The organism is Mesorhizobium sp. M0800, from assembly GCF_040320095.1.
Taxonomy (GTDB): Bacteria; Pseudomonadota; Alphaproteobacteria; order Rhizobiales; family Rhizobiaceae; genus Mesorhizobium.
On record NZ_JAMYOZ010000025.1, the window covers coordinates 1 to 54,260 of the forward strand.

The following is a 54,260-nucleotide window of genomic DNA, read 5'->3' on the forward strand; positions in this document are numbered from 1 at the left end:
CGCGTCATCCGATGCTGGCCTCCACTCCAGCCAGCATCTTGAATCACAAAACCGACTGATCCGGAATCCCCTTCGATTCCGTCAAATCAGGAACCGCTCTAGCACAAGTATCGGGGCAGGGTTTTCCCAACTTATTTGATTGCTGGTGAGAGATCAGGCCCATCGATAATGTTCGCTGGCTTCAGCCTACGCTTCGCCGAGGGCGGTCCAAAAAATAAAAAACCCGGCGCGAGGCCGGGTTTTTTGTGAATTCGAAGACGAGAAAAGCTCAGGCGGCTTCTTCCTGCTCGGCTTCCTCGTTGTCGGCCTTGGCGCCGCGCTTGGGGCCCTTATTGAGGTTCACCTCGATGAGGCGCACTGCTTCGGTCTCCGACATGCGGTTGACGGCCGCGATCTCGCGGGCCATGCGGTCAAGCGCCGCCTCGTAGAGCTGGCGCTCGGAATAGGACTGCTCCGGCTGGTTATCGGCGCGGTAAAGGTCGCGCACCACTTCCGAGATCGAGATCAGATCGCCGGAGTTGATCTTGGCATCATATTCCTGGGCGCGGCGTGACCACATGGTGCGCTTGACGCGGGCGCGGCCCTGCACGACCTTCAGCGCGCGCTCGACATAATCCTCTTCCGACAGCTTGCGCATGCCGATCGAGGTCGCCTTGGCGACCGGCACCTTGAGGCGCATCTTGTCCTTCTGGAAGTCGATGACGAACAGCTCCAGCTTGTGGCCCGCGACTTCCTGCTCATCGATCGAGACGATCTGGCCGACACCATGCGCCGGATAGACGATGTACTCGCCGGTCTTGAAACCGTGGCGCGCTGCGGTGGACTTCTTCTGCGGGGTGATCGTTGCCATTACGCCCTGAACTCCTTGTTGTGGTACCGGCATCGTGCCGGCCCGAACTCGTGCGACCGGGGTGACCGGTCCTTAGCCACACAACGATGAACTCACCGGAAAGGCCAGGACCGGCACATCGCAACATTGCGACCGCCTGCCCCAGATCGCTCTGGTCCGGATTGAGAAATTCACCTTTCAGTGATTTGGGGCGTTTGCGCCATAAATCGACGTTGTGTCACCGGCATGTTTGGTTGATGTAACACAAAAAGTCGGAAGAATCAAGGTTTTGCTGCACGCGCGAAGGCCACGCGCCGTCGCCGCCTGTCAAGGCAGTTAATGTATCACGTCTGTTACGCGGCGTCAGGCCGCCGCAGCCGGCAGGCTCGTCAGTCGCCTTCGCCGGGCTCGGCGGAGAAATATTTCTCGAACTTGCCAGTTTCGCCATCGAAATTTTTAGCGTCGGCCGGCGGCTCCTTCTTGGCGGTGATGTTGGGCCATTTCTCGGCATATTCGGTGTTGATCTGCAGCCATTTGTCGAGGCCCGACTCGGTGTCGGGCTTGATCGCGTCGGCCGGGCATTCCGGTTCACAGACGCCGCAATCGATGCACTCGTCCGGGTGGATGACGAGCATGTTCTCACCTTCGTAGAAGCAGTCGACCGGACAGACCTCGATGCAGTCCATGTATTTGCATTTTATGCAATTGTCGGTCACGACATAGGTCATTGGTCGGCTCCGGGACGTCCCATTTTATTGGGCTTTTTTGGTGAGGTAACGCCTTTGTCCGCTGGTGGCAAGGGCGGCCCCTGCCAGCGGGGCCGCGGTTTCCGGAATGGAATTCCGGAAGGCCGGCAAAGCGGGCGTTCGACCTTTGCTCAATCGTCGCCGAGCAGGTGGTCGGTCTGGCGGCGTTCCTTCTTCGTCGGGCGACCGCTGCCGGCCTCGCGCAACGGCGGCACCGCATCCGGAAGCGCCTCGCCCTTGGGCGCGGGGGGCGGCGACATGTCCTCGTAGAGCAGGCGGGCCTCTTCGGCCGGGCCACGCCGTACGCCGGTGCCAAGGACTTTCCAGACGAAGATCCGCCGCTCCAGCGTGATGGTCAAAACGTCGCCCGGCCGGACCGTATCGGAGGCCTGCGCTGCTTTGTCGCGATTGATGCGGACGCGTCCGGCGACAACCAGCTTGGCTGCCAGCGTGCGCGATTTTACCGCGCGCGAGAAGAACAGCCACTTGTCGATGCGCTGGCGGGCATCAGTGACCATCGGACGAGCAGCCTACTTCTTCAGCTGGTCGCGCAACGCGGCGAGCTTGGCGAAAGGCGAGTCCGGGTCGAAGCGGACCGGGCGCTCCTCACGCGGCTTTGGCGGGAACGCCGGCTTTGCGCCTTGTGCGCCGCCTTTGCCGTCCTGCCGGCCAGCCTTCCAGTCGGGCCGGTTTTCGCGCCGGTCCGGGCGTTCACCTTGCGGCTTGCCGGCGCGCTGATCTGCCGCCTCGCCTTGCGGCCTCGGCTTGAACTTGCTGCGATCGAAGCGCGGCTTGCCGGCGCCGTCGCGCTGATCGTGGCGCCCTTGACGGGCGGGCCGGTCGCCCGGCGTCGGTTGCCCGCCGGCATCTACCGGCGCATCGCTGCGGCTGTCCGGCGCAGCTTGACCATTGCGCGCGCGATTGTCCCGATGATTGTCCCGGGGGCGGTTGTCATGCTGGCGATGACGCGGGCGCTGGTCGAAACGACCCTGCCGCCATAACAGGATGGGTTTTGGCTCCTCGGCTTCTGGAGCAGCTTCGCCGGCGACGGCTCCTGCCGTCGCTGCAGGTTCGGCCGGCGATGCTTCCGTAGTGTCTGAAACCGGCGGTTCTGCCGGTGCCGCAGCCTCAGTTTCCGCCCCAAGTTCCGCCGTTGGCTCGGCCGCTGGTTCCGCAGGCGCTTCAGCAGTCGCTTCGGCGGCGGGCCGGGTCTCCTGCGTGACTTCGATTGGCGCTTGCGGCTGGTCTTCCGCGACAGGCTCTGCCGCAGCTTCGGTCACGGCTTCGGCCGCAGCCTCCGCCATAGGGGCCGCTTCCGACACGGGCTCGGACGGCTCCGCCGGCGGCTCTGCCGTGGCAGCCGCTTCCGCCATCCTAGCCTGCTCGACTCGCGTTGCCTCTTCCGCCGCCTGCTTTGCAGCGGCAGCTTCACGCGCGGTATTGTCCTGTGCGTCGAGCCGCGCCTTGACCTCGGCCGCCGGTTTGGCATCGGCGCGATAGCCGAGACCCTTCAGGATCTCTTCCATGTCGTCGGCGGTGGCGCCGAGGATCGACATCATCGGCGGCGTGACCATGAAGGACTGGCCGTCATAGGCGCCGTCGGGGCGAGGCCCGAGGCCCGGCTTCCAGTTGGTCGCCGGCCGGATCAGGTCGGCCAGCCGCTCGAGAATATCGACGCGTACAGCACGCCGGCCAAGATTGCGGTAGCCCGCCAGCTTGTAGAAGGTCTTGTCGAAGGTCGGATCGATGACCACCGAGGTGCGGCCGGAGGCCAGTGCGTGGACGACATCGCCGAAGCCGGGCTTGTCCTTGCCGTCGTTCCTCAGCGCCCACAGCAGCGTTATCAACCCGGCCGGCGCCGGCTTGATCAGCGCCGGCACGAAGACATGGTAGGCGCCGAAGCGCACGCCGAGACGGCGAAGCGCCGCGCGGCCTTCCTGGTCGAGGGATTTCATCTCGTCGGCGATGTCGCGACGGTTGATGAGGCCGAAATGCTCGACGAGCTGGAAAGCAATGCCGCGGCCTATGCCGGTGATCTGCTCCGCATTCTTGAGGTCGACCAGCGGCTTCAGCAGGGATTCGATCTGGAAATTGACGAAGCGCTCGGCGCGCGCCGCAACCTTGTCGCGGGCCGGGCCGGTGAGTTGCTCGTCGGCGAGCAGAACGAGACGCGGCTTCAAAGCGTCTTCGCCGGCAACCAACGTGCCGATCGGGGCGCCGATCCAGCGCAGCGTGCCATCCGAACCCAGCGCAATGTCGCCATTGGCAGAGGCGCCGAAACGCTCGGCCCGCGCCTCGAACTCGGCGGCAAGCGCCTTCTGCGCCGCCGCCCGCACCGCCTTGGCATCCTCGCCGCCGGCGCTCTGGTCGGCGGTGAAGCGGAAACCTTGCAACTCGCCGACGTGATGGCCTTCGACGAGGACGGTTCCGGTTGGGCTGATTTCGGCTTCAGGCATCGTGTTTTCTCTAAGGCGCCGCATGAGGACCGAAGTCCTGCGGTCTACAAAACGTTTCGTCAACCGCTCATGCAGCGCATCCGACAATCTGTCTTCGATTTCGCGCGTCTTTTCCTGCCAGTGTGCCCGATCGGCCAGCCAGCCGGGCCGGTTGGAGACGAAGGTCCATGTGCGGATCTGGGCAATCCTGTGCGACAGCGTGTCGATGTCGCCTTCGGTGGTGTCGGCACGGCGCACCTGCTCGGCCATGTAGTTCTCGTCGACATGGCCGTGCCTGGCAAGGTCCATGTAGATGGAGGCGATCAAGTCGGCATGCTGGGCCGGCGCGATCTTCCTGTAGTCGGGCAGCGCGCAGGCTTCCCACAGCAGCGCCACGCGCCTGGCATCGGTGGTGAGTGCCCGGATGTCCTCGTCGCGCGACAGATGCTCGAGCGCCTGCGCGTCTACTGCCGGCAGTGCGCGCGTCAGGCCTTCTACCGGGGCGTTGGTCTCGATCGAGCGCTTCAGCGCATCGAGGCTGGCGAAATCGAAATGCGCGGTACGCCACTGCAGCACTTTCACCGGATCGAAATCATGCGCCTCGATCTTGTTGACCAGTTCATCATCCAGCGGATCGACCTGGCCGGTGACGCCGAAGGTGCCGTCGCGCAGATGCCGGCCGGCGCGGCCGGCAATCTGGCCGAGCTCGGCCGCCGTCAGGTTGCGGTACTGGTAGCCGTCGAATTTGCGATTCTGGGCGAAGGCGACGTGGTCGAGGTCGAGGTTGAGGCCCATGCCGATGGCGTCGGTGGCGACGAGGTAGTCGACGTCGCCCGACTGGAACAGCGCCACCTGGGCGTTGCGGGTGCGCGGGCTGAGTGCGCCGAGCACGACGGCGGCACCGCCCTGCTGGCGGCGGATCAGCTCGGCGATAGCATAGACCTCGTCGGCCGAGAAGGCGACGATCGCGGTGCGCCGCGGCAGGCGGGTCAGCTTCTTCGAGCCGACATAGGCAAGATGCGACAGGCGTGGCCGGGTCACCACCGACACGCCCCGCAGCAGGCGCTGCAGGATGCCGTGCATGGTGGCCGCACCCAGCAGCAGCGTCTCCTGGCGGCCGCGTAGATGCAGGATGCGATCGGTGAAGATGTGGCCGCGTTCGAGATCGCCGGCGAGCTGGACCTCGTCGATGGCAACGAAGGCGGCGTCGGTCTCGCGCGGCATCGCTTCCACGGTGCAGACCGAGTATTTCGCGCCCGCCGGCTGGATCTTTTCCTCGCCGGTGATGAGCGCAACCTTATGGGCGCCGACCTTCTCGCAGACGCGCGTATAGACCTCGCGGGCAAGCAGCCTGAGCGGCAGGCCGATGACGCCGCTTTCGTGCGCCACCATGCGCTCGATCGCGAGATGGGTCTTGCCGGTGTTGGTCGGGCCGAGCACGGCCGTCACGTCTCGACCCGACAGGATCAGCGGTTCAGTGTGTTTCGGATGGATGTTCATCGGCCTGGAAATAAGGCTCTCCGCCTCGCATTGTCGGGAGCGCGCCCATATTGGCCGCGTATGACAGGCGACACATAGGGATTTCGGGCGCGAAGCGAAAGCGGAATGTGCCGAGGGCAGGCCGATTGGTTCGTTCGAGCCTCAAATCTGTTCCCGATTAACAGTTGGAACGAGTCTGGAACGAATCAGCGACGAATCACTGACTCGCGCTGATTCAGGGTTTGTTCACGGCTACATCTGGGTTTTCTTTCGGCGAATCTCACCACATGCTGAATCACGGAAACTGGCCCGATTTATGCAAGCGGCATCCAAGCGAGCACTGCGGTTAACCTTTGCCGGTGAATGGTCGTGGCCGGCCAATCTGCTTCGCACAACGTTATGAAATTATTGATGTTTCCTAACGCGCTTTAATCATTTCAATGGTGTTTTCAGCACTCGCCGTTAACGTTCCGCTCAAAGCCGGAACGAATCGGCGACGAATCAGCGATGGGCAAAGTTTCTTGGTTTGTTCACCGCAACATGTTGTGTTGTGAACAGCTTTTCCACCGAGAATCCACAGGCTGCCGGGCGGTTTTTGCATAGGCTGCGCAGCGGCCGTTAACCTTTGCGTGCCGGATTGGGGCAGCGTGCCGCATCGAGATCTTGCAACGGGAAGACCGCTATAGAAACGGGCCGTTTTGCAGGCCCGTTCGTCCAAGCGCGTATCTGTCTCAACGTAAAGATAAACGATCAGGCGATGTACTGGCCGCCATTGGCTGATATGGTCGAGCCGGTGATGAAACCGGCATCGTCGGAAGCGAGGAAGACGACGCAGCGCGCGATTTCCTCCGGCTCGCCGAGACGGCCCACCGGGATGTGCGGGATGACGCGCTCGTTGAGGACCTTCTCGTCCATTGCCTTGACCATCTCGGTGGCGATGTAGCCGGGGCAAATGACGTTGACGGTGATGCCGGCGCGCGCGCCTTCCTGGGCCAGCGCCTTGGTGAAGCCGATATCGCCGGCCTTCGAGGCCGAATAATTGACCTGGCCGACCTGGCCTTTCTGGCCGTTGATCGAGGAGATGGTGATGATGCGACCGAACTTGCGGTCGCGCATGCCGCCCCACAATGGATGCGTCATGTTGAAGACGCCGGAAAGGTTGGTGTCGAGGACCTCCTTCCATTGCTCGCGCGTCATCTTGTGGAACATCGCGTCGCGAGTGATGCCGGCATTGTTGACCAGCACCGAGACGGGACCGAGATCGGCCTCTATCTGTTTGATGCCGGCGGCGCAGGCCTCGTAGTCGGCGACCGACCATCTATAGACCGGGATGCCGGTCGCGGCCTTGAACTTTGCCGCCGCTTCCTCATTGCCGGCGTAGTTTGCGGCGACCGAATAGCCGGCGCTTTTCAAGGCGACCGATATCGCCGCGCCGATGCCGCGCGACCCGCCTGTGACGATTGCAACCTTTGTCATATGTCCTCCCGGGAAATGCAGATGACTGAGCGTTGAAGCGGTGGGGTTTGCCCTCTATTCCCTACTCGCTTTGCGCCAGCATCCTATTCGTATCGCTTATCTCATCACAATGCTTCCACGCACATGGCAACACCCATGCCGCCGCCGATGCACAGCGTGGCAAGACCTTTCTTGGCACCTCTGCGGCGCATTTCGTAGACCAGCGTGTTGAAGATGCGGGCGCCCGAGGCGCCGACCGGATGGCCGATGGCGATGGCGCCGCCATTGACGTTGACGATGGCCGGATCCCAGCCCATGTCCTTGTTGACGGCGCAGGCCTGCGCGGCAAAGGCTTCGTTGGCTTCGACCAGATCGAGGTCGCCGACCGACCAGCCGGCCTTGGCCAGCGCCTTGCGCGAGGAGGGGATCGGTCCCGTCCCCATGATCTGCGGGTCGACACCGGCGGTCGCCCAGGAAACGATACGCACCAGCGGTGTGATGCCGCGCCTTGCGGCTTCCGCTTCGGTCATCAGCACCACGGCGGCGGCGCCGTCGTTGATGCCGGAAGCATTGGCAGCAGTTACCGTGCCTTCCTTGTCGAAGGCGGGCTTGAGCTTGGTCATGGCATCGATTGTCGCGCCGTGGCGGATGTATTCATCCTGGTCGACTACTGTGTCACCCTTCCTGCCCTTGACTGTAAAGGCAACGATCTCGTCATTGAATTTTCCGGCTTTCTGCGCGGCCTCGGCCTTGTTCTGGGAAGCCAGTGCGAACTGGTCCTGGTCGTCGCGGGTGATCTGGAACTGGCGAGCGACGTTCTCCGCGGTGTTGCCCATATGATAGCCGTAGAAGGCATCGGTCAGGCCGTCCTTTATCATGGTGTCGATCAGCTTGAAGTCGCCCATCTTGACGCCACCGCGCAGATGTTGCGCATGCGGAGCCATCGACATCGATTCCTGGCCGCCGGCAACGATGATCCTCGCGTCGCCCTGGGCTATCTGCTGCATGCCGAGCGCGATGGCGCGCAAGCCGGAGCCGCAGAGCTGGTTCAGGCCCCAGGAGGTCGCCTCCTGCGGTACGCCGGCAGCCATTGCCGCCTGCCGCGCCGGGTTCTGCCCTTGAGCCGCGGTCAGGATCTGGCCGAGGATGACCTCGTCCACCTCCTTGCCGTCGACGCCGGCACGGACCAGCGCTTCCCTGACGGCGACGGCACCCAATTCATGGGCTGGGGTGTTGGCGAAGGCGCCGTTGAAGGAGCCGACGGGCGTGCGCGCTGCATTGGCGACAACGATGGCGTTGGAAGCGGACATGTTCTTCTCCAGGCTTTCGGGGAACGATTTCGGGTGCCGTCGGGGACTTTTCTTGCCCTTTCCACAACCCGAGTCAAACCCGAAATGGGCATGGCGTCCCACTGCCGCAAGCATGCCGCCCGTCGCTGCAACGGCGGCCCGTCCGTGCTGCGCAGCATAAAATGTTCTCGCACTGCACAAACTGCTTGGATTCATGACGCTTTTGCGCATATCCTTTAAAAAGGCGCAATCGTTACCGGCGGCTTACTTAAGCTGCCCGGTGTCCGGGGAGGATGCAGATGGCCGCAAAAGACGAACCTATTGTTATCAAGAAATATGCCAATCGCCGTCTCTACAATACGGGCACCAGCACCTATGTGACGCTCGAGGATCTCGCTGAAATGGTCAAAAGAGGCGAGGACTTTACTGTCCAGGACGCCAAGACCGGTGACGACATCACGCATCCGGTACTGACCCAGATCATCTTCGAGCTGGAGAACAAGGACGGGCAGAACATGCTGCCGATCCCGTTCCTGCGTCAGCTTATCGCCTATTACGGCGACCAGATGCAGATGATCGTGCCGAGCTTTCTCGAGCAGTCGATGCTGGCCTTCTCTAAGGAGCAGGAACGCTTTCGCGAGCAGATGAAAGATGCGCTCGGCAAGTCGCCGATGGACATGATGAAGATCGCGACACCAATCAAGGTGCTGGAGGAGCAGACGCGGCGCAACATGGAAATGTTCCAGAACGCCATGCGGCTGTTCACGCCGTTCCCGCCCGCGGGCTCGGCGCCGGCAGCAGCGCCGGCCGAACCGGCCAGGAAGGAAACGCCGGAAAAACCCGACGACCTTCAGGAGCTGAAGGAGCAGATCGCCGCGATGCAGCGCAAGCTCGACACGATGTCCTGACTGCCGGCTGGCGAAGTGCAGCGTCGAACCTTCCTTCAGGTGCCGCTGAGACTTCGCAAGCAGCGCGGCTAGAGCTGCTCCGGCAGCGGTCCCTTGTAGCGGGCGCGTGGCCGGATCAGGCCGCTGCTCGTCACCTGCTCCACGGCATGCGCGGCCCAGCCGATGCTGCGGCCGAGCGCGAACAGGCGGAACGGCGCATCGGACGGCAAACGGAGGCTGCGCGTCAGCGCGGCCAAAGCGAAATCGACGTTCGGGCGCATGCCCGTTGCCGCAAAGGCCGCATCGCAAAGCCGTAACAGCCCATCATCGACATCTATCGCTGCCAGCAACGGTTCCGCACGCGGATCGCCGTCGGGATAAAACGGATGGCCAAATCCGGGCAGCGGCCTGTCGTGACCGAGCCAGCGTCCGACAGCCGCATCCGGCCCCAATCTCTGCGCATCTTCGGCCAGCATCATGACCGCCTCCGCGGCGCCGCCATGGCGCGGCCCGGAGAGCGTGGCGAGGCCGGCAAGCAGGCAGGCCGAAACAGGTGCGCCGGTGGACGCGGCGACCCGTGCGGCGAAGGTCGATGCGTTCAATTCGTGATCGGCCAACAGCACCAGTGAGCGGCGGATCAAGTCTGCGCCGGCCGCATCGAGCGACCATCCCCGCGCCAGCCTTTCGTGCACGGCACCAGTTCCGGGAATCGCGCCGAGCGCCTGGGCCAAAGCGGCGATGGCGCCGGCCGCATCGTGGTTGAGCGAAGCCGATCTTCGGCCGAGCGAAGGCCGGCCGTTGGCCGCCAACGCGGCCAATTCCGCGAAGGCAGCCGGCCGGCCAGTTGCGCCGTTGCCATGGCGGCTCGCCGAGACGAACGACATTGGTGCGCCAGATGCCCAAAGCAGGTTTGCCGTCTGCTCCAGCGTGGCAGCCTCGCAGAGAGCAACCGCATCCTGGCCGCGATAGACAAGGCGGCCATGCAAAACGGTCGAGATCGTGGTGGCGATCGCCGGCTCACCCCAGGCAATTGCACTTTCGGCGATTGCCTGGGGATTTCGGCCACGAGCCCGGCGGCTCGCCAGCGCCGCGATGTCGTCGGCCCGATACTGGCTGCGGCGTGGATCCGCCCGGTCCGGCCGCACGCCGATGCGTCCGCGGCTGACATAGGCATAGAGGGTCTGGGCTCGCACCTTGAGACGCTCCAGGGCTTCGTCCCGCGTCAGCCACTCCGTCATGTCAGCCTTGTCATGTTGATTCCGTTGATCAAGATTGATGGTCCAGTCACCAACCCTTATCTACCACCCGGAAAGGGTCAAGGAGAAAACCAATGGCGAATGGGCTCGATGATGTGGTGGCGGCGGAAACGGTGCTCTCCGATGTTGACGGTCTTGGTGGCCGCCTGACCATCCGGGGCCATTCGTTGCCCGAACTGGCAGGCCGCTGGAAATACGCCGAGGTGGTTCATCTGCTGTTCGACGGCTTTTTCGACGATCTTCCCGACGGCAGGGAGCTGGCGAACGCGATCGGTCGGGCGCGCAGCGAAGTGTTCGAGCAGATCACACCCTTGCTGCCGTTTCTCGCATCCGTCGATATCTACAGCGCGATGCGCGCCGGTATTGCCCTGCTGCCGGATGGTGACAAATTGTCGGACGCGCTGCGGCTGGTTGCGGCACCTGCCGTGCTGACGCCGGCCTTGCTGCGCTTGCAGCGCGGCGAAAGCCCGATTGCGCCTGATAGCAAGGCCGATCATGCAGCCGACATGCTGCGGATGCTGACCGGCATTGTGGCCTCGCCTAAATTGGCGAAGGCGCTCGATGCCTATCTCGTGACGGTTTGCGACCACGGCCTCAACGCATCGACCTTCGCCGCGCGCGTGGTCGCTTCGACGCAGGCCGGGCTTACTTCGGCGGTGCTGGCCGGGCTCGGAGCGCTCAAGGGGCCGCTGCATGGCGGCGCGCCAGGTCCGGTGATCGAGATGCTGGATGCGATCGAGGCGCATGGCGACGCCGCCGGCTGGCTGCGTGGCGAGATCGCGCGTGGCCGCCGCATCATGGGCTTCGGGCATCGCATCTATCGTGTGCGCGATCCGCGTGCCGACGTGCTGAAAGCGGTGGTGCGGCAGCTCGGCGCCAAGGGCGAAGCCGGCCACCGGCTGGCCTTTGCCGAAAGCGTGGAGCACGCGGCGCTCGAAGTGCTCCGCATCGCCAAGCCGTCACGCTCGCTCCAGACCAACGTCGAGTTCTTCACAGCGCTCCTGCTGGAAGCGGCGGGCTTTCCGAAAGAGGCGTTCACCAACGTCTTTGCTGCCGGGCGCGTCGCCGGCTGGATTGCCCATGCGCGCGAGCAGCAGACGAGCGGACGGCTGATCCGGCCGCAGTCGCGCTATATCGGGCCGGTCCCAGACCTCGTCGCCTGAGGATTTTTCCCTCGCATACTTGCGAAAACCGGTCGCAACAGCCGGTGCCGGACACCTCTCTCGTCGGGACGAGAGAGGTCTACATGACAAAAATTTCATGTCATTGCTCCACGCATCCGCTGTTCTTGGATGGCAGAGAACCTATATGCTGCAGTGCAACATGGTTCCGCGAGAACCCATTTCAAAGGAATAGCCAGCCTTGACCGCCAGAAAAACCGCCATCGTCACCGGTTCCACCTCGGGCATCGGCCTGGCCATTGCCCACGCGCTCGCGGCCGAAGGCTGCAACGTCGTCGTCAATTCCTTTTCCGACACCGCCGCCGATCACGCCATCGCCGACGCGATCGCGAAGCACCACGACGTGAAGACTGTCTACGTCAAGGCCGATATGTCGAGGCCGGCCGAGTGCCGGGCTTTGGTGGCGAAGGCAGCCGAGGCATTCGGCTCGGTCGACATCCTGGTCAACAACGCCGGCACCCAGCATGTCGCGCCGGTCGAAAGCTTCCCGATCGAGAAATGGGATGCGATCATCGCCATCAACCTGTCATCGGCCTTCCACACCATCGCAGCCGCCATCCCATTGATGAAACAGGCCGGTGGCGGCCGGATCGTCAACGTCGCCTCGGCCCACGGCCTTGTCGCCTCGCCCTTCAAGTCGGCCTATGTCTCGGCCAAGCATGGCATTCTGGGCCTGACCAAGACTGTCGCCCTGGAGCTGGCGCGCGACAAGATCACCTGCAATGCCATTTGTCCCGGCTATGTGCTGACGCCGCTGGTCGAGGCGCAGATCCCCGACCAGATGAAGGCCAACAAGATGGACCGCGAGACGGTGGTCCGTGAGGTCATGCTCGAAAAGCAGCCGACCAAGGAGTTCGTCACCGTCGAGCAGGTTGCGGCGGCCGCGGTGTTCCTATGCTCGGATGCGGCGGCGCAGATCAACGGCACGCACATCTCTGTCGATGGCGGCTGGACCGCTCAGTGAGGCTTCCAGCGGTCAAGGGCCACGCCATGCCGAAAAATGGCAAGGCGGAAGAGCCAAAGAAGATCAATGTCGCGCTGCAAGGCGGCGGCTCGCATGGGGCGTTTTCCTGGGGCGTGCTCGATCGGCTGCTCGAGGACGGGCGCCTCGACATAACGGCGGTTTCGGGCACCAGTGCCGGCGCCATGAATGCCGTGGCGCTGGCCGACGGCTTTGTCCGCGGCGGTGTCGAGGGCGCGCGGCGGAAGCTCGACGATTTCTGGCGTGCGGTGGCGGCAAAGGGCCGCTTCAGCCCGGTACAGCGCATGCCTTGGGACATCGCCTGGGGCAATTGGTCGATCGAGAACACGCCCGGCTATTTCCTGTTCGATACGATGTCTCGGGTATATTCGCCCTATGTCGCCAATCCGCTCGCCATCAATCCGCTGCGCGACGTGGTCGAACGTGAGATCGATTTCGACAATGTGCGCGCCTGCAAGTCGATGGAACTGTTCATTTCCGCTACCAACGTCGAGACCGGCCAGTTGCGGGTCTTCTCGGACGGCGAGATCGACCTCGACACGGTGATGGCGTCGGCCTGCTTGCCGCAATTGTTCCGTGCCGTCGAGATCAAGGGCGTGCCCTATTGGGATGGCGGTTATGGCGGCAACCCGGCACTGTTCCCGTTCTTCAAGACGGCGGCCACCGAGGACGTGCTTTTGGTGCAGATCAATCCGGTAGTCCGCGAGGGGACGCCGAAGAGCGCCAATGAGATCCAGAACCGCATCGACGAGATCACCTTCAACGCCGGGCTGTTGCGCGAATTCCGCTCGATCGCCTTCGTCAAGGAACTGATCGCCGCCGGCCGATTGCCGCACGGCGAATATCGCGACATCCGCATGCACCGCATCGATGCCGACGAAGCGTTCAAGGATTTGTCGGCATCGTCCAAGGTCAATGCCGAATGGGCGTTCCTTGCCTATCTGCGCGACCTCGGCCGCACCGCAGCCAGTGATTGGCTGGAAGAAAATTATGACGCCGTCGGCAAGCGGCCGACGATCGATCTGTCCGGCGAACTCGACGACGGCTTGAAGCCGGTGCGCGGGCCGGCGCCGGGCCGGCGGGTCAAGGAATTTCTTGCGGCGCGCAAGCAGCCCGAGGCCGCCCGCCGTCCGGCCTAGAAGGGTTCATCGTTTCGGAAACGCCGAACCGCTCTATCTTTTTGTTTTGACGCAATTCCGACGGAAAACCGTTTCACACTTTTCCTGGATTTGTCTGGCTCCTCCGCAAAGCAGATGACATCGCAATCTGTCCAATCATCCTGACACTTGCTGCCATACCGCTGTTTTGGCGATCAACAGCCGATGCTGCAGCCGCATCTTGCGGACAAAGCAACAATCCATCAACTTTTCTGACTATATTGCGCCGCAACTTTGAGGTAGAAGCGCGCTTCGCCGATCACGGCAATTTGAATACGGCCTCGCGCGCACCCATATCGGCGACGCGCCCCAAGTAGAAGATGCGGCCTGGCCGAACCCCGCGCACTGGAACAATAACGATGCCGAAATTCAGGTTTCACAAGCTTGCAGCCATTGTTGTGCTCATCGGTTTCGCCGGCTGGATGGCGACAGGCGAGTTCTCGTCCGTCGGCAGCGCGTCCGCCGACAACAAGCCCAAGGCAGGAGAGGTCGAGCAGCCCAAAACAGCCGACGCAGGCAAGCCCCAAACTGGCAAACAGGGGGCTGCCAAGCCGGGGACTGCCGAGGCGGAACAGCCCAAGGCGCCGTTACGCACGGTCGCGGTCATAACCCCGCCGCGGCGCACCTATGCACGCGCTATCCGCATTTCCGGACTGACCGAAGCCGACAAGCGCGCCGTCCTGGCGACACGCGTCGCTGGCGTCATCGACAAGCTGCCGGTCAAGCAGGGTCAGCACGTCAAGACCGGCGACCTCATCCTGATGCTTGCCGCCGAGGAAAAGATCTCGGCGGTCGACAACGCCAAGCAGCTTGTCGTGCAACGTGAGGCCGAGCTGGCTGCGGCCCTGCGGCTGATGAAAACCGGCAATCTGCCCAAGCTGCAGCTCGATACGGCCCGTTCCAACCTGACGCTGGCCAAGTCGCAACTGGACGCCGCGCAAGCCGAGCTCGACCGCAACGAGGTGAAGGCGCCCTTCGACGGCGTCATCGACCGGGTGCCGGTGGAGCTTGGCAGTTCCGTCATGCAGGGCGGCGAGGTGGCGACCATTCTCAAGCTCGATCCGGTGATCGCCCGCGGCGAAGTCAGCGAACGCGATCTCGGCTATCTGAAGATCGGTGACGAAGCCAATGTGCGCCTGGTCAGTGGCCAGACCGTCAAGGGTACGGTGCGCTACATCAGCCGGGATGCATCTTCGGCAACCCGTACCTTTCGGGTCGAAGTCGCCATCCCCAACGCCGATGGGTCCGTACCGGCCGGCATGACGGCAGAAATTGCGCTCAGCGCCCAGCCGACCGACGCCGTGATGCTGCCGCGATCGGTGGTGACGCTCGGCGACAAGGGCGACCTCGGCATCCGCGCCGTCGACAAGGATGACAAGGTCGTGTTCTTCCCGATCGATCTGGTCGACGACACGCCAACCGGCCTGGTGCTCGGCGGCATTGCGGCCGACGCCCGCATCATCGTCGCCGGCCAGGAGCTGGTGAAGGAAGGCGAGGTGGTCAAGCCGGTCGCAGCCGACCAGGCGACCATCCAAAAGCTGTTGGGCGAAGCGACGGCCGGGACGCAGTAATCATGGACATCGTCAAACTTGCTATCAGCAATGCCCGGCTGACCATTGCGGTCCTGGTCTTTCTCATTCTTGCCGGTGCGGTCGCCTACCAGTCGACGCCGAAGGAAGCGGAACCCGACGTTCCGATTCCGATGATGTATGTCAGCCTGATCTACCAGGGTATCTCGCCGGAAGACTCCGAGCGCCTCCTGCTGCGGCCGATGGAAGCCAAGCTGAAGAGCCTGAAGGGCCTGAAGGAGATGCGGTCGGCCGCCTTCCAGGGCGGCGGTTATGTGCTCGTTGAATTCCAGCCACAGACGGACCTCGCCACCGCGCTGCAGGACACACGCAGCAAGGTGCAGGACGGCAAGGCCGACCTGCCGCAAGCGGCTGAGGAGCCCGTGGTCTCCGAGGTCAACATCTCCGAGTTCCCCGTCCTGGTCGTGACGCTGTCGGGCGAGGTGCCCGAGCGCGTGCTGACGGCGGCGGCGCGCGAGCTGCGCGACCGCATCGAGGAAGTGCCTGGCGTGCTCGAGGGCTCGCTGCAGGGTGCGCGCGACGACCTCGTCGAAGTGGTCATCGATCCGATGAAGCTGTCTTCCTACGGGCTGCAGCTCGACCAGTTGATCGGTGCGGTCGGCGCTTCCAACAGTCTTGTCGCCGCCGGCAATATCGAAGGATCCGAGGGCAAATACGCGGTCAAGGTGCCGTCGCTTATCGAGACGCCAGAGGATGTGGCGGCGCTTCCGGTCGTCGCCGGCCCCAATGCGGTGGTGCAGGCCAAGGACATTGCTACCATCCGCTCGACCTTCAAGGACGCCGAGACGGTCACCCGCCTCGACGGCAAGCCGGCGATCGCCATCGAGGTGAAGAAGCGCATCGGCTCCAACCTGATCGATACGATTGGCAAGGTCAGGGAGGTGTCCGACGCCTTCATCAAGACGATGCCGGAGGGCATGCACGTCACCTACACGCAAGACAAGTCCGTCTTCGTGAACCAGTTGCTCGGCGACCTGCAGAACCACGTGATGATCGCCGTGATCCTGGTGTTCATCGTCATTCTCTACGCGCTGTCTGGCCGTGCCTCGCTGCTGATCGGATTGGCCATCCCCTCGTCCTTCCTGATCGGCATCCTGTTGCTGGCAATGATGGGCTACACGATCAACATGATCGTGCTGTTCAGCCTCATCCTGGCGGTCGGCATGCTGGTCGACGACGCCATCATCGTCACCGAATTCGCCGAGCGACGCATGAGCGAGGGCATGCCGAAGGAGCAAGCGTTCGCGCTTGCCGCCAAGCGCATGGCCGGCCCGGTCATCGCGGCGACGATGACGCGCATTGCCGCCTTCTCGCCGCTGTTGTTCTGGCCGGGCATCATCGGCGACTTCATGAAATACATGCCGATCACGCTGATCGTGACGCTCTCGGCCTCGATGCTCTATGCGCTGGTCTTCGCGCCGACGCTGGGCGCGATATTTGCCAAGGCGCCGGCCCATCACCCCGACGACAATCGCGACGGCTGGTACATGGCCGTGGTCAAGCAGGCGGTGCATTATCCCATCACCGTGCTTGTCCTCACTGTGGCGCTGTTGTTCGGCGTCGGCTACGCCTATTCGAAATTCGGCGCCGGCGTCGAATTCTTCCCGAATGTCGAGCCTGACTACGGCCTGCTCTATGTCCACGCCCGCGGCAATCTTTCGCTTGCCGAAATGGACGCGGCCACCAAGACCGCGGAAAACCGGCTGCTCGGCTGGCCGGGCGTGAAGTCTGTCTATACCCGTGTCGGCAAGACGCAGGGCGGCGGCCAGGATGTTCCGGAAGACGTGGTTGGCGTGATCCAGTACGAATTCGTCGACTGGCGCGAGCGTAAATCGGCGAACTCAATCCTGGACGAACTGCGCGGCGTGATGGCCGGCATTCCCGGTGTCGACGTCGAGGTTCGCGTGCCGGAAGCCGGCCCGCCTACCGGCAAGCCGATCCAGATCAGGCTTTCGGCCGTCGATCCGAAGGGCCTTGACGACAAGGCCCGCGCCGTCGCCGCGCGCATAGCCAAGGTGCCCGGCGTCATCGATATTTCCGACGGCCTGGCGCCGCCCGGCGTCGACTGGGCGCTTGAAGTCGATCGCGCCAAGGCGGCGCAGTACGGCATCAGCCCAACCGCGGTCGGGACGGTCGTGCAACTGGTGACCAACGGGCTGAAGCTCAGCGAATACCGGCCCGCCGGCGCCGACGATGCAGTCGACATCAGGCTGCGCCTGCCCGAGGATCGGCGCACGCTGTCAACGCTCGACGAACTCAGGGTGCAGACCGCGCAAGGCTCGGTGCCGATCTCGAACTTCGTCGTGCGCAAGCCGGAGCCGACGGTCGGTATCCTCAACCGCATCGACGGTGCGCGAACGGTCGTCGTCCAGGCCAACGTCGCTGCCGGCGCCCAGGTGGCTGCCGTCCAGCAGGAGGTCACCAAAGCTGTCGCCGACATGAACCTCGGCAGCGGCATTCGCTGGAAGCTTGCCGGTTCGAATGAGGACAGCGCAGAGGCCGGCGCCTTCCTCAGCAAAGCCTTCGGTGCGGCGATCTTCCTGATCTTCATCGTGCTTCTGGCGCAGTTCAACAAATTCACCAGCGTCTGGCTGGTGCTGTCCTGCGTGGTCATGGCGACGATCGGCGTGTTCCTCGGGCTGCTGCTGACGGGAGAGGCATTCGGCATCGTCATGTCGGGCATCGGTGTCATCGCGCTGGCCGGGGTGGTGGTGAACAACAACATCGTGCTGATCGACACCTATGACCGGTTGCGCGAAGAGGGCTGGGACAAATACGAAGCCGTTCTGCAGACCTGCCGCGAGCGTGCCCGCCCGGTGGTGCTGACGGCGGTATCGGCGATCCTCGGCGTGCTGCCGATTGCTTTCGGCCTCGGCCTCGAAATCTTCCATCACGAGACGACGATCAACGCGCCGTCGACGCAATGGTGGATTTCGCTGTCTTCGGCGATCGTCTTCGGGCTGTCCTTCGCCACCGTGCTGACGCTGGTGGTGACGCCGTCGATGCTGATGGTGTTCACTCGCGCCAAGGTCAAACCCGGTGCGCGTCGTGGCTGGTTCAGTCGCCTGTTGGGGCGTCGAAAGGCCGACATCCCGTCGAAAGGCCTGGACGCCGATCTGGGTGCCGAACCGGCGATCGCCTTCCCGAAGGCCGCCGAATAGAGTCCGGATCGCGTCCTGATCAAGCAAAGGCCGCCCGGGAACAATGGGCGGCCTTCTGCATTGTTCCGTCATTGCAACCTCAAAGCGAGGATTTTCTGATGACGATCAGCACCATTCTCATCATTATCCTTATTCTTATTCTGATCGGCGCGGTTCCGGCGTGGCCGCATTCCCGGTCCTGGGGTTACGGACCATCCGGCATCGTCGGCGTCATCCTGATCGTTGTCCTGGTGCTGCTGTTGATGGGCCGGATCTGAGCGCAACCTTCCTCCCGAACAGCGGCGGATGACCATCAGGCCATCCGCCTTTTTTAAGTTCCTTGTTGGGCAGCTTTTTGCGTCGTCTTGATCGTGGCGATGCCGATATCCTCAAGCGCTTCCGACACTGCATTTTCCAGCGGCGTGTGCGGGATCGTACCGATAACGCTTTCCAGCCTGTCTGAAACCAGCCGGTGCGGCTCGAAGCGGAGATAGGACATCGAAACGATCTCGCGCCACATCGCCACGAACGGGCTGCCGGCGCGCAGCACCCACCACGGCATCGACGTCAGCTTCAGCGTGCGTCCGAGCGCCTTCTCCGCGGCCGCCTTGATGTCCAGATCGGTCACCGCATGGCCAGGAAAGTTCAGCGCCTCGTAGGAGCCGAGCTTGTCGAGATTGTCAGCCAGCCCGACGAAGGTCTTGGTCAGGTCGGGCAAATAGGCCCATTCATGCACGAGATCGACCGGCCCGGGGGCGGTATAGACGCCCTTGGTCATCTTGGCGGCAACAACCAGATCGAACCACGATCCGCTGCCGGTGCCGCCGAAGAAATCACCAGCGCGCAGCAGGATCGTGCGCACCCGACCCGCGTCGGCCTCGCGGCGAAACAGGTCCTCCATGGCGACGCGGATACGGCCCTTTTCCGTCGTCGGGCGAAACGGCGTGTCTTCGGCGATCACCGCCGGCATCGGCGAGCCGTAATTGTAGACGGTGCCCGGGAAGAGATGCAGCGCGCCGTTCGCCCGGCAGGCAGCCATCACATTCTCGGCCATCGGCAGGCATTTGCTCCAGTCGGTGTAGAGCGGGTTGAGGCCGTTGAAAATGATATCGACGCCTTCGGTGGCGCGGATCAGCGTAGCACGGTCGAGCGCGTCGCCGGCGATCGCCGTAGCGCCTTTGAGCTCGGCCGGCACCTTGCCGCTGCGGGTGATGGCACGGACATCGTAGCCGGCATCGAGGAAGGCCTTGGCGACCGTGCGGCCGAGGCGGCCATTGGCGCCGAGAATTGCGATCGTGGTCATTGTTTGTCTCCATGTTTGCGTATGACCCCAATGTGATTTCTTCGCAAACGAATGGAAATTGACTAAAGCTGGCGATATGATATTCAATTTTGAATGGATATTGACTGGAACCTGATCAAGAGTTTCGTCACCGTGGCGGAGACCGGCAGCCTGTCGGCCGCCGCGCGAAAACTTGCCGCGAGCCAGCCGACGCTCGGCCGCCACATCACCGAGCTGGAACAGGCGCTCGGTGTCACGCTCTTCCGGCGCGGGCGGCGTGGCTACGCGCTCACGGAAGCGGGCAGCACGCTCTTTGAACGGGGCCGCGCGGTGAGCGAGCAGGCGAGCGCCTTTTCGCTGCTGGCGCTGGGATCGGTCGAGGCGATAGAGGGTACGGTGCGCATTGCCGCCAGCGAAGTGGTGGCGGCCTATGTGCTGCCGGAAATCACAGCGAGGCTTGGGTTCGAGGAGCCGGGCATCGAAGTCGAGATCGTCGCCTCGAACCAGGTCGAGAATCTGCTGCGTCGCGACGCCGATATCGCCATTCGCATGGTCAAGCCGGCGCAGAATGAACTGGTCGCGCGCAAGGTGACCGACATTCCGCTCCGCGCCTGCGCGGCAAAATCCTATCTGGACCGGCGTGGCCGTCCGCGCGAGGCCCGCGATCTTGCCGGCCATGATCTGGTCGGCTTCGACCGCAGCGATGAGATCATTCGCGGCTTTGCCCAGTTCGGCGTCCCGCTCGCTCGCAATGCCTTCCGCTTCAGGACCGATAATCAGATCGTGCTGTGGGAAGCGGTGCGGGCGGGAAACGGCATCGGCTTTGGCCAGGAGCCGCTCGCCGACCGTGATCCGCTGGTCGAGACAGTGCTGCCGGGTCTCCCGCTGCCGACGCTGCCGGTGTGGCTGGCCATGCACCGCGACGTGCGTACCAGCGTGCGCATCCGCCGCGTCGCGGATTTCCTCTACGAAGAGTTCAAGCGCTATTCAGCCGGTGCAGGCTCGGCAGCAAATTCAGCGCGGTGAGCGAGCCCAGCCATCACCAGCACGACGACCAGCAGCCCGGACAGAGCGACGAAGATCGGGCCGAAGCTCGAGTGTTCGGCGATGAAGCCGATCGCCGACGGCGCCACCAGAATGCCTGAGTAACCCATTGTGGTGACGACGCTCATGCCGGTGCCGGACGCCATGCCCTCCTGGTTGCCGCCGGCCGAAAAGATAATCGGCACCATGTTGGCAATGCCGAGGCCGCAAAAGGCAAAGGCGGCAATGGCCAGCCAAGGCGAGGGAGCCAGCCCGGCCACCAGCATGCCGGCAGCAGCGGCAAGGGCCGAGGCGCGCAACGTCGTAACGGCACCGAAACGGTTGCGGACGCCATCGCCGAGAAAGCGCATGATGGCCATGACTCCGGAAAAGGCGGCATAGGCCAGGCCTGCGATGGCAAGATCGGCGCCGAGCTCCTGCCTGAGATACAGCGCCGCCCAGTCGAGTACCGCACCTTCGGAGATCATCGTCAGCAGCGCCATCAGCCCAACCAGATAGACCAGCGGGTTTGCCGGCAGCGCGAATTTGTGGTGCTCGGCGACTGGGTGCTTGTCCTCGGCGATCAGGTAGCGGACCGCTACGGCGATTACGGCAAAGGCAAGAGCCGTCACCACTGTCGCATGGGCGAGGTGACCGTAGTTCTGGATGGCGAAACCGCCCAAAGCGCCGCCGGCGAAACCGCCAAGGCTCCAGAAGCCGTGCGAGGACGACATGATGGCACGGGACAGCCGCCGTTCGACTGCCACTGCATTGGCATTCATGGCGACGTCCATGCCGCCGATCGAACCGCCGAAGATGAACATGGCGACGGCCGCAAGGGGCACGTTGGGGGCCAGAGCCACAACCAGAAGGCCGAAGCTGCCGGCAAGTCCGAACCAGCGCAGCACCGTGCGCGAGCCATGCTTCGAGATCAGATGGCCGCACCAGGTCATGGCGGTGACGGCGCCGGCACCGAACAACAGAATCAGCAGGCCGAGCGTGAACTTCGAAATGTCGAGTCGCGTCAGGAACACCGGGATCTGCGGCGCCCAACTGCCGGTCAAGAAGCCGTTGGCGAGGAAGATGCCGGCCACTGCCCAGCGTCCACTAATCGCGATCTGCGTGATTTTCTGCGCGTCCATCGGGTAGAATCCGGTCCGGAAATGGCGTTGCGCGGCAAATTAGATCGATTCAATTCACAGTCAAGCGCTCTTCGCCGAAAGTGCTTGGACCAGACGCTACGTCCTCTCGCGTCGGCCAACCATCTCGGCGGTCCACTCCGAAATCCCTACGGCTCGGGATAAGGCGCGCCATCCTTGTGCACAAACCGGCCGTCAGCGTTGGTGCTCATCATGTCGATGTCGGAGCAGGTGGCGACGTCGTCGGGCCAGCGCGAACCGACTTCGAGATAGATCGCCATCGCGCCCGATTTATTGATCATGTGATGGCCGTTGCCTGATCCTTTCGGAAAGGCCGCGCAATCACCGGCGCGCAGCACCGTCTCGCCGGCATCTTCGACGAGCGTCAGCTCGCCTTCAAGCACGTAGACGAATTCGTCTTCGTGCGAATGCCAGTGGCGCTGGCTCGACCAGTTGCCCGGCGGCAGGCGCATGAGATTGATGCCGAAGTCGGTGAGCCCGCCTGCGTTGCCTAGCCGCTGCCGCACGCGTTCGGCACAGGGTGCATCGAACGGCGGTGGATAGGATGAGCCCTTGCGTCCGGGCACGTCGGCAACGTCAATCTTAGGCACGGCGTCCTCCCCTAGTGATCCCTAGGGCGTCTTGCCTCGAACTCGGCCTTCTTGGCGTCGGAGGCTTCGATCTGGTTCAGTGCCTGCCACTCGGCATAGGGCATGCCGTAGATGATCTCGCGCGACTGTTCCTTGCTGAGTTCGACACCTTCGGCTTGCGCCGCATCGCGGTACCAGTTGGACAGGCAGTTGCGGCAGAAGCCGGCGAGGTTCATCAGGTCGATGTTCTGTACGTCGGAACGCTCGCGCAGATGCGCGACCAGCCGGCGGAAGGCAGCGGCTTCGAAATCGCGCTTTTGTTCTTCGCTGAGTTCGGTCATGTCATGTTGGCCTCCCTTGGGCCTCATCGTACCGGCCCGGTGCGCGAGCCGAATATTTTCACCGCATGTATATCGGCACGTCGATCTATCGCGTCAACGATCGGCGCCAGCCGTTCGGCCCAGGCGAGGGCACCCTTGCGGTCGGCGATCAGGTCCTGGCGGACCTCGAGCAGCGCATGGGCAAAGCCGTTGACGATGGCGTGCCTGAACATGGTATCGCCGCGCAGTGCGCCGTCATAGGGTTCGTTGTCGCCGACGATGAGGCTCTTGTCCTCGGCGAGCATGTCGATCAGCGGCCGCGCAACGCGGTCGTCCAGGTCCCACAATATGCCGGCGTGCCACGGCCGCACGAATCCCTGCATGGTCGGTGTGAAGGAATGCACCGAAAAGATGAAGGGTGCCTGCGCGGATGCTCGCGCCACAGAGGCGATCATGGCGCTGACGGCATCATGATAGGGGCGGTAAAAGCGGTCCAGCCGCCTTTCGCGCTCCTCCGGCGCGATGGGGTAATTTCCCGGGATGACGGTGCCGTCATAGAGCTGGCGAATCAGCGTTGGATCGTCTTCGCCGCGATTGGGGTCGATCAGCAGTCGCGAAAAATTGGCAAGCACCGCCGGAACGCCGAGCAGACTTGCGAGTTCGCGGGTTACAGTCTCGACGCCGATGTCGTAGGCGATGTGGCGGTCGAACTCCGCCGCCGGCAGGCCGAGACTGCCATACTCCTCCGGCAGGTCGCGGCGGGCGTGATCGGCCAGAAGCACCATGCCGCGCTTGCGATCGCCTTCGACGATATCGAAAGGCGCGAAAACTGTGGATCGGGTCATTGGCGGGAAAGGTCTGTTCGCTGGCTTTCGGGGAGGTGGTATCGTCATTCCACGAAGAGAACGCTTGCGCAATGCCGTTGTTTGGCCACGGTTTCTGCCAAAAAACTGAGCAGGGGCGACCGCAAGCGCGCCAGAGCCTTCTAAATCGATTGGAATTGGACAGATCGGCGCGTTGACATGCGTCCGGACTTTTCCGAAAAGGGGCGTTGAGAGATGCAAATGTGGTTCTTGAGGGGTTTCAGGATGGGTTTCGCCGGCAGGCTGCGTGTGCGCCACGCCTTGGCCATGCCGCTCCTGATACCGGCCATGGGTCTTTTCGCGGTGATTTCGGCCTCGCCGGCACGGGCCGATTTCCGGGTCTGCAACGCCACGCAGAACCTGGTCGGTGTCGGCATCGGCTATCGCGCCAAAGCCGGCTGGATCACCGAAGGCTGGTGGCACATCGAAGGATCGAGCTGCAAGACGCTGATCGAGGGACCGTTGTCATCAAGGTTTTACTATCTTTATGCAGAAGACGCCGAGCGCGGCGGACGCTGGGATGGCCCGATCAACATGTGCGTGGCCGAAAAAGAGTTCAAGATCGCCGGCGTTACCGATTGCGTCGCCCGGGGCTTTCAGCGCGCCGGATTCCAGGAATATGACACGGGCGAGCAGGCAAGCTGGATGGTCCAGCTGACTGACGAGCCCGCAACGGATGGCGCTCCAGCCGCCCCGGGAACAAACAGTCAATGAGACGCAGCCGCAAGGTCAAGATCCTCGCCACCATCGGTCCGGCCTCCTCGTCCGAGGAGATGCTGAAGAAGCTGTTCGAAGCCGGCGCCGACGTGTTCCGCATCAATATGAGCCACACCGACCATGAATTGATGCGTACGCTTGTCGGCCGTATTCGTGCCGTCGAGGAGGCGGTCGGCCGGCCGATCGGCGTTCTCGCCGACCTGCAAGGGCCAAAGCTGCGCGTTGGCAAGTTCGCCAACGGCAAAGAGGTGCTGACCGTCGGTCAGACCTTCACGCTCGACGACAATCCCGAGCCCGGCAATTCGACGAGGGTCTACCTGCCGCATCCCGAAATCCTGCGTTCGGTCGAGGCTGGTCATCGCCTGCTGATCGACGACGGCAAGCTCGAGCTCAAGGCGGTCAGCAGCAACGGCAAGGCGATCGTCTGCACCGTCGTCGCCGGCACCACCATTTCCGACAAGAAGGGCGTCAGCCTGCCCGACACCGACCTGCCGGTCGGCGCGCTGACGGAAAAGGACCGCCGGGATCTCGACGCGGTTCTGGCGACCGGCGTCGACTGGGTGGCGCTGTCCTTCGTGCAGCGGCCCGAGGACCTGGCCGAAGCGCGCAAGATCGCACGCGGCCGGGCGCTGATCATGGCCAAGATCGAAAAGCCGCAGGCCGTCGCCCGGCTGGCCGAGATCATCGAGCTTTCGGATGCGCTGATGGTCGCCCGTGGCGATCTCGGCGTCGAGATGCCTCTCGAAGCCGTGCCTGGCATTCAGAAGCAGATCACCCGCGCCGCCCGCCGCGCCGGCAAGCCGGTGGTGGTCGCCACGCAGATGCTGGAATCGATGATCACCGCGCCGGTGCCGACGCGGGCCGAGGTGTCGGACGTGTCGATCGCCGTGTTTGAAGGCGCCGACGCGATCATGCTTTCGGCGGAGTCCGCCGCCGGCGCCTATCCGGTCGAGGCGGTGGCGATGATGAACCGGATCGCCACCAAGGTCGAAACCGACCCGACCTATGCCGGAATTATCAACGCGCAGCGCTCGGAACCGGAAGCGACCGGAGCCGACGCGATCTCGCTCGCCGCCCGCGAAATAGCCGAGACGCTGAAGCTGTCGGCGATCATCACCTATACCGCGTCCGGCACGACCGGCTTGCGCGCCGCGCGCGAGCGGCCGCAAGTGCCGATCGTGGCGCTGTCGCCGATCCTCAACACGGCGCGGCGGCTGTCGCTGTTGTGGGGCACGCATTGCGTCGTTTCCCCCGACGCCATCGACCTCGACGACATGGTCGACCGCGCCTGCCGCATCGCCTTCGATGAAGGTTTCGGCAAGCCGGGCGACCGCGTCATCATCACGGCCGGCGTGCCGCTGAGGACGCCGGGCTCGACCAACATGTTGCGCATCGCCTATGTCGGATCGGAAGTCGGCCGCTAATGTCGGCCGCGGCTGCCGGATAGGCCGGCTGCATGGCGCGTCGTAAACACGGCGCCAGCCGGGCGCATCGACGGGCAGTCGGGTTAGGATAGACGCCGAACTCCGCCAGCTTGCATCAGCCTGTGACCGGTTCAGGAGTAGGGGAGTAGGGGAGTAGGGGAGTAGGGCGCATGTGTTCCACAGTGCAATCTGCACCTCTCACATACTACCCTACTACCTTACTCCCTTACTCCCCTACTCCCTTACTGGTCTCAAATGCCTTCGCCGGCAAGCTCCTCGGAAAGTGCGGCGACCTGGTCCTGGGCGCTGCGCATCATTGGGTAGATGCCGAGCACGCGCTGCCAGGCCTCAAGTGCCGACTGCTTGTGGCCGGTTTCGGCCATGATCTGAGCCAGGCCCGAAAGCGCGCCGAAATGGCGTGGTTCGAGCTGCAGGGTGCGGTCGATATCCGCCATCGACTTCCCGTAGTTCTTCATCATGAAATGAACAGTGGCGCGCCGGTTCCAGCCTTCCGCATAGGTCGGCTGCAAAGTCACCACCTGATCGAGGAAATCGAGTGCAACATCGAATTTCTGGGTTTCGATCGCCTTCTGCGACCATTGCATCATCAGGTCGATAGAGGCGCTGCCCGACTGGGACCACTCGCTGCCGATCCGTTCGGCGATGCGCTCGGCCGCCTTTTCATTGCGTTCGCGCTTGAGATCGGCAAACAGCTGATCGAGCCGCGCCTGTTTCGTCTTGACGACCGGAGGTGCTGTCGGCGGAGTTGTGGTCGGATCTTCAGCCCACGCCGGCAGCGAGACAGCGCCGGAAACGAGGAAAGCCGTGAAAAATGCAAAAAGAATCCGCATCGCGGGAATCTAGCCCCCGATGCCGGATCGTCAAACTGAATTTAGCGTGAGAGGCGTATCATGCGCACGGAGGCGCGCAGCCTCCGTCGAAAACTCAACCCTGGCGCGCCTTGTAGCGCGGCGCGGTCTTGTTGATGATGTAGATGCGGCCCTTGCGACGAACCAGCTGGTTGTCGCGGTGACGCGCCTTCAACGCCTTGAGCGAATTCTTGATCTTCATGGTCTTGCCCGTCGGTCTGGGCCCGGTCACGGGCCGAATTATTAAGGCGCGCCCACAGACGCGCCTTTGAACTGTGCGTGGCTCATAGACGAGGAGCGTTGCCCGTGTCAACCGCAAGCGCGTTGCCTAAACGATACGGACCGTTTCGTATCATCAAATATCCGCCATTGGCGTCTTGCGGCGTTGCGCAGGCTTGAGACGGCTGGAATGATGCGGTTGCGAATTGGAGATCGTCATGCGCCGAATTCTTGTGTCTGCCTGTCTTGTCGTCCTCGCGGCAGGTTCTGTTGCCTATGCGCAGGAATGCGACCGCGACGACGACAGCCAGCAGATGATGGACATCTGCGCCGACGCGGACTACAAATCCGCCGACGCCAAGCTCAACAAGGCCCACCAGGATCTCATCGGCGGAAGTGACGCAAAAGCCAGGAAGCTGTTGCAGACGGCGCAGCGCGCCTGGATCGCTTTTCGCGACGCGGAATGCAGCTATTCCGCCGCGGACAGCGAAGGCGGCTCGATCTATCCGATGCTGATATCGGAATGCCTGACGCGGCTGACCGACGATCGCACCAAACAGCTCACCGCCGATTCGACCTGCGCGGAAGGCGATGTGAGCTGCGCCAGCCCCGACGAGGACGAGAGCGGCGAAATCCAGTAAGCGTAGGTTCTAACTTTGTGTTTGAGCATGATCTTTTCCGAAATCCGGATTCCACTTTTCGCTAGCGCGGACCTTCGGTTCGGGATCACGCTCTAGCTGCGGCGGCTGACGCGCGTAAAATGGCCCATCTTGCGGCCGGGCCGCGCCTCGGCCTTGCCATAGAGGTGCAGCATCAGATCGGGCTCGGCGAGCAGCTCAGGAACGCGCCTGACATCGTCGCCGATCAGGTTTTCCATGACGCAGTCGAACTGCCGGGCGGGATTTCCCAGCGGCAGGCCAGCGACGGCGCGGATGTGCTGCTCGAATTGCGAGATGGTGCAGGCGGCCTCCGTCCAGTGGCCGGAATTGTGGACGCGCGGCGCTATCTCGTTGGCCAACAGCGAACCGTCGGCAAGGACAAAGAATTCGACGCCGATAACGCCGACATAGTCGAGCGCTGCAAGGATCTCTGCCGCCGCCGTTTGAGCCGCAGCCGCCGTCTCGGATTTTACTCCCGCCGGCAGCGTCGAGCTGTGAAGAATACCGTTGCGATGGACATTCCACGCTGGATCGTAGGCGGCGAGCGAACCGTCGATGCCGCGGGCGGCGATCACCGAAATCTCGCGCTCGAAGGTGACGAAGGATTCCAGGATCAACGGCACGTTGCCCATCGCCTCGCAAGTGCCGGCAAAGCCGCCTGTTTCCATGTTGCGGAAGACACGCTGGCCCTTGCCGTCATAGCCCATGCGGCGCGTTTTCAATATGCCGCTGCCGTTGAACTGTTTCAGCGCAGCCGTCAGTTCCTCGTCATAGTCGACGGGGCTGAAATCCGCGGTCGGTATGCCGATGCCGTTGAGGAATTTCTTTTCCGCCAGCCGGTCCTGCGCCACTTCCAGTGCGCGTGCCGGCGGATAGACCGGCACCGTAGAGGCAAGTGCCGCGGCGGCCGCGACCGGTACGTTCTCGAATTCATAAGTAACGACGGCACTGGCCGCAGCCAGCTCGCTAAGCGCGGCCGCGTCGTCATAGGCGGCGACGATCTGCCGGTTGGCGACCTGTGCCGCCGGGCAATCCGGCTGCGGCTCCAGTACGACGATGCGGTAGCCGAGGCGGGCCGCGGCCATCGCCAGCATGCGGCCAAGCTGGCCGCCGCCGATGATGCCGATGCTCGATCCCGCCGGCAGGCTCACGGCGCGTCCGTGGGCTCGGCGGCCACCTTGGCGGTCTGCGCGGCGCGCCAGCTATCCAGCCGGGCGGCGAGCTTTTCGTCGCTCAGCGCCAGCACCGCGGCGGCCAGAAGGGCAGCGTTGGCAGCGCCGGCCTTGCCGATGGCCAAAGTGCCGACCGGAATGCCGGCCGGCATCTGCACGATTGATAGCAGCGAGTCCTGGCCCGACAGCGTCTTCGATTCCACCGGCACGCCGAACACCGGCAGCGGCGTCATCGCCGCCGTCATGCCGGGCAGATGCGCCGCACCGCCGGCACCGGCGATGATCACCTTGTAGCCGGCCGCCTTGGCGCCCTTGGCGAAGTCATAGAGCCGGTCGGGCGTGCGGTGGGCCGAGACGATCAGGCGCTTGTGCGGAATTCCAAGCGCCTCAAGCGTTTCGGCGGCGTGGCGCATCGTCGCCCAGTCGGACTGGCTGCCCATGATGATGGCGACGTCGGCGCGGTGATCGTCCAAGCTTCTGCTCTCCGGCGGCAAAAGCGCGCATTAGCTGAAATCGAGGGGAGCCGCAAGGATGGCCGGAAACGGCAAAGCCGCTTGTGCCGTCTCCGTGGCTACGCACATCGACAGGGGCGGTCTGTCATCGGGCGGCCGCCGCCCGGAAACGCGTGACGAAATCGTCGAGCTCGGGCCGTTCCGTATCGGAAATCGCCCAATAGGAAAAGGCGCCGTCGCTCCAGTGCACCAGCGAGAAGCCACCGGCAGAAAGATCGACCGGCGCGGTTGTCGAGCCGGTTTGCTGTGGCGCGGCGATGAGCGTGATCAGGTGCTCGCGATGGCGGTAGACCAGTGCCGGCACCGGCTGGTCGGCGATCACCTCGACCCGGCCGCCGAGCAATGCGAAACCGTCATTGGCAAGGTCAGGTGCCGGCGGCGACAGACCGACCCTGCCATCGAGTCAGGGTTTGACCGTATGCCTGTCCGACGAGACGACGTCCACCGGGCTGGCGGCCAGCAGGCTGCGGCGATGGCCGCTGGCGACCGCGGCGGCAAAGCTGTCGGGCGCCCTGCTCAGCATCATCCATTGCGTCGCGCCGCTGGCCAGCACGGCGGTGACGATGATCGACGCCGCCAGCGCGCGCCAGTCGAACGCGCCAAATCGGTGCACCGCTCTGTGTGCCGGCGGCACTCGAGCGGCGGGCGCCGGCGCCGGCAGCACTTTCTCCGTACCGGCTGTCCCGATTGCAGCGATGCGAGCCTTGAAATCCTCACGGACATCGAGCCTCGGCAGCCCGCTGACGACCGTCTGCAGCGCAGCGATGCGGGCATGCTCGGCGGCGAGCGCCGGATCGGCCGCGATGCGTCGCTCGACAGCCAATGCTGCTGCTGCGTCGAGCTCGCCATCGACCAAGGCATGGATCATCAGCTCCACGCCCGCTGGGTCATCCGGCAGTCCATCGTTGTGCGCGCTCATGGCGCCCTCCCAAGTTGGGATATCAGCAGACCGCGCGCCCTCGCCAGCCGCGACATCACCGTGCCTAGCGGCACGCCAAGCAGCGTCGCGATCTCGCGATAGCTGAGGCCGTTGATGTCGCGCAGCACCACAGTCTCGCGAAATTGGTGCGGCAGCGCGGCGATCGCCGCCTCGAGTGCGGCCGTGTCGGCCTTGGCGATCAGGCTTGCCTCAGGACTATCCGTATCCGGCAGGCCGGCGCCATATGCAGCCGTCATGTCATCGAGGTCGCTCAGGTCGCCGACGGCGACGATACTGCGCGGCCGGTTGCGCGCCAGCCAGGAGTTAAGAGGCGTTGCGCACGATCGCCAGCAGCCAGGCGCGCGCATTGCCGCCGGCATAGCCGGCGATGCCCGCATGCGCCTTCAAACAGGCCTCCTGCACCACATCCTCCGCGTCGGCGGCGTTGCCGGTCAGCCAGCGGGCAAGCGCAAGCGCATCCGCGAGATTGGGCAGAACCACCTCGCGAAAGCGCTCGGTCGCGGCCTCTTGGTTCAACACCGTCGCATCGCCCGGCATCCCGGGCAGAACCTTCCGAAAATCCTCACGGAGCGACGGTGATCCTGCCCTGCATGTGCGGGTGAAGCCCGCAGAAATAGGCATAGTCGCCCACTTTGGTGAAGGTGAAGGCATATGTGTCACCGGTGTCAAGCGCCTTGGAGCGAAACGAGGCATCGTTGGCGACCACCAGATGCGGGATGTCGTCGTCATTCTCGAAGGTCACGGTAGTGCCCTGCTTTACCGTCAGCACCGCCGGTGTGAAGGCAAAGTTCTCGATCTTGACCATTGGCTGGTCTGCTGCGTTCAGTGGCATGGCAACCATTATCAGGATCGCCGCCAAACCGAACGTGACAGGGGATACGACCAAGACGCGGGATGGGAAGCGGATCATCGCATTTCCCCTCAGGCCAGCGTGCTGTCGATGATGGCGAGGTCCTGCCCGCCTTGCTTGACTGTCACGCTGCTTGTGCCGAGCAGGCTGCGCAACTGGCCGACAGGTACCGTCATCGGCCCGGGTGAGGCTGCGGTGCCCGGCGCCGGTTGCGGGAAAGCGGTCGAGCGCGCGGTATGAAAGATAACGTTGCCTTCGACTTTCTGCATGATCTGGTGGATATGGCCGTTGAGTACGGTGACAGAGCCGAAGCGCTTGAGCAGGGCCAAGGCCTGCGCCGCGTCGTCGGTGCCCCAGCCCCATTCGGGATAAACAGCCCATAGCGGGATGTGGGCAAAGACGACGATCGGCGTCGAGGCGGTGACCGCCTTCAGATCATCGGCCAACCATGCCAACTGGTCGGCGCCGAGATTGCCAAGCCCGCCGGCCTTCAGGTTGACGACGTTGACCAGCCCGATGAAATGGACGCCGTTCTGGTCGAACGAATACCAGCCAGCGCCCTTGGTGCCCTTGCCGTAGCGGTCGAGATAGGCCTGGCCATTGCCGTCATCGATCAGGTCGTGCTCACCGGGCACATAATGCACGTCGAAGCCTGCGCCGCCGATGATCTGGGCAGCGTTGTCGAACTGCGCGGCTTTCGACAAATGGGTGATGTCGCCGGTGTGGATCATGAAAGCGGGCTTTTGCGGCAACGCCTGGATCTTGCCGATCGCCTCCTTCAGCGTGTCGATGGCGTGCGGGTTGGCAGCCTTGTCGAAGCCGATGTGGCTGTCGGATATCTGGAGGAAAGTGAAGCCGGTGGCCAAGGCCTCGGCGGCTTGCGACGCACCGAGCAGGCTGAGCGAAACCGGCACGCCGGACGAAATTGTCCACAGCACTCCCGTGCCGGCCCAGATCATGCATTCCAGTGCATGACGGCGGCTGATGCCGTCAGCTTCATTGTCGTGGTGGTGGGTCATACCGGTCTCCTGCACGCCGGAAATGGCGTCTGTTTGGGAGACCAATGGGCGGGGTGGTTTATTCCGCCCGAAGACTAAAAGTTCATTCACACTGCCGTGATGGCGCACTGGCCCGATGCGAAGCCGGCGCTGGAAGGCACTGGCTCGACCACGCTCTGGCGATGTCTAGTCCGGCCAGCGCAGCGCTCCGGCGGACTGCTTGCGACCGGGTTTCATCGCATCCGCGGGCCGATCGGCAGCACTCAACGCCGCCCGCAGGCGTTCGGCAACGATCTCCGCCTCGCCGGGATGGAGATTGCACGGATCAAGGAAGAAGTGACCGCGCTCGACCTCGTGGTTGCGCACGATCACAGGCGGCGAACCCGCCGCAAGCGCCGAGGCGAGGCCGGCGGCGGTGAAGCGGCTTTCCGGCGCAACAAACACCTGCAGGCGGTCGAGAGGATTTCCGGTCGGATCTGGAATGATACGTGCCTCGATGCCAGGCAGGCCCTGCAATGCGGTTTGCCACAGATGCAGTGCGGCTTCTTCCCGCTGGCGAATGCCGGCATGGTCGCGCCGCTCCCAGGCTTCCAGGGCCGCCATAGTGCCGGCAATGCTCTCCTTGCCGACCTTCATGGCGCGCGCAACGCCCCGGTTCTGGAGATAGGCGGCCCGTACCAGATCCTTGCGGCCGGCAACGATGCCGCTTGTCGGCCCTGAGAGAAATTTGTGCCCGCTGTAGACAACAATGTCGGCGCCGCGCGCCAGAAAGCCACGCAAATCGTACTCCGAGGCGGCGTCGACGATCACCGGCACGCCCTTGGCGTGGCAAATCTCGCAGAACTCCTCAAGCGAGAGCATGCCGTATTGCACGGTGTGGTGCGCAACGACGTAGAGGGCTGCCGCCGTCCGGTCCCGGATCGCCTCGGCAACATGATAATCCTGGGTGACGCTGACCGTGCCGGCAGGCACTGCCTTGGCTCCGGCAAGCCGGATCGACTGGTCGATCGGCGCGCCGTAATTGACGATGTGACCAAGCTGAACGATGACCTCCGATTTGAGGCCCTCGGTGTCGTCCGGCAGCCGCTCGATCGCAAGAAGGCTGGTCCCGGTCATCGCGCCGGCAATTGCCATTGTTATGCCGCTGGCGCAGCATGCGGTGATGAAGCCGGCCTCGCCGCCGGTAAGGCGTGCAATCACCCTACTTGCGGCGCGCTGCAGATCGTCCATCTCGACCCATTGCGAGGCGATTTCCGACATTGCGGCAATCGCTTCTGGCACGATGATCGAAGCGCCGAGCGCCGTCATCGTACCGGAAACATTGATGATCGGGCGAAGGCCAAGCCGTTCGCGGATTGTCGTGTTGGAACGGTCAGCGGCATAGGTCGTCATCTCTGTAGATCCTGTTTAAGATTTCAGGCGGCGATCTCGACGACCGCCTCGATTTCAACTGTGATGTTGCCCGGCAGCGAGCCGACACCGATCGCGGAACGGGCATGTCCGCCAAGCGTATCAAAGACGGCCGCGAAAAGATCGGAACAGCCGTTCACCACCTTGGGGTGCTCGCTGAACGTCGGCGTCGCATTGACAAAGCCAAGCAGCTTGACGACGCGCACGATGCGGCCGAGGTCGCCGGCCGCCGCATGCATGACGGCGAGCAGGTTCAGGCCGGTCAGACGCGCATGCCCGTAGGCCTCTTCAACGCTGACATCCTCTCCGACCTTGCCGGTGCAGAGCGCGCCATCGGCGCGCAACGGCCCCTGGCCGGAGAGGAAGATCAGCCGTCCGCTCTCGGCATAGGTGACGAAGTTGGCGATGGGCTTCGGCGGCTCGGGCAGTGTCAGGCCCAATTCCGCGAGCCGGATGTAAGGCGTCATAAAAGCTCCTTGCGACAGCTTTCGCCGTCCGATGTCAAAAATGCGAGGCGCGAAACCGCGCCAGGAAACTGCGAAGGCGTTCATTGTCGAACCCCGCCGCCAGAATCTCGGCGGGTGGTCCGACGGCACTGACGCCGCCATCCGCCATGAAAACGATGCGGCTCGATGCGTCGCGCGCAAAAGCCATTTCATGCGTGACCATCAGCATCGTCATGCCGTCTTCGGCGAGGCTGCGCACGACCTCGAGCACCTCGCCAACCAGTTCGGGGTCGAGCGCCGAGGTTATCTCGTCGAGAAGCAATATCTTCGGCTCCATCGCCACGGCGCGGGCGATGCCGACGCGCTGCTGCTGGCCGCCGGAAAGCTCGGCCGGCAGACTGTCGGCTTTGTGGGCGAGGCCTACGCGGCCGAGCCAGTGCTCGGCAATGGTGCGGGCCTCGGCATTGCTCTTGCCGCGCACCTTGCGCAGGCCAAGCATGATGTTGCCGGCCGCAGTCAAGTGCGGAAACAGATTGAAGCTCTGGAACACCATTCCGGTCTCGGCTCGCATCGCCGCCAGGTCGCGCTCGCTGCGTCGCTGGCGCGTTCCCGTCTCGCGATAGCCGACTTCTTTGCCGTCGATACGGATCGAGCCGCTGTCGTAGCTCTCCAGGAAGTTGACGCAGCGCAGCAGCGTGGTCTTGCCGCTGCCGGAAGGGCCGATGACAGTCACGACCTCGCCGCGTGTCACCTTGAGACTGACGGAGCGCAGGACCTCGACGGATCCAAAGGCTTTGGAAACCTCGGTGACATCGAGAAGTGCCGGATTCTGGTGCGAGGCGTTGGACATCGTGCTATTCCCGGATGAAGGAGAAACGCTGCTCCAGGCGCCGGCTGGCCAAGGAGAGGGCGTAGTTGACGGCGAAGTAGACGAGCGCACCGAGAATGTAGAGCGGCATCGCCTCATAGGTGCGGCCGATGACCTGGTTGATTGCCTGCATGAGGTCGGTGATGCCGAGCAGCGAGACCAGCGCGCTGCCCTTCACCGCGTCGGTGACGCCATTTATCCAGGGTGGCAGGAAGCGCCTGAACGCCTGCGGAGAAATGACGTAGGCCAGCCGCTGGCGAAAGGTCAGTCCGATCGCCATCGCCGCCTCGGACTGACCCTTGGGAATCGAGCCGACGGCGCCCCTGAGATACTCGACGACTTGTGCGGTCTTGAAGAGGGTGAGGGCGAACACGGCCGCCCAAAAGGATTCCAGATGCAGCCCCACCGCGGGCAGGCCGTAATAGACGAAGAAGATCAGCACCAGGATCGGAATGCCGCGTATGGTGTCGCTGAAGATGCGCACTGCCCAGCGCAGCGGAAAAGGACCATAGACAAGGCCGACGCCCATCAGCACGCCGGCGATGAGCGATAACACCACGACCAGCAGCGACACCCACAAGGTTACGGCAAAGCCTTCGGCGAGGAACGGCAAGGCGTAGATGATCTGGCTCAGCATGTCAGCGCGCCGCCTTGAACCGGCGCTCGACGAGCCGCAGCGCGAAAAGCAGCGTGTAGCCGGTCAACAGGTACATTGCCGTCACCACCAGATAGACTTCGACAATGCGGAACGTGTTGAAGTTGATCCACTGGGCGCCATAAGTGAGTTCGGGTACCGAGATGACCGACGCCACGGACGTATCCTTGAAGAGCGATATGAATGTGTTGGAAAGCGCCGGCAGGGTTATGCGCAGCATCGTCGGCAGGCGCACATCGAGCAGCCTTTGCCATGGCGTCAGGCCGATTGCCTTGCCAGCGTCGAGCTGACCGCGCGGCACCGCCTCGAGCCCCGAGCGAAACACCTCGACCAGGTAGGCGCCGCTGTAGAGCGACAGCGTGGCAATGAATGAGGTTTGCGCGCTGTAGGCAATGTCGACCACCGTCGGCAAGCCGTAGAAGACCAGATAGACGAGCAGGATCAGCGGCACGTTGCGGATGAACTCGACATACCCCGCGATGATGGTCCGCACCGCACGCCCGGCCGACACGTACCAGACCGCCAGAACGAGCCCGATGACGATGCCGATCGCGATCGAGATGACGGCCAGTTCGAGGCTTAGCAGCAGTCCGCCCCAGAGCTTGTCGAAATGCCGCCAGATAAGGTTGAAGTTGAGAGTATAACCCATGCGTCCTCGTCATGGAGGGCTGTGATGAGAGAAGGCGGAAGGACGTTGTCCTTCCGCCTGCTTGCATCAGATGACCGGGAAACCGGGATGGCGCGCCGGCGGCTCCTGTCCGAAATAATCCTTGAACGCAGCGTCGTAGAGTGCCGTTTCATGGCCGAACATGGCGATGGTGAAGGTCTGGTTGACGAAGGTCAGCCAGTCGAGGTCGCCCTGCCGCAGCGCGGCACCATAAAGCATCGAGAACCAGCTCTTGCCGGCATCGAAGTACTTATCCGGATTGCGCGAGGCGAGCCAGCGTACCGTTGACAGATCGACCGCGGCGGCGTCGACGCGCTTCGATTCCAAGGCCTGCAGCACGTTGGCCTGCGTGTCTATCTGCATCACCTGCGACTCCGGCAGGACGATATGCACGTTAGCCTCGGCATCGACATTTTGCAGGATGGAAATCCGCGTCGCCGAACCGCCGGCAAGCAGCTTGTCGAAGGTCTTGTTTTCGGCGTTCGGAAGGGTCAGCAAGGCGATGCCTTCGACGTAGTAGGGTCGGGAGAAGTGGATCAGCTGCGAGCGCTGGGCGGTCATGGTCATGAACTGGATGGTGATGTCGACCTTGTTGGTGGTCACGTTCGGAATGCGCTGAGCCGGATCCTGCATGACGAATTCCACTTTGGTCGGATCGTCGAAAAGCCCCTTGGCGAGAATGCGACCCATGGTGATGTCCATGCCCACCAGTTCGCCGGCGTCGTTCTCGAAATGCCAGGGCGCATTGGTACTGCCGGTGCCGACGATCACCTTGCCGCGCTCGAGGACGGTGCGCAGCAGGCTGTCCGGCGCTGCCTGGGCCGCCGCTTTCTGAACGTCGACCGCGGTAGCGGCGCTCATCACTCCGGCCGTTGCAAGCCCGGCCATTCCCAGTTTCAGAAATTCACGCCTTTTGGATGTGTCGTTCACGGCGACCTCCTTTCGTGTTGAGTTCCCCTTTGGACCAGCAGTACAGGCATCGGTTGCAACTGACGTCATTGTCCCTTACAAGAGACGCCTGTACTCTGTACAAGACAGATTAACATCAGGGATCGATAATGCAAGATGGCAATGCCTTGGCCGCTCGACCGGACATCGGTCTGGACGAAGACAAGAACTCGGGCTCTCGGGAGAAGGGTCTCAACCGGGTTCTCCAGATTTTGGAGTTTCTCCACACGACCCAGCGTGCGATCGGCATCGGCGACCTTGCCAAGGGGGTAAACGCGCCGCGTTCGACGACTTATACGCTTGTGCGCTCGCTGGTCGACGCAGGCCTGCTGGAGATGGCCGGAGACGGCAATCGGGTCTATTTCGGAAAGAAGCTCTATCTCTACGGAATGGACTATGTGCGGGGCAACGACCTGCTCAGGCGAGGGCGCCAGGAAGTCGATCATCTGTCACGCGAGACCGGCGAGACCTCGGAGTTGTGCATGCTGCAAAGCGGCCGCTACACCATCGTCCATTCAAGCCCGGGAACGAGGCCATTCCGGATCAGCTCGGCGACGGGTCTGCAAATACCGCTCCCCTGGACAGCTTCCGGGCGACTGCTCCTCGCCGGCTTCGACAGGGCAGCGATCGAGGATATGGTCTCCGAGGACGATCTCGTGCTGCCGGACGGCCGCAGATTGCAGCTCGACGATTTCATAGACGACATCGCCGTCGCCAAGTCGGCCGGCTACTGCGTCACCTCCGGCCTTGTCGATGCCTACACGAAATGCCTGGCCGCGCCGGTCTTTTCAGCGCCGGGCAGGGTCGAGGCGACGATGTGCCTGGTGGTTCCCATCGATACCTCGACCGAAAAGACCGATGACCTGATTGAGCTGTTGCTCGAGCGCGCCGCGCGGCTTTCGATCGCGGCATAGGCCGCCTTTCCAGCAGGCCGGCGCCGGCGTCCGTTCAAGCGATAATGTCTGGAATGATCTTGTCTTCCAGCGCCATCAGCCTGTCCTTAAGGAAGAGCTTCTTTTTCTTCATGCGCTGGATCTGCAGCGGGTCGCAGTTCATGGCGATCATCGCATTGATGGCGGCGTCGAAATCGGCGTGTTCCTGCTTCAGCCGGGAATATTCGAGGCGGATATCTGCCTGTTCCTGATCGGACATTTTTACCGTCTGCACGTCTGCGGCGCCCAAACTATGGGCCTGATTGGGCGGGACCGGGTCTTCTTGCACCGGCGCGCAGCCCATATCACATTTCATATTGGCGTGGAATGCTACCACGCAGCATTCGACATCGGTGCGCGATGGTGGCACACTGTCATTATGCCGTCACAGAAGCGAGCCTGCGGTGGACGTGCCATGACGGCTGCAATCCGAGGAAACCATGAAAGGGAGAACCAATCATGTCTCTTGCATCCCATCTTGATGAGCTGCAGCGGAAACACGGCGACATCGAACGGGAAATCGACGATGCGATGACCCATCCGTCGGTAGACGACCTCGAAATCGTGAATCTCAAGCGGCGCAAGCTGGCGCTCAAGGACGAGATTGAAAAACTGAAGGCGAAACCGACGACCCACTGAAGCCCTTCCAGGACTAGAAGCGCCGCCCGGCGCGCGATCTTTCCGGTGGCATCGCTATGCTGCCGGAAACGCCCATGGATTTGCGGCAAGCTGCCGTCTTGTTGTTTCCGATTTGCTAGGCCTGCGCGCCAGTCGCCATTGACAAGCCATCTTTGCTCCTCCACCTCATGCCCGGACCTTCAAGATTAAAGGCAGCCGGCATGACCGGATATTTTTCCTCACCCTTCCCGCGCCGCAGGTCGGTCGGTGTCGACGTCGGCGGCGTGATGGTCGGCGGCGGCGCCCCAGTCGTCGTCCAGTCGATGACCAACACCGACACGGCCGATATCGACCAGACGGTCGCGCAAGTGGCGGCGTTGCATCGCGCCGGCTCCGAGATCGTGCGCATAACCGTCGATCGCGACGAAAGCGCTGCCGCCGTGCCGGCCATCCGCGAGCGGCTGGAACGGCTCGGCATCGACGTGCCGCTGGTCGGCGATTTCCATTATATCGGCCACAAGCTCCTGGCCGATCATCCGGCCTGCGCCGAAGCACTGGCCAAATACCGTATCAATCCCGGCAATGTCGGATTCAAGGACAAGAAAGACCGGCAGTTCGCGGCGATCGTCGAGATGGCGATCCGATACGACAAACCGGTGCGCATCGGCGTCAACTGGGGTTCGCTCGACCAGGAGCTGCTGACCCGGCTGATGGATGACAACAAGGCCCAAGGCTTTCCGCTGGCCGCGCAGGAAGTGACGCGCGAGGCAATCGTGCAATCGGCGATCCTGTCGGCCGAAATGGCCGAAGAGATCGGCCTTGCGCGCGAGAAAATCATCCTGTCGGCCAAGGTCAGCGGCGTGCAGGATCTGATCGCCGTCTACACCGAGCTTGCCACCCGATCCGACCATGCGCTGCACCTCGGCCTGACAGAGGCCGGCATGGGCTCGAAAGGCATCGTCGCCTCGTCCGCGGCCATGGGCATCCTGCTCCAGCAAGGCATCGGCGACACCATCCGCATCTCGCTGACGCCGGAGCCGAACGGCGACCGCACACGCGAAGTGCAGGTGTCGCAGGAGCTGTTGCAGACCATGGGCTTCCGGCAGTTCGTGCCGATCGTCGCCGCCTGCCCTGGTTGCGGCCGCACGACCTCGACCGTGTTCCAGGAGCTTGCCCAGAACATCCAGGCCGACCTGCGCAAGAACATGCCGGTGTGGCGTGAACAATATCCCGGCGTCGAGAACCTCAAGGTCGCGGTGATGGGTTGCATCGTCAACGGTCCGGGCGAATCCAAACATGCCGATATCGGCATTTCGCTGCCCGGCACCGGCGAGATGCCGACCGCTCCGGTATTCGTCGACGGCAAGAAGGCGGCGACGCTGCGCGGCCCATCGATTGCCGCGGATTTCGAGAAGATGGTCGCCGACTATATCGAACGGCGGTTCGGGCAGCACGACAAAGCCGCGGCGGAGTAGTTGAATGCGGCGTTTGCTCGGCGCGGCGCTGGTTCTCATTTGCGGGCTGATCTGGGCGACAGCCGTTCAGGCCGATCCACCACGGCCCGCCAAAAAGAAGCTGATCGACCAGGTTTGCAACCTGATCGAGGCCCATGCCGACCGGAACGGGCTGCCCAGGGATTTCTTTGCCCGGCTGATCTGGAAGGAAAGCCGTTTCGATCCCAATGCGGTCAGCCCGGTCGGCGCCGAAGGCATTGCCCAGTTCATGCCGGGCACCGCCAGGATGCGCGGGCTCGCCAATTCCTTCGACATCGAACAGGCGATCCCGGCCTCGGCAAAATACCTCGCCGAAATGAAATCCGGTTTCGGCAATCTCGGCCTCGCCGCCGCAGCCTACAATGCCGGCGAGAGCCGGGTGACGCGCTGGCTGCATTCCGGCGGCTTCCTGCCGATGGAGACCGAAAGCTACGTGTTGGACGTCATGGGCGAGCCGGCCGACAACTTCACCAATACCGCCTACGCCGGCGTCATCCGGCCGCTCGACAAGAAGGCGAGTTTCGCTGCTGCTTGCCGCGAGCTGCCGGTGATCATGTCCAGAACCGTGCCGATGTCGTCGATCAACATCAAGCCGTGGGGCGTGCAGGTGGCCGGCAATTTTCGCCGCGCCGCAGCGCTCAACCAGTGGCTGAGAGTGAAAAGCCGGTTCCCGGCAATGCTTGCCGGCCACGATCCGGTGGTCAGCCGGGTACGTACCCCGATCGGTAGGCGCGGCATCTATGCCGTGCGGATCGGCGCCGATAGCAGAGCCAAGGCCGACACGATCTGCGACAAGCTGCAAAGCGTCGGCGGCGCCTGCATCGTGGTACGCAACCGGTAAAGCCATATGTCGGAGCGTTTTGCGCCATTGCTGCCCATCTCGCTCCCCGTGGGCACTTCGTCCTCGATACGTGAATCATATTTTCGGTGAACCGTTAGGCAGGTCTTGCATCGTCGTCGATGCGGGGTAAGGTCCCCGCGATTTTTCGTGAAAGGGATCAGCATGGCCGGCTTCAAGACACTGGACGACATCGGCAATATCAGCGGCAAGCGTGTGCTGGTGCGTGTCGACCTCAACGTTCCCGCCACCGAGGGCAAGGTCACCGACGCCACCCGCATCGAGCGCATTGCGCCGACCATCGCCGAGCTCTCCGGCAAGGGAGCCAAGGTCATCCTGCTTGCCCATTTCGGCCGGCCCAAGGATGGACCTGCGCCGGAATTCTCGCTCGAGCCGATCGCCAAGGCGACGGCGGACGTGCTCGGCCGTCCGGTTGGCTTTGCCTCCGACTGCATCGGTGACAAGGCGGCAAATGCCGTTGCTGCCATGAATAACGGCGACGTATTGCTGCTCGAGAACACCCGCTTCCATAAGGGCGAGGAGCAGAACGATCCGGCCTTCACCGAAAAGCTCGCCGCCAACGGCGACATTTTCGTCAACGACGCCTTCTCCGCTGCGCACCGCGCCCACTCGTCGACGGAAGGGTTGGCGCATGTGCTGCCTTCCTTCGCCGGCCGCACCATGCAGGCCGAGCTCGACGCGTTGGAAAAGGGTCTTGGCAATCCCGTCCGTCCGGTTGTGGCCATCGTCGGCGGGGCCAAGGTCTCGACCAAGATCGACCTGTTGATGAACCTGGTGAAGAAGGTCGACGCGCTGGTCATCGGCGGCGGCATGGCCAACACGTTTCTCGCGGCACGCGGCACCGACGTCGGGAAATCCTTGTGCGAGCGTGATCTCGCGACCACCGCCAAGCAGATCATGATCGAGGCGGCCGAGGCCGGCTGCGCCATCATCCTGCCCGCCGACGGCGTTGTCGCCAGGGAGTTCAAGGCCGGCGCCGCCAGCGAGACCGTCGCCGTAGCAGACGTGCCGGCCGACGGCATGATCCTCGACGTCGGCGCAAAGACCGTGAAAACCATTGCCGAATGGATCGACCGCGCCGCGACGCTGGTCTGGAACGGACCGCTCGGCGCCTTCGAGATCGAGCCGTTCGACCATGCGACGGTGGCGACGGCCCGGCACGCTGGGGCGCGCACCAAGGCCGGCAAACTGGTTTCCGTCGCCGGCGGCGGCGACACGGTAGCGGCACTCAACCATGCCGGCGTCGCCGACGATTTCACCTATGTCTCGACGGCCGGTGGCGCTTTCCTGGAATGGATGGAAGGCAAACCCTTGCCTGGCGTCGACGTGCTGAAGCGCTGAGATCGGCCGCAATAACAGCGCGAAAGAGGGCGCCCGCGACTTTCAATCGATTCGCGCTTACCCGGCGAAATTGTTCGACTTGAACCTGCGCTGCTCTGGTGGTCTGCTGGGCACGGATCAATTCTTTCAGGAGAAGCACGATGAGCGAACGTCTCGAGGACATTGCCGCCGCGATTGTGGCCAATGGCAAGGGCCTGCTGGCTGCCGACGAGAGCTCCGGCACCATCAAGAAGCGCTTCGACGTCATCGGCGTCGAGTCGACCGCCGACAGCCGCCGCGACTATCGCGAGATGATGTTCCGCGCCAGCGATGCAATGACCAAGTACATTTCCGGCGTCATCCTCTACGACGAGACCATTCACCAGAAGGCCGCCGACGGCACACCGCTGGTCGACATCATCAAGGCATCAGGCGCTATCCCTGGCATCAAGGTCGACGCCGGCGCCAAGCCGCTGGCCGGCTTTCCCGGCGACACCATCACCGAGGGCCTCGACGGCCTGCGCGAACGCCTTGCCGACTATTACAAGCTCGGCGCCCGCTTTGCCAAATGGCGCGCGGTGATCGACATCGATGTTGCCAAGGGCGTGCCTTCCGCCGCCTCGATCGGCTCGAACGCCCATGCGCTCGCCCGTTACGCCGCGCTTTGCCAGGAGGCCGGCATCGTGCCGATCGTCGAGCCGGAGGTGCTGATGGACGGCGCCCACGACATCGACACCTGCTACGAGATCAGCAAGGCGACACTGACAAAGTTGTACACCGAGCTCTATGCGGCCCGCGTCGTGCTCGAAGGCACCATCCTGAAACCGAACATGGTCCTCGCCGGCAAGAAATCGGGCAAGGTCAGCAGCCCCGAGGAAGTCGCCGAAAAGACCATAAAACTGTTCCGCGAGACGGTGCCGGCGGCGATTGGAGGCATCGCCTTCCTTTCGGGCGGACAATCGGACGAGGAGGCGACCGCCAACCTCAATGCCATCAACGCCATCGGCCCGCATCCGTGGAAGCTGACCTTCTCCTACGGCCGCGCCTTGCAGGCCGCTCCGCAGAAGGCCTGGGGCGGCAAGGCAGCGAACGTCGCCGCCGCACAGGCTGCCTTCGCCCATCGCGCCCATATGAACCATCTGGCAGCGCTTGGACAATGGCAGCCGACGCTTGAGCAAGCCGCCTGACGGAATTCAGGTTGCGTTCCCTCCGACCCGGGCCATGTGCCCGGGTTTGTTTGAAAGCAGCAAGGTCTGCAATTTCCTGCAACTAAAAATGCAGCTCTGTGTCGGCATTCCTCGCTGCCGATCGTCCTCCGTGAAAAGAGGAGCAGACCTATGCCAAACAACAAGACCGTGTCGCAGGAAGACTGGTTTCAGGCGCACAAGGCGCATCTGGCGCGCGAAAAGGAATTGACGCGCTTTCGCGATCGTGTCGCCGCCGAACGCCGCGAATTGCCGTGGCTGAAGATCCGCAAGGACTACGTCTTCGAGACCGAGCAAGGGCCGAAGAAACTGCCTGACCTGTTCGGCGGCAACAGCCAGCTGATCGTCTACCATTTCATGTTCGGGCCGGGCGCCGACTATCGTTGCGAGGGCTGCTCGTTCCTTGCCGATCACATCGACGGCGCCAACCAGCATCTCAGGCATCACGATGTCTCGCTCGTGGTGGTGGCGCGGGCGCCGCTGGCCGAGCTTCTGCCCTACAAGCAGCGCATGGGCTGGAAATTCGACTGGGTGTCGTCGTACGCTTCGGACTTCAACTTCGACATGCAGGTGTCATTCACCGACAAGCAGATCGCGGCCGGCGACACGACCTACAATTTCGAGCGGCGCGCGCGGCAATCGAAGGATCTTCCCGGCACCAGCGTGTTCTATCGCGACGAGAAAGGCGACATCTTCCTGACTTTTATCTCGCGCTCCAGAGGCGGCGATCCGCTGATCGGCGCCTATCACTATCTCGACCTGACGCCGAAGGGTCGCAACGAAACCGGTCCCCACCATAGCCTGGTGGACTGGGTGCGGCTGCACGACGAATATGCGGATACGCCCGAGATGCAGGACAGCTGCTGCCATTGACGACGGAGCGGTCACCCAAGGTCTTTCGCCTTCGGCCCGACATGCGCTAAGTGCTGTTCGCTATGCCCTAAAAGGGACTTGCCATGCGGCGCTTTCCGACCCTTCTCACCTGGCTCGCCTTTCCGGTCTATGTCTGGCAAGGACTTGGCGTGCGTCGCCGCACCACCCGCATGCTGCCGGCACAAGGTCCGGTCATGCACGAGATATCTGGCCTGGCGCCAGCAATCTCGGTTCTGGTGCTTGGCGATTCCTCCGCCGCCTCGGTAGGCATCGGCAATTCCGAAAACGGATTGGCCGCGCAACTGGCAGTTCTGATTGCGCAACGCACCGGCCGCACCGTGCGCTGGCGGGCGGCCGGCTTCAACTCGGCAACCTCTGGCCAGATCCGCGATCATGTGCTGCCCAATCTATCGGCCGATCCGTGGACGCATATCGTGCTGGCCATCGGTACCAACGACACCAAGAATTTTCATTCGGTACCGCGCTTCAAGCGCGAGTTTGGCGGCCTGCTCTACGCGCTGCGCGCCAAATGGCCGGAAGCGCGCGTCGTGTGGTCGCCGGTGCTGGAGTTCACCCGGGCTCCGGCAATGCCGCCGCTGCTCGGCAAGATCCTCGAAATCCGCGCCGTCGAAATGAACCGGATGGGCGAGCGCCTTTGCCTCGAACGCGGCACCATACCGGCGCCCCGGCTGCCGATCACGGATGCCGATGCCGGCTTCGCATCGGATGGATTTCACGCTTCGGAAGCCGGCTACCGAGCCTGGGCGGAACATCTGGTCAGCCTGGCGCTCGCCAACGAACCGGGCGTCGCGTAGCGGGCCGCCCGCACTAAAGCGCGTCGCGTTCGATTGGCCTCATCCGACGCGCTTCAGGTTCTTGTTTTTATGCATGTCGTTGTCGCAAAACCGCTGCACACTTTTGCGCGACATGCATTACGTCCAGTGCCCGAGCACCGCTGTAATCGAAATCGCCGCCATCGCCAGCAGCGCCAGCTTCCAGAAATCGCTGCGCCGCTTCAGCCCGGGCCAGCCGAGCGGCTTGATGAGCTGGATGACCATCATGAAGATGATGACGAGCGCGAGAAGTTTCGACATGCAGCCTTTGATCAGCATCGCGGCTGGCTGTCAAAGCGGCTCCGCGATCGCCGTCTTTCCAGTGCAGCAGGCCTCTTTTCAGCACTGCCTTGTCACTTCGATGGATAAATCGGAACGCCGGTCATGAGAGCCGCACCCTCCTGACAGACTGCTGTCAGCAGGGGTGTGCGATAGTGCCTGCATCGAAAGAGAGGAGACCAGCCATGAACGGTATTACCATTCTGCGTAGCGTGCAGCACTATGTCGGCAAGATCCGGACGATGCGCAATGAGATCCGCACCCAGCGGTTCATGAACACCCTGCCCGCGGACATCCGCAAGGATATTGGTTGGCCGGACATGTATGGCGACCGCCGCAATGGCGGCAATTGAGGCAAGCTTTCTGCGTGGCGTTTGGATGCGACCTGGCGACGAGCTGAAATGGGCATGCTGAAGCCTCCTGACAGTATGGTGTCAGGAGGCTCGTGCCATAGTGCGATGGCCGCCGGAGCCAGATGGCCGAGAGGACGATCGATGAAAAGCTGGAACGACAGGCTGAACACGCCTGGCATCAACGGCATAAGACCGTCGCCACGCACCATCGGCGACGTCGTCGAAGGCCAGCCGATGCTGGTTCCTACAGCTCGCCAGGTCAATGCATTCATCCGCTCCATCCCCGAAGGCATGGACATGAATATCCGCGCTTTGCGCACCGCTCTCGCCATCGAGCACGGTGCCGGGATGACATGTCCGGTCACCATCGGCTATCATCTGCGCACCGTCGCCGAGGCCGCCAACGAGGATCTTGAGCGTGGTATGGCGCTGGGCGACGTTGCGCCGTTCTGGCGGGTGGTCGACGCAAGCACGCCGACAACGAGGAAACTGTCCTTCGGCGCGGCCTTCGTCGCCGCGCAGCGCAAGCGCGAAGGGCTGGAACGATAGACGCCGAGGGACCATACGATGCGCCGCGCCGACAGGCTCTTCCAGATCGTGCAGCATCTGCGTGGTGGTCGTCTGGTCACCGCCCAGAAGCTGGGCACGTGGCTCGAGGTTTCCGAGCGGACGATCTATCGCGACATCGCAGACCTGCAGTCGACCGGCGTGCCGATCGACGGCGAGGCCGGTGTCGGCTACATGATGAGGGAGGGTTTCGACCTTCCGCCGCTGATGTTCACGCGTGACGAGATCGTCGCGCTGGTCGCCGGCGCCCGCATGGTGCGCGCCTTTGGTGGCGCGGCCATGGCGCGAGCCGCCGACGAGGCGCTGGTCAAGATAGGCGCCGTGTTGCCCGACGCCGAAAAGGACCGCATCGCCCGTACCGAGATCCACACGCCGATGTGGGTGGTAAGCGATGCCGCCCGCGAAGCCATCGACCTGATCGAGCGGTCCATCGAGAAACGTCAGGTGCTGACCATCGACTATTCGGATGAGGCCGGCCGCAGCACTGCGCGCGACATCCGCCCGCTTGGCCTGTGGTTCTGGGGCAAGGTGTGGACCTTGGTCGCCTGGTGTGAGATGCGCGGCGATTTCCGCGCCTTCCGCATCGACCGCATCGCCTCGGTGGTCATCGCCGGCCGCACCTTCAAGCCGGAGCGCGGCAAGCAGCTCGCCGATTTCTATCGCGCGGTGGAGCGCAGCGAGGATTACGGCATGGCGCCGGACCGGGCGGCGCGAAGCTGACGCGGAAGATCACAAAAAAGCCCGCTTGAAAGCGGGCTTTTTGTTTTGGATGCCAGACCTATTCCTCTTCGTCGGCGTCCTTGTCCTTCGACTTCAGCGCCGAAAGCTTGGCGAAGACGGCGTTGGCGTCAAGTTCGCGGTCCTCGTCCTTCGGCTTTTCGGGCGCCGGCACCAGCCGTTCGGTCAAGGCGGCCGGCAGCAGCGTATCGCCGACCGGCTGCGCCTGCTCGCGGCCGCGCGAGGCGCGGTTGATTTCCATATCGAGGTCGATCTGCGACGTCAGGCCGAGCGTCACCGGATCCATCGGCTGGAGATTGGCGGAGTTCCAGTGCTTTCTGTCGCGGATCTGGTCGATCGTCGACTTCGTTGTGCCGACAAGGCGGGCAATCTGCGCATCCTTGAGCTCGGGATGGTTGCGCACCAGCCAGAGGATGGCGTTGGGCCGGTCCTGGCGCTTCGACAGCGGCGTGTAGCGCGGACCCTTGCGTTTGGATTCCGGCACCCGCACCTTGGGATCGGAGAGCTTCAGCCGGTGGTTGGCGTCCTTCTCGGCGCGCGCGATCTCGTCGCGAGTGAGCTGGCCGGTCATGATCGGGTCCATGCCCTTGATGCCTTGCGCCGACTCGCCGTCGGCGATCGCCTTGACCTCAAGCGGATGCAGTCCGCAGAACTGCGCGATCTGCTCGAAGGAAAGCGCTGTGTTGTCAACCAGCCAGACGGCGGTCGCCTTTGGCATCAGCAGCGTATTGGCCATTACAAAAATCCTTCTCGTTCGCCCGCGTTCCCGCGCGGGCGGTGGTTTAGAGCCACCAAAATGGGAAAATCGCGGTCTATATAACCGCTCGCTCGCCGTTTCGCAATGTTTTTGGCAGGCGCGCGTCAAGGACGGCACGGCAGCGCGACCAGCAGACCGCGAAGGGTCGGCAGATGACGCCATGCAGTCGAAAGCTTCAAAAAGACAAAGCCCGCCAGACCAAGGTCGGGCGGGCTCGGAACCGGCGACGGAAATCCGTCTGCTGCGGCTCTGGCTTCTAAAGCTTGATCCCGAACCGCGGCTCGGCGTTGCCGAAAAGCAGCGCCCGGTCTTCGAGCGGGATCGTGCTCGAGATCAAAGCCCTTTGCGGGCGATTCTCTCGATGTCGCCGCGGTTGATGCCGAGGTCGTTGAGCTGACGAGCATTCAGCCGGTTCAGTTCGCGCACGGTTTCGTTGTACATGCGCCAGTTACGGAAAGCGCGGATCGGGTTCATGATAGTCCTCCATCGTTTTGATGCCGCGTAAATAGGCATCGGCGATGAAAAATTGAACAGACGCTTTTGCATGGCCGCAATGCGTTTGTTGCATTGCACCATTAAGCTTTCGTTCAGCCTGTTTGCGGGCCGTCAGGCGACATCGAGCACAATCTTGCCGATGTGCTCACCCTCCTCCATCCGCTCATGCGCCCGCCACGCTTCCTTGAGCGGGAAGATCGTATCCATCACCGGCGCAACCTTGCGCGTGCCGAGCAGCGGCCAAACCTGCGCCTCCAGCGCAGCCGCAACTGCCGCCTTGAACTCCACGGTGCGTGGCCTGAGCAGCGATCCTGTGTGCACGAGCCGCTTGGCCATGATCTTGAAGAAATCGGCGCTCGCCACCGCCCCGCCCTGCGTCGCGATCTGGACGATGCGGCCTTCCATGGCTGCAGCCTCATAGTTTCGCGCCACATAGTCGCCGCCGACCATGTCGAGGATGACATTGGCACCCTTGCCGCCGGTTGCCTCCTTGACTGCGGCGACGAAGTCCTCTTCGCGGTAGTTGATCGCCCGGTCGGCGCCGAGCTTGAGGCAGGCGTCGCATTTCTCCTTGCTGCCGGCGGTGGTGACGACATAGGCGCCGAAAGCGGCGGCAAGCTGGATCGCCGTGGTGCCGATACCCGACGAGCCGCCATGCACGAGCAGGGTCTCGCCGCTCTTCAGGCCGCCGCGCTCGAAGACATTGTGCCAAACAGTGAAGTAGTTTTCCGGCAGCGCCGCCGCTTCGGTGTAGGTAAAGCCGGCGGGCAGCGGCAGCACGCTGCCGGCGTGCACTCTGACATATTCGGCATAGCCGCCGCCCGCCGTCAGCGCACAGACCCGGTCGCCGACGCGCCAGCGCGATATCTCGTCACCAAGGGCAGCGACTTCGCCTGCTGCTTCCAGGCCCGGCAGATCCGACGCTCCCGGCGGTGGCGGATAGGCGCCCTTGCGCTGTTGCACGTCCGGCCGGTTGACGCCGGCGGCCCGCACCCGGATCAGGATCTCGCCGGGACCGGGAACCGGTACGTCGCGGGTTTCCGGTTTCAGCACCCGCGGCCCGCCCGGTTCCGATATGGCGATCGCCATCATCTTCGCCGGAATTTTCTGTGCGTTCGCCATGAATTTTCCCGTCGTGCTCCGCCGGTTTCTCGTGCCAGCTCTTGCCCGCCATTTGCATCCATACCCTTGCCCTATGTATGCTCATTGGCAAATCAGGCAAATGGGCAATCACGGAGGAGCGACGATGGCGATCTTCGACGACGAACCCAAGAAGAAAGCGCGCCCGCACGAGATCGGGCAGGATCTGTCGCTGCTTTCCGTCGATGAATTGTCCGAACGGATCGGCATCCTGCGCGACGAGATCGCCCGGCTGGAAGCCGAGCTCAAGACCAAGGGCTCGACCAAGTCGGCGGCAGAGGCGCTGTTTCGCCGCGGGTAGTTACTGCGGGTAATTCCAAAAGCTCGGGCACGCCGCCGAAAAGCCCGAATGCCGCTGTCTCCAGACTTGTGCCCAAAACCCCAGCCGGATTGAAAAATGTTCGCAAGCTACAGACCGATCCTCTCGCTGCTGCGCGGCACCGCGTTCCTGTTGGCGGCATCCGGACTGCACGGTCTGCTGTTGCCGCTGCGCGGCCAGGTGGAGGGCTTCTCGACGGCATCGCTCGGCCTGATGGGCACGGCTTGGGCCGGCGGCTTCGTCACCGGCTGCTTCTTTGCGCCACGCATCGTGCGCCGCGCCGGTCATGTCAGGGCTTTCGGCGCCTTTGCCGCATCGGGAGCGATCGTCGCACTGCTCACCGGCCTGATCATCGACGAATATACCTGGATTCTGCTGCGCGCCTTCACCGGCTTCACCATGGCCGGCGCCTTCATGGTCATCGAAAGCTGGCTTAACGAGAAGGCCACCAACGAAAACCGCGGCACCGTCTTCGGCCTCTACATGATGGTCACCTATGCCTCGATCATGGGCGGTCAGATGATCGTTGCCGGCGGCGATGTGAGATCGGCGTCGCTGTTCATGATCACCGGCATTCTGTTCTGCCTGTCGCTGATCCCGACGGCGGTCTCGACGGCGTCTCACCCCAAGCCGCTGCAGGACGTGTCGCTTGACGTCAAGGGGCTCTACGTCAATTCGCCGGTGTCGGCGATCGCTTGCGTGCTGATCGGCATCGCCAACGGCGCCTGGGGTACACTTGGTGCCGTCTATGGAGCGCGCATCGGCATCTCGACAGCCGAGATCGCGCTGATGATGAGCCTCGTGGTCATCGCCGGCGCCGCCATGCAGCTTCCGGCCGGGCGGCTCTCCGACACGACGGACCGTCGTTTCGTGCTGGCGGGCGCGGCCTTCGGCGCTGCGCTGTTTGCCATCGCCATCTTCCTGTTCGAACCGCGCTCCGGCGTCTTCGTCATCGTCTGCACCGCCGCCTACGGCGCCTTCGCCTACACGCTCTATTCGATCGCGGTGGCGCATGCCAATGACCATGCGCGATCGGAGGACTTCGTCAAAGTGTCGGGCGGCCTGCTGCTGCTTTATGGCTTCGGCACGATGATCGGTCCGCTGGTGGCCGCCGGCCTGATGGGCTGGATGCGCCCTGAGGGGCTGTTCCTGGCCACTGCGCTCGCGCATCTCAGCCTGGCTAGCTATACGCTGCTGCGCATCAGCCGTCGCGCGCCGGTGCCGATCGAAGGCCGCGATGCCTTCAAGACCCAGCCGGCCGATCGCTCGGTGACGCCGGAAGCGTTGCGGCTCGACCCGCGCAGAAAAGCTGAAGCCGACAGTTGAGATTCGAGGCGCTTTGCCCCACAAATAAGGCATGATGCTTTCCGACGCCTTCATGGCGATTGCCGATCCCAACCGGCGCCATCTCTTGGAAGAGCTCCGGCGCGGACCGAAGACCGTCAACGAATTGGCATCCGGCTTGCCGGTGTCCCGCCCGGCCGTTTCGCAGCACCTGAAGGTGCTGCTTGATGCGGGGTTGGTCAACGCCAAGCCGGAAGGCACCAGGCGCGTCTATACGGTCAGCAATGCCGGCTTCCTGAAGCTCAACATCTGGCTTGACCAGTTCTGGGATGCGGAGCAGCTCGGTTCACCCGGAAGCTGAGAGGCATCGTCAGCGCGTCGAGCAACTATGCAGCATCGGGCCTAGAGCAATTCCAGGAAAAGTGTGAAACGGTTTTCCGTCCGGAATTGCGCAAAAACAAAGAGATAGAGCGGTTCGGCGTTTCCGTGAAACGATGAACCACTCTAGCCATTGTTGTAGGGGAAGAGCTTGAAATACGGCTGCGCTTCCTCGATCACACGGGCAATCGAGGGGCGTTGCAGCAACCGGTCGTGATAGCGCCTGACCGCAGGATATTCGTCTCCGAACGGCTCGACCTTGTTGGCGTAGAACAGCGCCGGGGCGGCAGCGCAGTCGGCCATGGTGAAGCTCGCACCCACCGCCCTTGTCCTCGACTGCATGTCCTGTTCAATGATGGCGTAGGAGCTGCGCAGCTGGGCGCGGGCCTGCTCGACGCCGAACGGATCGGTCTTGCCCTCCGGCCGCAGCCGGTCGCCAACGATCTTCTGCATCGGTTCCTGGACGTAGAAGTCATAGAAGCGGTCGGCGAGCCGGGTCTGACGGGCGAGATCGAGATCGCCGGGGATCAGCTCGACCGGTCCGGGATAATACGCGTTGAGATATTCGATGACGATCGTCGATTCCGGCACGGTCCGGTCCAGCGCCTCATCGCGCAGCACCGGCATCTTGCCGGCCGGCCACAATTTCAGGAACGCCGCGCGCGACTGTTCGTTGCCGAGATCGACGACGACCGATGTGAATGGCGTGCCGTTCTCATAGAGCGCGATCAGCGGTTTCCAGCAGAAGGAGGCCAGCGGATGAAGATGCATCGTCAGGGACATTTTTGCTCCTATCTTTGGTGCTTCGTCTCGCGGGCATCCGGTGTCAAGGTTCGGCCCGCTGCTACGTGGCCCGGCTGTGGGCGACGATCGCATCGATGATCGCGGCCCAATCGTCGGGATGCAGCTCGTGGCCGCCGCCCTTGATCCGGACCAGTCTTGCACCGGCGACCGCGTCGGCAAGAGCGGCGCCATGCTCGGCTGGAAAGATCGGATCGTCGGTGCCGTGGATAACGAGGAGCGGAATCTTCATCTCGTGCAGCCGCCCCGTCCAGTCCTCGCCGCTCCGATCTTCGCCGCCCTTGAGCATGAAGTGATTGGTCGCGCTGAGAAAGCCGCCGGACCGGTCGTAGTCCTGTTCCACGAACGCTCTCGTCCGCGCCTCATCGAACGGATGCGCGGTGCCGGCGAGCGCACGCGCGTTTTTGACCATGAAATCGACCGCTTGGCCACGGTCAGACCAATCGACCTTCGCGCCTTCGGCCGAATGTTTCCTATAGGCCTCGGTGGTTCCGGGCAAATGCGACGTATCGATGCCCAAGGGCGAGCTGCTGATCACCGTCAGCGAAGTGACACGCGACGGGTATTTCAACGCAACGAGCTGCGCGATCATGCCGCCCATCGACATGCCGACCACGTGCGCCTTTCGGATTCCCTGGTCGTCAAGGACGCGGACGGCATCGTCCACCATGTCGTCGAATGTATAAGGCGGCTCGCCCGGCGCGTATTTGGTCGAACGGCCGGTATCGCGATTGTCATAGCGGATCACGAAGCGACCCTCGCCGGCCAGCTTCCGGCAAAACGCTTCGGGCCACCAAAGCATGGAAGCCATCGCGCCCATGATCAACAACACCGCCCGATGGGCCGGATCGCCGAAGGTCTGGGATACGATTTCGGGGTGTTCGGCGTGTCTCATGACTTTCCTCCTTGGGCTGCAAATCCGATTGCAAGTTGCAATCAGTTGCACGATATTAAAACGATACGACATTGCAACCGGTTTTTGGAGATTCGCATGAACATCGATCGTCGGTCCGGATGCCCCATCAACCTGTCGCTCGAAGTGTTCGGTGACCGGTGGAGCCTGATCATCCTTCGCGACATCATCTTCGGCGGCAGACGCCACTTTCGCGAACTGCTCAACGGCTCGATGGAGGGCATCGCCTCCAACATCCTCGCCGACCGGCTGAAGCGGCTGATGGAGCTCGGCATGCTGACCAAGGCGGACGATCCCTCCCACAAGCAAAAGGCGATCTACAGCCTGACCGAAATGGCGATTACGCTGGTGCCGATCCTGGCGCATCTCGGCGCCTGGGGCCGCGTCTGGCTGCCGGTCAGCGAAGAGCTCTCTATCCGTGCCGAGCTTCTGGAAAAAGGCGGCCCGCCAATGTGGGATAAGTTCATGAACGAGTTGCGCCACGAGCATCTGGGTGCGTCTCCCGCCCCATCTGGACCCACCGTCCGCGCGACTTTGCAGGCCGGATACGATGCGGTAGTCGCCCGCAAGGCGGAGCGAGTCGGCTGCGATCCGGCGCCATGACCAACTTATTTTCCCAATTGCGGGCTGGCTCTGCTATCAAGGGACTGAAGATAATTTACGGATTGGATAACGCTCTTGGTCGAGAACTCTAAGGACACTGCCCGTGCGCGGGCCGATTTGCGTTTCAAGAAACAGGAAGAGGCAGCCACGGTTCGCCAGAAGGCGATGGCGGAATATGTCGCCGAGAGCGACGCTCGCCAAGCCAAGACCAACAAGCTGCGGGCGCTGCGCCTCGCCAAGGAAGCGGAAGACCTGGCCAATGCGCCTCCGGCCCCGGTGAAGAAGCCTCGCGCCAAGAAGAAATAGGCCGGCGCTCCCAGAATGCATGCTTCCTTTCGCACGCGAAACAGTTCACTCGGAGTCTGTTCTGCCGTTGATAACTGGCGCGTTTAGGAGACGGCCATGACCGCACTGACGCTCGACAAAGCCCTTGAAATCATCGCCGCCGCCTTTGCCAAGGGTGCCGAGCTCAAGCTCAGGCCGCTTGGCGTCTCGGTGCTCGAC

The 54,260-nt window shown here is 63.1% G+C and carries 62 protein-coding genes and 1 pseudogene (1 of these 63 running past the window's edge); 28 read left to right on the plus strand and 35 right to left on the minus strand.

Annotated elements, in window-relative coordinates:
- Positions 1-268: 268 nt before the first annotated feature.
- The 7 genes from NKI18_RS24095 to NKI18_RS24125 form a co-directional block, all read right to left on the minus strand.
- The gene (locus NKI18_RS24095; protein WP_006327799.1) at positions 269-850 is read right to left on the minus strand and encodes a CarD family transcriptional regulator; all 582 of its coding nucleotides are present in this window, start codon (positions 848-850) and stop codon (positions 269-271) included.
- A gap of 368 nt (positions 851-1,218) precedes the next feature.
- On the minus strand, positions 1,219-1,557 hold the full coding sequence (gene fdxA, locus NKI18_RS24100; RefSeq protein ID WP_352619743.1) for a ferredoxin FdxA: 339 nt from the start codon (positions 1,555-1,557) through the stop codon (positions 1,219-1,221).
- A 149-nt stretch (positions 1,558-1,706) separates the two neighbouring features.
- On the minus strand, positions 1,707-2,093 hold the full coding sequence (locus NKI18_RS24105; RefSeq protein ID WP_023680553.1) for an RNA-binding S4 domain-containing protein: 387 nt from the start codon (positions 2,091-2,093) through the stop codon (positions 1,707-1,709).
- A 12-nt stretch (positions 2,094-2,105) separates the two neighbouring features.
- Complete coding sequence (locus NKI18_RS24110) at positions 2,106-5,510, minus strand: helicase-related protein (protein WP_352619742.1); 3,405 nt, start codon at positions 5,508-5,510, stop codon at positions 2,106-2,108.
- Between the two features lie 397 nt (positions 5,511-5,907).
- On the minus strand, positions 5,908-6,207 hold the full coding sequence (locus NKI18_RS24115; protein ID WP_352619741.1) for a hypothetical protein: 300 nt from the start codon (positions 6,205-6,207) through the stop codon (positions 5,908-5,910).
- Between the two features lie 32 nt (positions 6,208-6,239).
- On the minus strand, positions 6,240-6,965 hold the full coding sequence (gene phbB / locus NKI18_RS24120) for an acetoacetyl-CoA reductase (protein ID WP_352619740.1): 726 nt from the start codon (positions 6,963-6,965) through the stop codon (positions 6,240-6,242).
- Between the two features lie 104 nt (positions 6,966-7,069).
- Positions 7,070-8,254, minus strand: a complete 1,185-nt coding sequence (locus NKI18_RS24125; protein ID WP_352619739.1) for an acetyl-CoA C-acetyltransferase — start codon at positions 8,252-8,254, stop codon at positions 7,070-7,072.
- A gap of 278 nt (positions 8,255-8,532) precedes the next feature.
- Here NKI18_RS24125 and phaR point away from each other — a divergent pair, with 278 nt between their 5' ends.
- Positions 8,533-9,141 carry a polyhydroxyalkanoate synthesis repressor PhaR gene (gene phaR / locus NKI18_RS24130; RefSeq protein WP_023678449.1) on the plus strand — a complete coding sequence of 203 codons (609 nt, stop codon included), beginning with the start codon at positions 8,533-8,535 and terminating at the stop codon, positions 9,139-9,141.
- A 68-nt stretch (positions 9,142-9,209) separates the two neighbouring features.
- Here phaR and NKI18_RS24135 read toward each other — a convergent pair whose 3' ends face one another.
- Positions 9,210-10,358 (minus strand): citrate/2-methylcitrate synthase, encoded by a 1,149-nt coding sequence (locus NKI18_RS24135; RefSeq protein ID WP_353020760.1) that lies wholly within the window; start codon positions 10,356-10,358, stop codon positions 9,210-9,212.
- 92 nt (positions 10,359-10,450) lie between these two features.
- Here NKI18_RS24135 and NKI18_RS24140 point away from each other — a divergent pair, with 92 nt between their 5' ends.
- From NKI18_RS24140 to NKI18_RS24165, 6 genes are all read left to right on the plus strand, one after another.
- Complete coding sequence (locus tag NKI18_RS24140) at positions 10,451-11,539, plus strand: citrate synthase/methylcitrate synthase (RefSeq protein ID WP_352619736.1); 1,089 nt, start codon at positions 10,451-10,453, stop codon at positions 11,537-11,539.
- A 199-nt stretch (positions 11,540-11,738) separates the two neighbouring features.
- A complete protein-coding gene (locus tag NKI18_RS24145; protein WP_352619735.1) occupies positions 11,739-12,521 on the plus strand; it encodes a 3-hydroxybutyrate dehydrogenase in 783 nt (260 codons plus the stop codon).
- 26 nt (positions 12,522-12,547) lie between these two features.
- Positions 12,548-13,678: a patatin-like phospholipase family protein gene (locus tag NKI18_RS24150; protein ID WP_352619744.1), complete on the plus strand. Its 1,131-nt coding sequence runs from the start codon at positions 12,548-12,550 to the stop codon at positions 13,676-13,678.
- 377 nt (positions 13,679-14,055) lie between these two features.
- Positions 14,056-15,267: an efflux RND transporter periplasmic adaptor subunit gene (locus NKI18_RS24155; RefSeq protein ID WP_352619734.1), complete on the plus strand. Its 1,212-nt coding sequence runs from the start codon at positions 14,056-14,058 to the stop codon at positions 15,265-15,267.
- Between the two features lie 2 nt (positions 15,268-15,269).
- On the plus strand, positions 15,270-18,446 hold the full coding sequence (locus NKI18_RS24160; protein ID WP_352619733.1) for an efflux RND transporter permease subunit: 3,177 nt from the start codon (positions 15,270-15,272) through the stop codon (positions 18,444-18,446).
- Between the two features lie 98 nt (positions 18,447-18,544).
- Positions 18,545-18,703, plus strand: coding sequence for a DUF3309 family protein (locus NKI18_RS24165; protein ID WP_023678456.1), 159 nt, complete (start codon positions 18,545-18,547; stop codon positions 18,701-18,703).
- Positions 18,704-18,756: 53 nt separating this feature from the next.
- On the opposite strand, the gene NKI18_RS24170 is transcribed toward NKI18_RS24165, so the two are convergent.
- Positions 18,757-19,728: an SDR family oxidoreductase gene (locus NKI18_RS24170; RefSeq protein WP_352619732.1), complete on the minus strand. Its 972-nt coding sequence runs from the start codon at positions 19,726-19,728 to the stop codon at positions 18,757-18,759.
- A gap of 93 nt (positions 19,729-19,821) precedes the next feature.
- Here NKI18_RS24170 and NKI18_RS24175 point away from each other — a divergent pair, with 93 nt between their 5' ends.
- Positions 19,822-20,733 carry a LysR family transcriptional regulator gene (locus tag NKI18_RS24175; protein WP_352572004.1) on the plus strand — a complete coding sequence of 304 codons (912 nt, stop codon included), beginning with the start codon at positions 19,822-19,824 and terminating at the stop codon, positions 20,731-20,733.
- On the opposite strand, the gene NKI18_RS24180 is transcribed toward NKI18_RS24175, so the two are convergent.
- The 4 genes from NKI18_RS24180 to NKI18_RS24195 form a co-directional block, all read right to left on the minus strand.
- Positions 20,691-21,872 (minus strand): MFS transporter, encoded by a 1,182-nt coding sequence (locus tag NKI18_RS24180; RefSeq protein ID WP_353020766.1) that lies wholly within the window; start codon positions 21,870-21,872, stop codon positions 20,691-20,693. The genes NKI18_RS24175 and NKI18_RS24180 overlap by 43 nt on opposite strands.
- Before the next feature lie 146 nt (positions 21,873-22,018).
- Complete coding sequence (locus tag NKI18_RS24185) at positions 22,019-22,480, minus strand: cupin domain-containing protein (RefSeq protein ID WP_352452498.1); 462 nt, start codon at positions 22,478-22,480, stop codon at positions 22,019-22,021.
- Positions 22,481-22,491: 11 nt separating this feature from the next.
- Positions 22,492-22,800: a DUF1244 domain-containing protein gene (locus tag NKI18_RS24190; RefSeq protein WP_352619730.1), complete on the minus strand. Its 309-nt coding sequence runs from the start codon at positions 22,798-22,800 to the stop codon at positions 22,492-22,494.
- 23 nt (positions 22,801-22,823) lie between these two features.
- Entirely contained in the window at positions 22,824-23,624 is an 801-nt protein-coding gene (locus NKI18_RS24195; protein WP_352619729.1) for an N-formylglutamate amidohydrolase, read from the minus strand.
- 285 nt (positions 23,625-23,909) lie between these two features.
- On the opposite strand from NKI18_RS24195, the gene NKI18_RS24200 reads away from it, so the two are divergent.
- Together NKI18_RS24200 and pyk are read left to right on the plus strand one after the other, a co-directional pair.
- Complete coding sequence (locus NKI18_RS24200; protein ID WP_473505739.1) at positions 23,910-24,356, plus strand: DUF1036 domain-containing protein; 447 nt, start codon at positions 23,910-23,912, stop codon at positions 24,354-24,356.
- Positions 24,353-25,783 carry a pyruvate kinase gene (gene pyk / locus NKI18_RS24205; RefSeq protein WP_352452495.1) on the plus strand — a complete coding sequence of 477 codons (1,431 nt, stop codon included), beginning with the start codon at positions 24,353-24,355 and terminating at the stop codon, positions 25,781-25,783. The genes NKI18_RS24200 and pyk overlap by 4 nt, the downstream gene beginning before the upstream one ends.
- Positions 25,784-26,034: 251 nt before the next feature.
- Here the strand turns inward: pyk and NKI18_RS24210 are convergent, their stop codons facing one another.
- A complete protein-coding gene (locus NKI18_RS24210) occupies positions 26,035-26,634 on the minus strand; it encodes a tetratricopeptide repeat protein (protein ID WP_352619728.1) in 600 nt (199 codons plus the stop codon).
- Positions 26,635-26,728: 94 nt separating this feature from the next.
- Positions 26,729-26,854 carry a type B 50S ribosomal protein L36 gene (ykgO, locus tag NKI18_RS24215; protein WP_006203764.1) on the minus strand — a complete coding sequence of 42 codons (126 nt, stop codon included), beginning with the start codon at positions 26,852-26,854 and terminating at the stop codon, positions 26,729-26,731.
- Between the two features lie 235 nt (positions 26,855-27,089).
- Here ykgO and NKI18_RS24220 point away from each other — a divergent pair, with 235 nt between their 5' ends.
- On the plus strand, positions 27,090-27,512 hold the full coding sequence (locus tag NKI18_RS24220) for a lysozyme inhibitor LprI family protein (protein WP_352619727.1): 423 nt from the start codon (positions 27,090-27,092) through the stop codon (positions 27,510-27,512).
- A 92-nt stretch (positions 27,513-27,604) separates the two neighbouring features.
- Here NKI18_RS24220 and NKI18_RS24225 read toward each other — a convergent pair whose 3' ends face one another.
- The 13 genes and pseudogenes from NKI18_RS24225 to NKI18_RS24285 all read right to left on the minus strand — a co-directional run bounded on the left by NKI18_RS24225 (position 27,605) and on the right by NKI18_RS24285 (position 36,978).
- Positions 27,605-28,681 carry a 5-(carboxyamino)imidazole ribonucleotide synthase gene (locus tag NKI18_RS24225; RefSeq protein WP_352619726.1) on the minus strand — a complete coding sequence of 359 codons (1,077 nt, stop codon included), beginning with the start codon at positions 28,679-28,681 and terminating at the stop codon, positions 27,605-27,607.
- Complete coding sequence (gene purE / locus NKI18_RS24230; protein WP_023678468.1) at positions 28,678-29,175, minus strand: 5-(carboxyamino)imidazole ribonucleotide mutase; 498 nt, start codon at positions 29,173-29,175, stop codon at positions 28,678-28,680. Before purE ends, NKI18_RS24225 begins: the two co-directional genes overlap by 4 nt.
- A gap of 124 nt (positions 29,176-29,299) precedes the next feature.
- Entirely contained in the window at positions 29,300-29,557 is a 258-nt protein-coding gene (locus NKI18_RS24235) for an anti-sigma factor (RefSeq protein ID WP_352619725.1), read from the minus strand.
- A 60-nt stretch (positions 29,558-29,617) separates the two neighbouring features.
- Positions 29,618-30,133, minus strand: a complete 516-nt coding sequence (locus tag NKI18_RS24240; RefSeq protein ID WP_352619724.1) for an anti-sigma factor family protein — start codon at positions 30,131-30,133, stop codon at positions 29,618-29,620.
- Positions 30,130-30,691 (minus strand): annotated as a pseudogene (locus NKI18_RS24245) (sigma-70 family RNA polymerase sigma factor). Before NKI18_RS24245 ends, NKI18_RS24240 begins: the two are co-directional and overlap by 4 nt.
- 25 nt (positions 30,692-30,716) lie before the next feature.
- Positions 30,717-31,064, minus strand: a complete 348-nt coding sequence (locus NKI18_RS24250; protein WP_023678471.1) for a cupredoxin domain-containing protein — start codon at positions 31,062-31,064, stop codon at positions 30,717-30,719.
- Positions 31,065-31,075: 11 nt separating this feature from the next.
- The gene (locus tag NKI18_RS24255) at positions 31,076-32,023 is read right to left on the minus strand and encodes a metallophosphoesterase family protein (RefSeq protein ID WP_352619723.1); all 948 of its coding nucleotides are present in this window, start codon (positions 32,021-32,023) and stop codon (positions 31,076-31,078) included.
- 165 nt (positions 32,024-32,188) lie between these two features.
- On the minus strand, positions 32,189-33,394 hold the full coding sequence (locus NKI18_RS24260) for an aminotransferase class V-fold PLP-dependent enzyme (RefSeq protein ID WP_352619722.1): 1,206 nt from the start codon (positions 33,392-33,394) through the stop codon (positions 32,189-32,191).
- Between the two features lie 23 nt (positions 33,395-33,417).
- The gene (locus tag NKI18_RS24265) at positions 33,418-33,879 is read right to left on the minus strand and encodes a RidA family protein (protein WP_023678474.1); all 462 of its coding nucleotides are present in this window, start codon (positions 33,877-33,879) and stop codon (positions 33,418-33,420) included.
- 34 nt (positions 33,880-33,913) lie between these two features.
- Positions 33,914-34,708, minus strand: a complete 795-nt coding sequence (locus tag NKI18_RS24270) for an amino acid ABC transporter ATP-binding protein (RefSeq protein ID WP_352613466.1) — start codon at positions 34,706-34,708, stop codon at positions 33,914-33,916.
- 4 nt (positions 34,709-34,712) lie between these two features.
- Positions 34,713-35,363, minus strand: a complete 651-nt coding sequence (locus tag NKI18_RS24275) for an amino acid ABC transporter permease (protein ID WP_352619721.1) — start codon at positions 35,361-35,363, stop codon at positions 34,713-34,715.
- A 1-nt stretch (position 35,364) separates the two neighbouring features.
- Positions 35,365-36,030 (minus strand): amino acid ABC transporter permease, encoded by a 666-nt coding sequence (locus NKI18_RS24280; RefSeq protein ID WP_023678477.1) that lies wholly within the window; start codon positions 36,028-36,030, stop codon positions 35,365-35,367.
- Between the two features lie 66 nt (positions 36,031-36,096).
- Positions 36,097-36,978, minus strand: a complete 882-nt coding sequence (locus NKI18_RS24285) for a transporter substrate-binding protein (protein ID WP_031212143.1) — start codon at positions 36,976-36,978, stop codon at positions 36,097-36,099.
- Between the two features lie 128 nt (positions 36,979-37,106).
- Here NKI18_RS24285 and NKI18_RS24290 point away from each other — a divergent pair, with 128 nt between their 5' ends.
- On the plus strand, positions 37,107-37,910 hold the full coding sequence (locus tag NKI18_RS24290; protein ID WP_352619720.1) for an IclR family transcriptional regulator: 804 nt from the start codon (positions 37,107-37,109) through the stop codon (positions 37,908-37,910).
- A gap of 34 nt (positions 37,911-37,944) precedes the next feature.
- Here NKI18_RS24290 and NKI18_RS24295 read toward each other — a convergent pair whose 3' ends face one another.
- Entirely contained in the window at positions 37,945-38,148 is a 204-nt protein-coding gene (locus NKI18_RS24295; RefSeq protein ID WP_023678480.1) for a YdcH family protein, read from the minus strand.
- Positions 38,149-38,387: 239 nt separating this feature from the next.
- Here NKI18_RS24295 and NKI18_RS24300 point away from each other — a divergent pair, with 239 nt between their 5' ends.
- From NKI18_RS24300 to NKI18_RS24330, 7 genes are all read left to right on the plus strand, one after another.
- Entirely contained in the window at positions 38,388-38,567 is a 180-nt protein-coding gene (locus tag NKI18_RS24300; RefSeq protein WP_023678481.1) for a YdcH family protein, read from the plus strand.
- Between the two features lie 200 nt (positions 38,568-38,767).
- Complete coding sequence (ispG, locus tag NKI18_RS24305; RefSeq protein ID WP_352619719.1) at positions 38,768-40,021, plus strand: flavodoxin-dependent (E)-4-hydroxy-3-methylbut-2-enyl-diphosphate synthase; 1,254 nt, start codon at positions 38,768-38,770, stop codon at positions 40,019-40,021.
- A gap of 4 nt (positions 40,022-40,025) precedes the next feature.
- Entirely contained in the window at positions 40,026-40,880 is an 855-nt protein-coding gene (locus NKI18_RS24310; RefSeq protein ID WP_352619718.1) for a transglycosylase SLT domain-containing protein, read from the plus strand.
- Between the two features lie 162 nt (positions 40,881-41,042).
- The gene (locus NKI18_RS24315) at positions 41,043-42,239 is read left to right on the plus strand and encodes a phosphoglycerate kinase (RefSeq protein WP_353020775.1); all 1,197 of its coding nucleotides are present in this window, start codon (positions 41,043-41,045) and stop codon (positions 42,237-42,239) included.
- Between the two features lie 140 nt (positions 42,240-42,379).
- On the plus strand, positions 42,380-43,405 hold the full coding sequence (locus NKI18_RS24320; RefSeq protein ID WP_352619716.1) for a class I fructose-bisphosphate aldolase: 1,026 nt from the start codon (positions 42,380-42,382) through the stop codon (positions 43,403-43,405).
- 150 nt (positions 43,406-43,555) lie between these two features.
- The gene (locus NKI18_RS24325) at positions 43,556-44,296 is read left to right on the plus strand and encodes a DUF899 domain-containing protein (RefSeq protein WP_352574799.1); all 741 of its coding nucleotides are present in this window, start codon (positions 43,556-43,558) and stop codon (positions 44,294-44,296) included.
- Between the two features lie 83 nt (positions 44,297-44,379).
- Positions 44,380-45,111, plus strand: a complete 732-nt coding sequence (locus NKI18_RS24330) for an SGNH/GDSL hydrolase family protein (RefSeq protein ID WP_352619715.1) — start codon at positions 44,380-44,382, stop codon at positions 45,109-45,111.
- 117 nt (positions 45,112-45,228) lie between these two features.
- Here NKI18_RS24330 and NKI18_RS24335 read toward each other — a convergent pair whose 3' ends face one another.
- On the minus strand, positions 45,229-45,390 hold the full coding sequence (locus tag NKI18_RS24335; RefSeq protein WP_352540257.1) for a hypothetical protein: 162 nt from the start codon (positions 45,388-45,390) through the stop codon (positions 45,229-45,231).
- A 203-nt stretch (positions 45,391-45,593) separates the two neighbouring features.
- On the opposite strand from NKI18_RS24335, the gene NKI18_RS24340 reads away from it, so the two are divergent.
- From NKI18_RS24340 to NKI18_RS24350, 3 genes are all read left to right on the plus strand, one after another.
- Positions 45,594-45,761: a hypothetical protein gene (locus tag NKI18_RS24340; protein WP_352489312.1), complete on the plus strand. Its 168-nt coding sequence runs from the start codon at positions 45,594-45,596 to the stop codon at positions 45,759-45,761.
- A gap of 141 nt (positions 45,762-45,902) precedes the next feature.
- A complete protein-coding gene (locus tag NKI18_RS24345; RefSeq protein WP_352619714.1) occupies positions 45,903-46,310 on the plus strand; it encodes a hypothetical protein in 408 nt (135 codons plus the stop codon).
- A gap of 18 nt (positions 46,311-46,328) precedes the next feature.
- A complete protein-coding gene (locus NKI18_RS24350) occupies positions 46,329-47,048 on the plus strand; it encodes a helix-turn-helix transcriptional regulator (protein WP_023678491.1) in 720 nt (239 codons plus the stop codon).
- Between the two features lie 58 nt (positions 47,049-47,106).
- Here NKI18_RS24350 and NKI18_RS24355 read toward each other — a convergent pair whose 3' ends face one another.
- The 3 genes from NKI18_RS24355 to NKI18_RS24365 form a co-directional block, all read right to left on the minus strand.
- A complete protein-coding gene (locus tag NKI18_RS24355) occupies positions 47,107-47,802 on the minus strand; it encodes a DUF1013 domain-containing protein (protein ID WP_023678492.1) in 696 nt (231 codons plus the stop codon).
- A gap of 354 nt (positions 47,803-48,156) precedes the next feature.
- Positions 48,157-48,297 carry a DUF1127 domain-containing protein gene (locus NKI18_RS24360; protein ID WP_023678493.1) on the minus strand — a complete coding sequence of 47 codons (141 nt, stop codon included), beginning with the start codon at positions 48,295-48,297 and terminating at the stop codon, positions 48,157-48,159.
- Between the two features lie 132 nt (positions 48,298-48,429).
- Positions 48,430-49,440: an NAD(P)H-quinone oxidoreductase gene (locus NKI18_RS24365; RefSeq protein ID WP_352454845.1), complete on the minus strand. Its 1,011-nt coding sequence runs from the start codon at positions 49,438-49,440 to the stop codon at positions 48,430-48,432.
- A gap of 124 nt (positions 49,441-49,564) precedes the next feature.
- Between NKI18_RS24365 and NKI18_RS24370 the strand changes: the two genes are divergently transcribed.
- From NKI18_RS24370 to NKI18_RS24380, 3 genes are all read left to right on the plus strand, one after another.
- Positions 49,565-49,759, plus strand: coding sequence for a DUF1192 domain-containing protein (locus NKI18_RS24370; RefSeq protein WP_023678495.1), 195 nt, complete (start codon positions 49,565-49,567; stop codon positions 49,757-49,759).
- Positions 49,760-49,855: 96 nt separating this feature from the next.
- Positions 49,856-51,103 (plus strand): MFS transporter, encoded by a 1,248-nt coding sequence (locus tag NKI18_RS24375; RefSeq protein WP_352619713.1) that lies wholly within the window; start codon positions 49,856-49,858, stop codon positions 51,101-51,103.
- A gap of 31 nt (positions 51,104-51,134) precedes the next feature.
- Entirely contained in the window at positions 51,135-51,422 is a 288-nt protein-coding gene (locus NKI18_RS24380; protein WP_023678497.1) for an ArsR/SmtB family transcription factor, read from the plus strand.
- Positions 51,423-51,565: 143 nt separating this feature from the next.
- Here NKI18_RS24380 and NKI18_RS24385 read toward each other — a convergent pair whose 3' ends face one another.
- Positions 51,566-52,222 carry a glutathione S-transferase family protein gene (locus tag NKI18_RS24385; RefSeq protein WP_352619712.1) on the minus strand — a complete coding sequence of 219 codons (657 nt, stop codon included), beginning with the start codon at positions 52,220-52,222 and terminating at the stop codon, positions 51,566-51,568.
- Positions 52,223-52,283: 61 nt separating this feature from the next.
- Complete coding sequence (locus tag NKI18_RS24390; RefSeq protein WP_352619711.1) at positions 52,284-53,135, minus strand: alpha/beta fold hydrolase; 852 nt, start codon at positions 53,133-53,135, stop codon at positions 52,284-52,286.
- A gap of 96 nt (positions 53,136-53,231) precedes the next feature.
- Here NKI18_RS24390 and NKI18_RS24395 point away from each other — a divergent pair, with 96 nt between their 5' ends.
- From NKI18_RS24395 to NKI18_RS24405, 3 genes are all read left to right on the plus strand, one after another.
- On the plus strand, positions 53,232-53,756 hold the full coding sequence (locus NKI18_RS24395) for a winged helix-turn-helix transcriptional regulator (RefSeq protein WP_352451127.1): 525 nt from the start codon (positions 53,232-53,234) through the stop codon (positions 53,754-53,756).
- Between the two features lie 75 nt (positions 53,757-53,831).
- Complete coding sequence (locus tag NKI18_RS24400) at positions 53,832-54,062, plus strand: hypothetical protein (protein ID WP_023678501.1); 231 nt, start codon at positions 53,832-53,834, stop codon at positions 54,060-54,062.
- 96 nt (positions 54,063-54,158) lie between these two features.
- On the plus strand, positions 54,159-54,260 hold the start of the coding sequence (locus NKI18_RS24405; RefSeq protein WP_023678502.1) for a GlcG/HbpS family heme-binding protein. It continues 330 nt past the right edge of the window; 102 of the gene's 432 nt are visible here — the first part of the coding sequence; the start codon lies at positions 54,159-54,161; the stop codon falls past the right edge of the window.

Bases quoted from the DNA above. Each gene is read 5' to 3' on its own strand.
- phbB (WP_352619740.1), bottom strand. From the start codon at position 6,965: ATGACAAAGGTTGCAATCGTCACAGGCGGGTCGCGCGGCATCGGCGCG.
- NKI18_RS24265 (WP_023678474.1), bottom strand. From the start codon at position 33,879: ATGACGCCTTACATCCGGCTCGCGGAATTGGGCCTGACACTGCCCGAG.
- NKI18_RS24360 (WP_023678493.1), bottom strand. From the start codon at position 48,297: ATGAACCCGATCCGCGCTTTCCGTAACTGGCGCATGTACAACGAAACC.
- NKI18_RS24110 (WP_352619742.1), bottom strand. From the start codon at position 5,510: ATGAACATCCATCCGAAACACACTGAACCGCTGATCCTGTCGGGTCGA.
- NKI18_RS24255 (WP_352619723.1), bottom strand. From the start codon at position 32,023: ATGACCCACCACCACGACAATGAAGCTGACGGCATCAGCCGCCGTCAT.
- NKI18_RS24135 (WP_353020760.1), bottom strand. From the start codon at position 10,358: ATGACGGAGTGGCTGACGCGGGACGAAGCCCTGGAGCGTCTCAAGGTG.
- NKI18_RS24210 (WP_352619728.1), bottom strand. From the start codon at position 26,634: ATGCGGATTCTTTTTGCATTTTTCACGGCTTTCCTCGTTTCCGGCGCT.
- NKI18_RS24390 (WP_352619711.1), bottom strand. From the start codon at position 53,135: ATGAGACACGCCGAACACCCCGAAATCGTATCCCAGACCTTCGGCGAT.
- NKI18_RS24280 (WP_023678477.1), bottom strand. From the start codon at position 36,030: ATGGGTTATACTCTCAACTTCAACCTTATCTGGCGGCATTTCGACAAG.
- NKI18_RS24340 (WP_352489312.1), top strand. From the start codon at position 45,594: ATGAACGGTATTACCATTCTGCGTAGCGTGCAGCACTATGTCGGCAAG.
- NKI18_RS24310 (WP_352619718.1), top strand. From the start codon at position 40,026: ATGCGGCGTTTGCTCGGCGCGGCGCTGGTTCTCATTTGCGGGCTGATC.
- NKI18_RS24290 (WP_352619720.1), top strand. From the start codon at position 37,107: ATGCAAGATGGCAATGCCTTGGCCGCTCGACCGGACATCGGTCTGGAC.
- NKI18_RS24180 (WP_353020766.1), bottom strand. From the start codon at position 21,872: ATGGACGCGCAGAAAATCACGCAGATCGCGATTAGTGGACGCTGGGCA.
- NKI18_RS24175 (WP_352572004.1), top strand. From the start codon at position 19,822: ATGGATATTGACTGGAACCTGATCAAGAGTTTCGTCACCGTGGCGGAG.
- NKI18_RS24150 (WP_352619744.1), top strand. From the start codon at position 12,548: ATGCCGAAAAATGGCAAGGCGGAAGAGCCAAAGAAGATCAATGTCGCG.
- NKI18_RS24365 (WP_352454845.1), bottom strand. From the start codon at position 49,440: ATGGCGAACGCACAGAAAATTCCGGCGAAGATGATGGCGATCGCCATA.
- NKI18_RS24260 (WP_352619722.1), bottom strand. From the start codon at position 33,394: ATGACGACCTATGCCGCTGACCGTTCCAACACGACAATCCGCGAACGG.
- ykgO (WP_006203764.1), bottom strand. From the start codon at position 26,854: ATGAAGATCAAGAATTCGCTCAAGGCGTTGAAGGCGCGTCACCGCGAC.
- NKI18_RS24395 (WP_352451127.1), top strand. From the start codon at position 53,232: ATGAACATCGATCGTCGGTCCGGATGCCCCATCAACCTGTCGCTCGAA.
- NKI18_RS24155 (WP_352619734.1), top strand. From the start codon at position 14,056: ATGCCGAAATTCAGGTTTCACAAGCTTGCAGCCATTGTTGTGCTCATC.
- NKI18_RS24105 (WP_023680553.1), bottom strand. From the start codon at position 2,093: ATGGTCACTGATGCCCGCCAGCGCATCGACAAGTGGCTGTTCTTCTCG.
- NKI18_RS24375 (WP_352619713.1), top strand. From the start codon at position 49,856: ATGTTCGCAAGCTACAGACCGATCCTCTCGCTGCTGCGCGGCACCGCG.
- NKI18_RS24295 (WP_023678480.1), bottom strand. From the start codon at position 38,148: ATGTCCGATCAGGAACAGGCAGATATCCGCCTCGAATATTCCCGGCTG.
- NKI18_RS24270 (WP_352613466.1), bottom strand. From the start codon at position 34,708: ATGTCCAACGCCTCGCACCAGAATCCGGCACTTCTCGATGTCACCGAG.
- NKI18_RS24350 (WP_023678491.1), top strand. From the start codon at position 46,329: ATGCGCCGCGCCGACAGGCTCTTCCAGATCGTGCAGCATCTGCGTGGT.
- phaR (WP_023678449.1), top strand. From the start codon at position 8,533: ATGGCCGCAAAAGACGAACCTATTGTTATCAAGAAATATGCCAATCGC.
- NKI18_RS24370 (WP_023678495.1), top strand. From the start codon at position 49,565: ATGGCGATCTTCGACGACGAACCCAAGAAGAAAGCGCGCCCGCACGAG.
- NKI18_RS24170 (WP_352619732.1), bottom strand. From the start codon at position 19,728: ATGACCACGATCGCAATTCTCGGCGCCAATGGCCGCCTCGGCCGCACG.
- NKI18_RS24190 (WP_352619730.1), bottom strand. From the start codon at position 22,800: ATGACCGAACTCAGCGAAGAACAAAAGCGCGATTTCGAAGCCGCTGCC.
- pyk (WP_352452495.1), top strand. From the start codon at position 24,353: ATGAGACGCAGCCGCAAGGTCAAGATCCTCGCCACCATCGGTCCGGCC.
- NKI18_RS24315 (WP_353020775.1), top strand. From the start codon at position 41,043: ATGGCCGGCTTCAAGACACTGGACGACATCGGCAATATCAGCGGCAAG.
- NKI18_RS24320 (WP_352619716.1), top strand. From the start codon at position 42,380: ATGAGCGAACGTCTCGAGGACATTGCCGCCGCGATTGTGGCCAATGGC.
- NKI18_RS24330 (WP_352619715.1), top strand. From the start codon at position 44,380: ATGCGGCGCTTTCCGACCCTTCTCACCTGGCTCGCCTTTCCGGTCTAT.
- NKI18_RS24355 (WP_023678492.1), bottom strand. From the start codon at position 47,802: ATGGCCAATACGCTGCTGATGCCAAAGGCGACCGCCGTCTGGCTGGTT.
- NKI18_RS24380 (WP_023678497.1), top strand. From the start codon at position 51,135: ATGATGCTTTCCGACGCCTTCATGGCGATTGCCGATCCCAACCGGCGC.
- NKI18_RS24250 (WP_023678471.1), bottom strand. From the start codon at position 31,064: ATGATCCGCTTCCCATCCCGCGTCTTGGTCGTATCCCCTGTCACGTTC.
- ispG (WP_352619719.1), top strand. From the start codon at position 38,768: ATGACCGGATATTTTTCCTCACCCTTCCCGCGCCGCAGGTCGGTCGGT.
- NKI18_RS24385 (WP_352619712.1), bottom strand. From the start codon at position 52,222: ATGTCCCTGACGATGCATCTTCATCCGCTGGCCTCCTTCTGCTGGAAA.
- NKI18_RS24160 (WP_352619733.1), top strand. From the start codon at position 15,270: ATGGACATCGTCAAACTTGCTATCAGCAATGCCCGGCTGACCATTGCG.
- NKI18_RS24125 (WP_352619739.1), bottom strand. From the start codon at position 8,254: ATGTCCGCTTCCAACGCCATCGTTGTCGCCAATGCAGCGCGCACGCCC.
- NKI18_RS24195 (WP_352619729.1), bottom strand. From the start codon at position 23,624: ATGACCCGATCCACAGTTTTCGCGCCTTTCGATATCGTCGAAGGCGAT.
- NKI18_RS24165 (WP_023678456.1), top strand. From the start codon at position 18,545: ATGACGATCAGCACCATTCTCATCATTATCCTTATTCTTATTCTGATC.
- NKI18_RS24140 (WP_352619736.1), top strand. From the start codon at position 10,451: ATGGCGAATGGGCTCGATGATGTGGTGGCGGCGGAAACGGTGCTCTCC.
- NKI18_RS24325 (WP_352574799.1), top strand. From the start codon at position 43,556: ATGCCAAACAACAAGACCGTGTCGCAGGAAGACTGGTTTCAGGCGCAC.
- NKI18_RS24095 (WP_006327799.1), bottom strand. From the start codon at position 850: ATGGCAACGATCACCCCGCAGAAGAAGTCCACCGCAGCGCGCCACGGT.
- NKI18_RS24345 (WP_352619714.1), top strand. From the start codon at position 45,903: ATGAAAAGCTGGAACGACAGGCTGAACACGCCTGGCATCAACGGCATA.
- NKI18_RS24240 (WP_352619724.1), bottom strand. From the start codon at position 30,133: ATGAGCGCGCACAACGATGGACTGCCGGATGACCCAGCGGGCGTGGAG.
- fdxA (WP_352619743.1), bottom strand. From the start codon at position 1,557: ATGACCTATGTCGTGACCGACAATTGCATAAAATGCAAATACATGGAC.
- NKI18_RS24300 (WP_023678481.1), top strand. From the start codon at position 38,388: ATGTCTCTTGCATCCCATCTTGATGAGCTGCAGCGGAAACACGGCGAC.
- NKI18_RS24335 (WP_352540257.1), bottom strand. From the start codon at position 45,390: ATGTCGAAACTTCTCGCGCTCGTCATCATCTTCATGATGGTCATCCAG.
- NKI18_RS24200 (WP_473505739.1), top strand. From the start codon at position 23,910: ATGCCGCTCCTGATACCGGCCATGGGTCTTTTCGCGGTGATTTCGGCC.
- NKI18_RS24220 (WP_352619727.1), top strand. From the start codon at position 27,090: ATGCGCCGAATTCTTGTGTCTGCCTGTCTTGTCGTCCTCGCGGCAGGT.
- NKI18_RS24275 (WP_352619721.1), bottom strand. From the start codon at position 35,363: ATGCTGAGCCAGATCATCTACGCCTTGCCGTTCCTCGCCGAAGGCTTT.